At 73.2% G+C, this 52,006-nt stretch carries 45 protein-coding genes, 1 rRNA gene and 1 pseudogene; 33 read left to right on the forward strand and 14 right to left on the reverse strand.

What is annotated here, in order from left to right; genetic code table 11:
• The 3 genes and pseudogenes from rrf to ACZ45Z_RS29210 all read left to right on the forward strand — a co-directional run.
• Positions 1–92 (forward strand): 5S ribosomal RNA (rrf, locus tag ACZ45Z_RS29200); the annotation flags it as partial.
• Positions 93–520: 428 nt separating this feature from the next.
• Positions 521–1,264: pseudogene (locus tag ACZ45Z_RS29205) on the forward strand (hypothetical protein); the annotation flags it as partial.
• A 300-nt stretch (positions 1,265–1,564) separates the two neighbouring features.
• Positions 1,565–2,392, forward strand: a complete 828-nt coding sequence (locus ACZ45Z_RS29210) for a tetratricopeptide repeat protein (protein ID WP_468368826.1) — start codon at positions 1,565–1,567, stop codon at positions 2,390–2,392.
• Positions 2,393–2,454: 62 nt separating this feature from the next.
• Here ACZ45Z_RS29210 and ACZ45Z_RS29215 read toward each other — a convergent pair whose 3' ends face one another.
• The 5 genes from ACZ45Z_RS29215 to ACZ45Z_RS29235 form a co-directional block, all read right to left on the reverse strand.
• Positions 2,455–4,308 carry an IucA/IucC family protein gene (locus ACZ45Z_RS29215; RefSeq protein WP_468368579.1) on the reverse strand — a complete coding sequence of 618 codons (1,854 nt, stop codon included), beginning with the start codon at positions 4,306–4,308 and terminating at the stop codon, positions 2,455–2,457.
• A complete protein-coding gene (locus ACZ45Z_RS29220) occupies positions 4,308–4,874 on the reverse strand; it encodes a GNAT family N-acetyltransferase (protein ID WP_468368582.1) in 567 nt (188 codons plus the stop codon). The genes ACZ45Z_RS29215 and ACZ45Z_RS29220 overlap by 1 nt, the downstream gene beginning before the upstream one ends.
• Positions 4,871–6,190 (reverse strand): lysine N(6)-hydroxylase/L-ornithine N(5)-oxygenase family protein, encoded by a 1,320-nt coding sequence (locus tag ACZ45Z_RS29225; RefSeq protein ID WP_468368585.1) that lies wholly within the window; start codon positions 6,188–6,190, stop codon positions 4,871–4,873. Before ACZ45Z_RS29225 ends, ACZ45Z_RS29220 begins: the two co-directional genes overlap by 4 nt.
• A gap of 76 nt (positions 6,191–6,266) precedes the next feature.
• Entirely contained in the window at positions 6,267–7,919 is a 1,653-nt protein-coding gene (locus ACZ45Z_RS29230; protein ID WP_468368588.1) for a pyridoxal phosphate-dependent decarboxylase family protein, read from the reverse strand.
• Positions 7,920–8,078: 159 nt separating this feature from the next.
• Complete coding sequence (locus tag ACZ45Z_RS29235; RefSeq protein WP_468368590.1) at positions 8,079–9,344, reverse strand: DUF1015 family protein; 1,266 nt, start codon at positions 9,342–9,344, stop codon at positions 8,079–8,081.
• Positions 9,345–9,505: 161 nt separating this feature from the next.
• On the opposite strand from ACZ45Z_RS29235, the gene ACZ45Z_RS29240 reads away from it, so the two are divergent.
• A complete protein-coding gene (locus tag ACZ45Z_RS29240; protein ID WP_468368593.1) occupies positions 9,506–10,531 on the forward strand; it encodes an HAD-IIA family hydrolase in 1,026 nt (341 codons plus the stop codon).
• A 19-nt stretch (positions 10,532–10,550) separates the two neighbouring features.
• Here ACZ45Z_RS29240 and ACZ45Z_RS29245 read toward each other — a convergent pair whose 3' ends face one another.
• Positions 10,551–11,441, reverse strand: a complete 891-nt coding sequence (locus ACZ45Z_RS29245) for a siderophore-interacting protein (RefSeq protein WP_468368595.1) — start codon at positions 11,439–11,441, stop codon at positions 10,551–10,553.
• 109 nt (positions 11,442–11,550) lie between these two features.
• Positions 11,551–12,576, reverse strand: coding sequence for an ABC transporter substrate-binding protein (locus ACZ45Z_RS29250; protein ID WP_468368598.1), 1,026 nt, complete (start codon positions 12,574–12,576; stop codon positions 11,551–11,553).
• A gap of 63 nt (positions 12,577–12,639) precedes the next feature.
• Between ACZ45Z_RS29250 and ACZ45Z_RS29255 the strand changes: the two genes are divergently transcribed.
• The 3 genes from ACZ45Z_RS29255 to ACZ45Z_RS29265 all read left to right on the forward strand — a co-directional run bounded on the left by ACZ45Z_RS29255 (position 12,640) and on the right by ACZ45Z_RS29265 (position 15,705).
• Positions 12,640–13,686, forward strand: coding sequence for a FecCD family ABC transporter permease (locus tag ACZ45Z_RS29255; protein ID WP_468368600.1), 1,047 nt, complete (start codon positions 12,640–12,642; stop codon positions 13,684–13,686).
• Positions 13,683–14,741 (forward strand): FecCD family ABC transporter permease, encoded by a 1,059-nt coding sequence (locus ACZ45Z_RS29260; protein WP_468368602.1) that lies wholly within the window; start codon positions 13,683–13,685, stop codon positions 14,739–14,741. Before ACZ45Z_RS29255 ends, ACZ45Z_RS29260 begins: the two co-directional genes overlap by 4 nt.
• Positions 14,742–14,847: 106 nt before the next feature.
• Positions 14,848–15,705, forward strand: a complete 858-nt coding sequence (locus ACZ45Z_RS29265; protein ID WP_468368605.1) for an ABC transporter ATP-binding protein — start codon at positions 14,848–14,850, stop codon at positions 15,703–15,705.
• Here ACZ45Z_RS29265 and ACZ45Z_RS29270 read toward each other — a convergent pair.
• A complete protein-coding gene (locus tag ACZ45Z_RS29270) occupies positions 15,689–16,036 on the reverse strand; it encodes an SCP2 sterol-binding domain-containing protein (protein ID WP_468368607.1) in 348 nt (115 codons plus the stop codon). The genes ACZ45Z_RS29265 and ACZ45Z_RS29270 overlap by 17 nt on opposite strands.
• A 74-nt stretch (positions 16,037–16,110) precedes the next feature.
• On the opposite strand from ACZ45Z_RS29270, the gene ACZ45Z_RS29275 reads away from it, so the two are divergent.
• The 7 genes from ACZ45Z_RS29275 (at position 16,111) to ACZ45Z_RS29305 (ending at position 23,588) form a co-directional block, all read left to right on the forward strand.
• A complete protein-coding gene (locus ACZ45Z_RS29275) occupies positions 16,111–16,440 on the forward strand; it encodes a hypothetical protein (protein ID WP_468368610.1) in 330 nt (109 codons plus the stop codon).
• Positions 16,441–16,447: 7 nt separating this feature from the next.
• Positions 16,448–17,263 carry a TlyA family RNA methyltransferase gene (locus ACZ45Z_RS29280; RefSeq protein WP_468368612.1) on the forward strand — a complete coding sequence of 272 codons (816 nt, stop codon included), beginning with the start codon at positions 16,448–16,450 and terminating at the stop codon, positions 17,261–17,263.
• Between the two features lie 56 nt (positions 17,264–17,319).
• Positions 17,320–18,198 carry an NAD kinase gene (locus tag ACZ45Z_RS29285; protein ID WP_468368830.1) on the forward strand — a complete coding sequence of 293 codons (879 nt, stop codon included), beginning with the start codon at positions 17,320–17,322 and terminating at the stop codon, positions 18,196–18,198.
• Positions 18,199–18,571: 373 nt separating this feature from the next.
• Complete coding sequence (gene recN / locus ACZ45Z_RS29290; RefSeq protein ID WP_468368833.1) at positions 18,572–20,299, forward strand: DNA repair protein RecN; 1,728 nt, start codon at positions 18,572–18,574, stop codon at positions 20,297–20,299.
• A 95-nt stretch (positions 20,300–20,394) separates the two neighbouring features.
• Positions 20,395–21,189, forward strand: a complete 795-nt coding sequence (locus tag ACZ45Z_RS29295) for a hypothetical protein (protein WP_468368836.1) — start codon at positions 20,395–20,397, stop codon at positions 21,187–21,189.
• Between the two features lie 449 nt (positions 21,190–21,638).
• On the forward strand, positions 21,639–22,799 hold the full coding sequence (locus ACZ45Z_RS29300; RefSeq protein WP_468368615.1) for a glycosyltransferase family 4 protein: 1,161 nt from the start codon (positions 21,639–21,641) through the stop codon (positions 22,797–22,799).
• A gap of 90 nt (positions 22,800–22,889) precedes the next feature.
• On the forward strand, positions 22,890–23,588 hold the full coding sequence (locus ACZ45Z_RS29305) for a LysE family translocator (RefSeq protein WP_468368618.1): 699 nt from the start codon (positions 22,890–22,892) through the stop codon (positions 23,586–23,588).
• Between the two features lie 146 nt (positions 23,589–23,734).
• Here the strand turns inward: ACZ45Z_RS29305 and ACZ45Z_RS29310 are convergent, their stop codons facing one another.
• The gene (locus ACZ45Z_RS29310) at positions 23,735–25,369 is read right to left on the reverse strand and encodes a PucR family transcriptional regulator (protein ID WP_468368621.1); all 1,635 of its coding nucleotides are present in this window, start codon (positions 25,367–25,369) and stop codon (positions 23,735–23,737) included.
• Between the two features lie 138 nt (positions 25,370–25,507).
• Between ACZ45Z_RS29310 and ACZ45Z_RS29315 the strand changes: the two genes are divergently transcribed.
• Complete coding sequence (locus ACZ45Z_RS29315) at positions 25,508–26,278, forward strand: maleate cis-trans isomerase family protein (protein ID WP_468368623.1); 771 nt, start codon at positions 25,508–25,510, stop codon at positions 26,276–26,278.
• A gap of 49 nt (positions 26,279–26,327) precedes the next feature.
• Positions 26,328–26,864, forward strand: a complete 537-nt coding sequence (locus tag ACZ45Z_RS29320; RefSeq protein WP_468368625.1) for an SMI1/KNR4 family protein — start codon at positions 26,328–26,330, stop codon at positions 26,862–26,864.
• A gap of 58 nt (positions 26,865–26,922) precedes the next feature.
• Here ACZ45Z_RS29320 and ACZ45Z_RS29325 read toward each other — a convergent pair whose 3' ends face one another.
• The gene (locus ACZ45Z_RS29325) at positions 26,923–27,966 is read right to left on the reverse strand and encodes a LacI family DNA-binding transcriptional regulator (protein ID WP_468368627.1); all 1,044 of its coding nucleotides are present in this window, start codon (positions 27,964–27,966) and stop codon (positions 26,923–26,925) included.
• A 196-nt stretch (positions 27,967–28,162) separates the two neighbouring features.
• Here ACZ45Z_RS29325 and ACZ45Z_RS29330 point away from each other — a divergent pair, with 196 nt between their 5' ends.
• Together ACZ45Z_RS29330 and ACZ45Z_RS29335 are read left to right on the forward strand one after the other, a co-directional pair.
• Entirely contained in the window at positions 28,163–29,170 is a 1,008-nt protein-coding gene (locus tag ACZ45Z_RS29330) for a glycoside hydrolase family 16 protein (RefSeq protein WP_468368630.1), read from the forward strand.
• Entirely contained in the window at positions 29,167–30,372 is a 1,206-nt protein-coding gene (locus ACZ45Z_RS29335) for a beta-1,3-glucanase family protein (protein WP_468368632.1), read from the forward strand. The genes ACZ45Z_RS29330 and ACZ45Z_RS29335 overlap by 4 nt, the downstream gene beginning before the upstream one ends.
• A 112-nt stretch (positions 30,373–30,484) precedes the next feature.
• Here ACZ45Z_RS29335 and ACZ45Z_RS29340 read toward each other — a convergent pair whose 3' ends face one another.
• The gene (locus tag ACZ45Z_RS29340; protein WP_468368635.1) at positions 30,485–32,293 is read right to left on the reverse strand and encodes a glycoside hydrolase family 15 protein; all 1,809 of its coding nucleotides are present in this window, start codon (positions 32,291–32,293) and stop codon (positions 30,485–30,487) included.
• Positions 32,294–32,719: 426 nt separating this feature from the next.
• Between ACZ45Z_RS29340 and ACZ45Z_RS29345 the strand changes: the two genes are divergently transcribed.
• The 10 genes from ACZ45Z_RS29345 to ACZ45Z_RS29390 all read left to right on the forward strand — a co-directional run bounded on the left by ACZ45Z_RS29345 (position 32,720) and on the right by ACZ45Z_RS29390 (position 45,035).
• Complete coding sequence (locus tag ACZ45Z_RS29345; RefSeq protein WP_468368637.1) at positions 32,720–34,402, forward strand: CTP synthase; 1,683 nt, start codon at positions 32,720–32,722, stop codon at positions 34,400–34,402.
• Positions 34,403–34,498: 96 nt separating this feature from the next.
• A complete protein-coding gene (locus tag ACZ45Z_RS29350; RefSeq protein WP_468368639.1) occupies positions 34,499–35,125 on the forward strand; it encodes an NUDIX domain-containing protein in 627 nt (208 codons plus the stop codon).
• Between the two features lie 172 nt (positions 35,126–35,297).
• Complete coding sequence (locus ACZ45Z_RS29355; protein WP_468368642.1) at positions 35,298–37,490, forward strand: tetratricopeptide repeat protein; 2,193 nt, start codon at positions 35,298–35,300, stop codon at positions 37,488–37,490.
• 168 nt (positions 37,491–37,658) lie between these two features.
• Entirely contained in the window at positions 37,659–38,774 is a 1,116-nt protein-coding gene (ald, locus tag ACZ45Z_RS29360) for an alanine dehydrogenase (protein ID WP_468368839.1), read from the forward strand.
• Between the two features lie 490 nt (positions 38,775–39,264).
• A complete protein-coding gene (locus ACZ45Z_RS29365) occupies positions 39,265–40,281 on the forward strand; it encodes a ParA family protein (protein WP_468368842.1) in 1,017 nt (338 codons plus the stop codon).
• A complete protein-coding gene (locus ACZ45Z_RS29370) occupies positions 40,266–40,907 on the forward strand; it encodes a hypothetical protein (RefSeq protein WP_468368645.1) in 642 nt (213 codons plus the stop codon). Before ACZ45Z_RS29365 ends, ACZ45Z_RS29370 begins: the two co-directional genes overlap by 16 nt.
• A 155-nt stretch (positions 40,908–41,062) precedes the next feature.
• On the forward strand, positions 41,063–42,226 hold the full coding sequence (locus tag ACZ45Z_RS29375) for a segregation and condensation protein A (protein ID WP_468368647.1): 1,164 nt from the start codon (positions 41,063–41,065) through the stop codon (positions 42,224–42,226).
• The gene (scpB, locus tag ACZ45Z_RS29380) at positions 42,223–42,987 is read left to right on the forward strand and encodes an SMC-Scp complex subunit ScpB (protein ID WP_468368650.1); all 765 of its coding nucleotides are present in this window, start codon (positions 42,223–42,225) and stop codon (positions 42,985–42,987) included. The genes ACZ45Z_RS29375 and scpB overlap by 4 nt, the downstream gene beginning before the upstream one ends.
• Positions 42,987–44,120: a pseudouridine synthase gene (locus tag ACZ45Z_RS29385; protein WP_468368653.1), complete on the forward strand. Its 1,134-nt coding sequence runs from the start codon at positions 42,987–42,989 to the stop codon at positions 44,118–44,120. Before scpB ends, ACZ45Z_RS29385 begins: the two co-directional genes overlap by 1 nt.
• A 204-nt stretch (positions 44,121–44,324) precedes the next feature.
• Positions 44,325–45,035 carry a nucleotidyltransferase domain-containing protein gene (locus ACZ45Z_RS29390; RefSeq protein WP_468368845.1) on the forward strand — a complete coding sequence of 237 codons (711 nt, stop codon included), beginning with the start codon at positions 44,325–44,327 and terminating at the stop codon, positions 45,033–45,035.
• On the opposite strand, the gene ACZ45Z_RS29395 is transcribed toward ACZ45Z_RS29390, so the two are convergent.
• Positions 44,982–45,719: a nucleotidyltransferase domain-containing protein gene (locus tag ACZ45Z_RS29395; RefSeq protein ID WP_468368655.1), complete on the reverse strand. Its 738-nt coding sequence runs from the start codon at positions 45,717–45,719 to the stop codon at positions 44,982–44,984. The two genes, ACZ45Z_RS29390 and ACZ45Z_RS29395, sit on opposite strands and share 54 nt — an antisense overlap.
• A 163-nt stretch (positions 45,720–45,882) precedes the next feature.
• Here ACZ45Z_RS29395 and aroH point away from each other — a divergent pair, with 163 nt between their 5' ends.
• The 5 genes from aroH (at position 45,883) to der (ending at position 50,356) form a co-directional block, all read left to right on the forward strand.
• Positions 45,883–46,245 carry a chorismate mutase gene (aroH, locus tag ACZ45Z_RS29400; protein ID WP_468368658.1) on the forward strand — a complete coding sequence of 121 codons (363 nt, stop codon included), beginning with the start codon at positions 45,883–45,885 and terminating at the stop codon, positions 46,243–46,245.
• Positions 46,242–47,327 (forward strand): prephenate dehydrogenase, encoded by a 1,086-nt coding sequence (locus ACZ45Z_RS29405; RefSeq protein ID WP_468368660.1) that lies wholly within the window; start codon positions 46,242–46,244, stop codon positions 47,325–47,327. Before aroH ends, ACZ45Z_RS29405 begins: the two co-directional genes overlap by 4 nt.
• A gap of 86 nt (positions 47,328–47,413) precedes the next feature.
• Positions 47,414–48,148, forward strand: coding sequence for a (d)CMP kinase (gene cmk, locus ACZ45Z_RS29410; RefSeq protein WP_468368663.1), 735 nt, complete (start codon positions 47,414–47,416; stop codon positions 48,146–48,148).
• Positions 48,145–48,801, forward strand: coding sequence for a lysophospholipid acyltransferase family protein (locus ACZ45Z_RS29415; RefSeq protein WP_468368666.1), 657 nt, complete (start codon positions 48,145–48,147; stop codon positions 48,799–48,801). Before cmk ends, ACZ45Z_RS29415 begins: the two co-directional genes overlap by 4 nt.
• A 94-nt stretch (positions 48,802–48,895) precedes the next feature.
• Positions 48,896–50,356 (forward strand): ribosome biogenesis GTPase Der, encoded by a 1,461-nt coding sequence (der, locus tag ACZ45Z_RS29420; protein ID WP_468368668.1) that lies wholly within the window; start codon positions 48,896–48,898, stop codon positions 50,354–50,356.
• A 24-nt stretch (positions 50,357–50,380) separates the two neighbouring features.
• Here the strand turns inward: der and ACZ45Z_RS29425 are convergent, their stop codons facing one another.
• Complete coding sequence (locus ACZ45Z_RS29425; protein WP_468368671.1) at positions 50,381–50,665, reverse strand: hypothetical protein; 285 nt, start codon at positions 50,663–50,665, stop codon at positions 50,381–50,383.
• A 172-nt stretch (positions 50,666–50,837) separates the two neighbouring features.
• Positions 50,838–51,635 carry a hypothetical protein gene (locus tag ACZ45Z_RS29430; protein ID WP_468368674.1) on the reverse strand — a complete coding sequence of 266 codons (798 nt, stop codon included), beginning with the start codon at positions 51,633–51,635 and terminating at the stop codon, positions 50,838–50,840.
• Positions 51,636–52,006: the final 371 nt, after the last annotated feature.

Genomic DNA, 52,006 nt, shown 5'->3' on the forward strand with positions numbered 1-52,006 from the left:
CGCCCGGTTACATTTCGAACCCGGAAGCTAAGCCTTTCAGCGCCGATGGTACTGCAGGGGGGACCCTGTGGGAGAGTAGGACGCCGCCGAACAATCTTTCAAGGACCCTTGGTCCCAGCGTTCAACGCTGGTGCCAAGGGTCCTTTTTTGTTGGCACAAAGCGCGCCGAAGTCATCGGTGCGTGAGAATGAATGCAGTACCGAAGACAGGAGTCACGTCGATGTCCACCAACTCTTCCGACGATCGTTCGGAGCGCCGCCCGCAGCGGCGCGATGACGGTGACCGCGGTGGTTTCCGGCGTGACGACCGGGGCGCGCGTCGTGACAACGACCGTGGCGGCCGCCCGGCCGGCGGCGGTGGCGGTTACGCGGGCCGCGACAACCGGGACAACCGAAGTGCCGACCGTGGCGGGCCCCGCCGGGATGACCGTCCCTCCGGGGGCGACCGGGGCGGTTTCCGTCGCGATGACCGTGGTGGTCGGCCGGTCGGCGGTGGCGCCGGTGGCGACCGTGGCGGCTTCCGCCGTGACGACCGTGGCGGCAGGCCCGCCGGTGGCGGTGGCGGTGGCTTCCGGCGTGACGATCGGGGCGGGGACCGTCCGGCGTTCCGTCGTGATGACCGCCGTGACGAGCGTCCGTCCGGTGGCGACCGTGGTGGGTTCCGTCGTGACGACCGTCCCTCCGGTGGCAGCGGCGGTGGCTTCCGTCGTGACGACCGTGGTGGTCGGCCGGCCGGCGGCGGCTACGCGGGGCGCGATGACCGTGGTGGGGATCGTGGTGGCTTCCGTCGCGATGACCGGCCGTCCGGTGGGGATCGTGGTGGCTTCCGTCGTGACGACCGTCCGTCCGGGGGTGACCGTGGTGGCTTCCGTCGCGACGACCGCCCCTCTGGTGGTGGTGGCGGCGGTGGCTTCCGGCGTGACGATCGGGGCGGGGACCGTCCGGCGTTCCGTCGTGATGACCGCCGTGATGAGCGTCCGTCCGGTGGCGACCGGGGTGGGTTCCGTCGTGACGACCGTCCCTCTGGTGGCAGCGGCGGCGGGTTCCGTCGTGACGACCGTGGTGGTCGGCCTGCCGGCGGCGGCTACGCGGGGCGCGATGACCGCGGCGGAGACCGCGGTGGCTTCCGGCGCGACGATCGCGGCGGTGACCGTCCGGCCTTCCGTCGTGACGACCGCCGTGACGACCGTCGGGAAGAGCGTCCGTCTGGTGGCGACCGGGGCGGTTTCCGTCGTGATGACCGCCCGTCTGGCGGTGACCGGGGCGGTTTCCGTCGTGATGACCGGCCGTCCGGTGGCGACCGTGGTGGCTTCCGTCGTGATGACCGGCCGTCCGGTGGCGACCGGGGCGGCTTCCGTCGCGACGACCGGCCCTCTGGTGGCGACCGGGGCGGCTTCCGTCGTGATGACCGTGGGCCGCGGCGGGATGATGACCGTGGGCGTCGGCCGTATGGGGCTGGGCGTGGGCGGGATGAGCGGCGGGATGACCGGCGGGATCGGGAGCGGGAGCCGATCAAGCGGCTGCCGATTCCGGAGGATGTCACCGGTGAGGAGATCGACAAGGATGTGCGGCAGGAGCTGATGAGCCTGCCGAAGACGCTCGCCGACGACGTCGCCAAGAACCTGGTGATGGTGGCGAAGCTGCTGGACGAGGACCCCGAGCGCGCCTATGGCTACTCGCGGGTGGCGCTGCGGCTGGCGTCGCGGGTCGCGGCGGTGCGTGAGGCGGCCGGTTTCGCGGCGTACGCGGTCGGCAACTACAGCGAGGCGCTGGCCGAGTTCCGGGCGGCGCGGCGGATGACCGGCAGCGTGGAGCTGTGGCCCGTCATGGCGGACTGCGAGCGCGGTCTGGGCCGGCCGGAGAAGGCGATGGCCATGGCCGGCGAGCCCGAGGTGCAGAAGCTGGACAAGGCCGGGCAGGTCGAGATGCGGCTGGTCGCGGCGGGTGCCCGTCGGGACATGGGGCAGGCGGACGCGGCGGTCGTGACGCTGCAGAGCCCGGAGCTCGCGTCGAGTGCCGTGCACCCGTGGACGGCGCGGCTGCGCTACGCGTACGCCGACGCGCTGCTGGAGGTCGGTCGCGAGGACGAGGCGCGTGACTGGTTCGCCAAGGCGCTGGAGGCCGACCAGGGCGGCACGACGGACGCGTCGGACCGGCTGGCTGAGCTGGACGGTGTGGAGTTCACCGACGTGCTGGCGGACGCCGACGAGCTCGATGAGGGCGATGAGGGTGAAGCGGGCGCTGAGGGGGGCCTCGTCGAGGCGGGCTCCCGGGAAGCGGACGTCGCGTCGGTTGAGGCTGATGAGGTGGCCGATGTGACCGATGAGGTCGTTGTGGGGGACGGCGAGGACGACGCGGCGGATGCGGAGGACGAGCGGCCTGACAAGAGCTGACTCGGTTGGACGGTGAAGGGCGGGACCCCGGTGGGGTCCCGCCCTTCGGCGTTTGTGGGGGTTCAGGCGGCGGCGGGGGCGTAGCGGGCGAGGGGGTTGCGGAGGGTGCCGATGAGCTGGAGGGCGCCCGCCGGGTCCTCCAGGTCGACCATCTGCTGGTTGTTCCGTAGCTGGAGGCGGTTGAGGCAGGAGAGGGCGAACTCTTCGGTGAACATGTCGTACCGGGCGAATTTGTCGGCCAGGTGCGGCGCGGACGCCTGGTAGTCGGTGACGCAGGCGGCGACCGTGCGCCAGAAGGTGTCCTCGTCCAGGATGCCCTGGTCGGCGAGGGTGGCGTTGAGGAAGCGGAAGAAGCAGTCGAAGACGTCGGTGAAGACGGAGAGGAGCTTCTTGTCCTCGGGGACGTCGGCGCGGATACGTTCGACCGCGGGGGGCAGGACCGCGCCGATGGGGGCACCTCCCTGGCCCTCAAGGTCTTGGGGGGCCATGACGGCGATCTCCTCGGCGATGTCCTTGAAGATCACGCGGGCCACGGCGCCGTCCTCGAGAACGAGGATGGCGTTCTCGCCGTGCGGCATGAAGACCAGGTCGTAGGCGTAGAAGGCGTGCAGGACGGGCGTGAGGTAGGCGTCGAGGTACCGGCGCAGCCAGACGGCGGGGGCCAGGCCGGATTCCTCGATCAGGGCGCCGGCGAAGGAGCCGCCGTCCCGGTCGACGTGCAGGAGGGAGGCCATGGTGGCCAGCCGCTGGCCTGGTCGGAGGGTGGGGACAGGGCTTTCGCGCCACAGGGCGGCGAGCATTTTGAGGTACGGGGAGCCCTTGGCGGTGGCCGCTTCGTACTGGCGGTGGTGGTAGCCGACGGCGGCGCGCTCGCGGATGATCGAGAAGCGGGCGGCCCGGAACGTTTCGTCGGCGGCGATGAGGCGGGCGAGCCAGTCGTTGATGGCCGGGGTGGCTTCCATGTAGGAGGCGGACAGGCCGCGCATGAAGCCCATGTTGAGGACGGACAGGGCCGTTTTGACGTAGTGCTTGGCGGGGTCGGTGGTGTTGAAGAAGGTGCGGATGGACTGCTGGGCGAGGTAGTCGTCGTCGCCGGGGCCGAGGCAGACCAGGCGCCGCTGGGCGACCTCGGCGGCAAAGGTGACCGAGAGTTTGTTCCACCACTGCCAGGGGTGGACGGGGATCAGGTGGTAGTCGGCGAGGTCCAGGCCGAGGTCGGTGAGGGTGGCGGCGAAGCGGTCGAGGGTGGGTGCGCCCAGTTCGTCGCGGACGAGGGTGTCGTAGTCGAGGTCGGCGCCCGCGGTGAAGGTGGAGTGTGCGCGGTGGGCGGCGAGCCAGATCAGCCGGACCGGGGCGGCGGCTTCGGGGGCGTAGGCGTGGTATTCGTGCGTGCCGAAGCCGAGGCGGCCGTTGTTGGCGACGAAGCAGGGGTGGCCCTCGGTCATGCCGGTTTCGATCGCCTGGAAGCCGGCGGTGGTCAGTTCGGCGGCGCTGGCCGGGGTGGCGGCGAGTTTGTAGGCGGTGCCGGCGAGGGTGGAGCTGATCTCCTCCAGGTAGACGGGGAGGATGGCGTCGTCCAGGCCGAGGGTGCGGCGGAGTTCGATGAAGAACTCCAGGGCGTCCAGGGGGAGTTCGGTGCGGGCGCGGTGGCGGGTGATGCTGTCGGCGTCGACCTGCCAGTGGTCCAGGGCGAGGCGGCGGGCGGTGAAGCGGTATTCCACGGTGTCGTCGTCGCTGCGGACGGCGTAGTGGCCGTCGTGGGGCAGGCGTCTGGGGGTGAGCAGGCGTTCGTGGGCGAACTCGGCGAGGGCCTTGCGCAGCAGGAGGCGGCCCGCGCGGGCCCACAGGTCGGGCGTCAGGTGGGCGACGGCGTCCTGGGCGGGGGTGCGGGGGGTGCCGTCGGAGGGGGTCGGCATCAGTTCTCTCCTCGGGTGGCCAGGAAGTTCTCGCGGGTGCAGGTGCTGAGGTAGGCGTCTTTGGAGGGCAGGGAGACGCTGCGGAGGATTTCGAAGCCGACGGCCTTGTTCAGGGCGTGGACGGCGGTGTTGCGGGCGTCGGGTTCGACGACGACGCGGTGGGTGGCCGGGTCGGCGAAGAGCATGTCCATGACGGTGGTGATCACGGCGAGGGTGAAGCCGGGCAGGGGGGTGTCGGTGGGGGCCGTCAGGAAGTGCATGCCGACGTCGCCGGGCTCGGCGGCATGGATGCCGACCAGCTCGCGGTGGGCGGGGTCGTAGCGCTCCATGAGGAAGGCGGGGGTGCCGTTGTGCAGGCCGAGGAAGGCGTCGTGGAAGGGGTCGGCGGCTATCCGGGCGAACTCCTTCTCCACGGCGGCCAGGTCGCAGTCCGCCATCAGCCAGAAGACGGCTTTGGGGTGGGTGACCCAGCGGTGCAGCAGTGCGGCGTCGGCGGCCGGGTCGACGGGTCGGAGGGAGAACTCTCCGAGCGCGGGGTCGGTGCGGGTGAAGAGGGGGGTGCTCATGCCGGCACCTCCAGGGTGGGGTGCGGGCCGGCCGGGGCGGTGAACTCCTGGAAGGCGATGGCTTTTTCGACCGGGTAGTGCTCGCGGCCGAGGAGTTCGCGGATGATGCAGGAGTTGCGGTACGCGGCCATGCCCAGGTCGGGGGTGACGAAGCCGTGGGTGTGCAGCTCGGCGTTCTGGACGTAGATGCCGTGGCCGGTGGTGTCGATGCTGTAGTTGCGGGCCACGGCGTAGCGGCCGGCGTCGTCCCAGGCGATGCGGTCGTGGAGCGGGGCGAGGAAGTCGGGGACGCGGTAGCGGTATCCGGTGGCGAGGATCAGGCCCTGGGTGTCGAGGGTGAAGTCCTGGCCCTGTTCCTCCTGGCGCAGGCCGAGGGTGTAGGTGCCGGAGGTCTCGTCGTAACTGGCGTGGCGCAGTGCGGTGTTGGTCAGGAGGCGGGAGCGGCAGGGGCCGCTGAGGTTCTTTTGGTAGAGCAGATCGTAGATGGCGTTGATCAGCTCGGAGTCGATGCCTTTGTAGAGGTTCTTGTGCGAGGCGTTGAGGCGGTCGCGGGTGGCGGAGGGGAGTGCGTGGAAGTAGTCCACGTACTCGGGGGAGGTCATCTCCAGCGTCAGCTTGGTGTATTCGAGGGGGAAGAAGCGGGGGGAGCGGGTGGCCCAGGTCAGGTCGTAGCCGTGGTGGTCGATGTCCTGGAGGAGGTCGTAGTAGACCTCGGCCGCGCTCTGGCCGCTGCCGATGAGGGTGATGCTGTCCTTGGCCTGGAGGGTGGCCTTGGCGTCGAGGTAGTCGGCGTTGTGCAGCAGGTCGCCGCCCAGGTCCTGGCATGCCTCGGGGACGTGGGGCGGGGTGCCGGTGCCCAGGACGATCTTGCGGGCGCGGAAGGTCTCGCGTTCGCCGGTGGGCAGGTGCTCGGCGTGGACGACGTACAGCTCGTCGCTCTCGTCGTACTCGACGGTGGTGACCTGGCGGGCGAAGCGGACGCTGCGGAGTTTGGCGGCCGCCCAGCGGCAGTAGTCGTTGAACTCGGCGCGCAGCGGATAGAAGCTCTCGCGGATGTAGAAGGAGTACAGCCGCCCCGATTCCTTGAGGTAGTTCAGGAAGGAGAAGGGGGAGGTGGGGTCGGCGAGGGTGACGAGGTCGGCCATGAACGGCACCTGGAGGGTGCTGCTGTCGAGCATCATGCCGGGGTGCCAGTCGAAGGACGCTTTGTTGTCCAGGAACAGGCCGTCGAGTCCGTCGATCGGTTCGGTCAGGCAGGCCAGGCCGAGGTTGAAGGGGCCCAGGCCGATGGCGATGAAGTCATATGGGGCGGACACGAGGGGTCTCCGATGGGGGGTGGTCGGCCGCGGCGGGCCGGTGAGGAGGGGCGGCGCGGAGGCGGCCGCCAAGGGGTCAGCGGGCGCTGAGGGCCGGCTCGGGGCGCGTGGCCAGGTAGGCGCCGGCGTGGTCGGCGATCAGGTCGAGGACGGTGGCGATGTCCTCCAGGGTGGTCTCCGGGTTGAGCAGGGTGAATTTGAGGTGGTGGCGGCCGTCGACGACGGTGCCCGCGACGACGGCCTCGCCGGACGCGGCCAGGGCTTCCCGGGCGTGCAGGTTGACCCGGTCGCTGAGCCGGGGGTCGTGGTCGGCGGTGGGGACGTAGCGGAAGACCAGGGTGCTGAGCTGGGGGGCGACGACGACCTCGAAGCGGGGGTCGTCGTGGAGGAGTTTCCAGGCGTCGGCGGCGCGGTCGACGACCTCGTCGAAGAGTTCGCCGAGGGCGTCGGCGCCCATGGTGCGCAGGGTGAGCCAGAGTTTGAGGGCGTCGAAGCGGCGGGTGGTCTGGATCGACTTGTCGACCTGGTTGGGGATGCGCTGCTCGGCCATCCGGCGCGGGTTGAGGTAGTCGGCGTGGTAGGTGACATGGCGCAGGGTGGCCCGGTCGCGGACGAGGACGGCGCTGGAACTGACCGGCTGGAAGAAGGACTTGTGGTAGTCGACGGTCACCGAGTCGGCGCGTTCGATGCCGGCCAGCAGTGCGCGGCGGCGGGAGACGAGCAGGCCGCAGCCGTACGCGGCGTCGACGTGCATCCAGGTGTCGTACCGGGCGCACAGGTCGGCGATCTCGGGGAGCGGGTCGATGCTGCCGAAGTCGGTGGTGCCGGCGGTCGCGACGACGGCCATGGGTATGAGGCCGTCGCGGTGGCAGTCCTCCAGGGCGGCGGCCAGCTCGGTGGTCCGCATCCGCTTGTTCTCGTCGCACGGCACGGGGATCACGGCTTCCGGGCCCAGGCCGAGGAGGGTGGCGGCTTTCTGGATGCTGAAGTGGCCGCATTCGGAGGCGAGGATGCGCAGCCGGGGCAGTACGCCGGAGCGGCGGGTGGAGTCGGCGCTTTCCTGCTCGAAGGCGGTGGAGAGCTGGGGGAGCGGTGCGCCGGGGCGGGTCAGCTCCCGGCGGCACGCCTCGTCGCGGGCGAGGAGCATGGCCTGGAGGTTGGACTGGGTGCCGCCGCTGGTGAAGATGCCGTCGGCCGCCTCGCCGAGGCCGATGCGGCGGGCGGTCCAGTCGATCAGGCGCCGTTCGATGAGGGTGCCGCCGGCGCTCTGGTCCCAGGTGTCGAGGGAGGAGTTGACGGCGGAGAGGACGGCCTCGCCGACGAGGGCGGGGATCACGACGGGGCAGTTGAGGTGCGCGAGGTAGCGCGGGTGGTGGAAGTAGACGGCGTCGCGGAGGTAGACCTCTTCGAGTTCGTCGAGGGCCGCGGCCGGGTCGTGCAGCGGCGCTTCGAGGTCGATGGCGGCGATGGCGGGGGCCAGGTCGTCGGCGGTGACGCCGGTGAACGGCCGGTCGGTCGCGGCGATTTTGCCGCTCACCCGGGCGACGCCGTCGGTGACGGAGCGGCGGTAGCGCTCGGCGGTGCCGTTGTTGAGCAGATGGCTTCTGCTGCCGGCCGGCCCGGTGGTCCGGCCGTCGGCCGGCTCGGTGGGGTGGCCGACGGGGGTCTGCTGGGCCGGACCGGGGGTGGTGGTCGGCGATTCCTCTGCGGAGTGCGCGAGGGGGCTCATGAACGTGTCCTCCCTGATGCGGAGTTGACCACGTCCCGCGCAGGCCGAGAGGCGCGCAGGGGCAGGGAGACCCGCCCGATGACGTAGTGAGGTAAGCCTAACCTAACTAAATCTTCGGGAGGGTGTGGGGTGCCGCGGCGGTGACCGGGCCGGCCGCGATCAGCGGGTGTCGTCGTCCAGGGTGCGCAGCACCAGACCGGTGGCGGGCTTGGGGCCGAAGGAGGTGGACTTGCGGGGCATCGTCACTCCGCGCAGGGCGAGTTGGCGGACCGTCTCCTCGGAGGTGGCACGCATCAGGACCGCTGTGCCGCCGTGTCGGGCGGCCTGCTCGACGGCGGCCGCGCTGTGGTGCAGGTAACCGATGTCCGACGGCCGGTCGGGGATGCCCCAGACCTCGTCCAGCAGGACGGAGTGCAGCACGGTGGCGTCCAGCCGCCGCCACGTCTCCGGCCGGTCCTTGCGCACCGTCCGCTCCAGAAGCCGCGGATCGGGAGCGTCGAGGAGGTGGAAGGAATCGGGGCCGCCGGCCAGCACGAAGGCGTTGCCGGGCGTCTCGTCCAGGGCGGCGAGGGCCGCGCCGAGGTCACCGGGCAGCGGGCGCGCCCGGAACGCGCCGGCCAGGCCCGCCAGCGCCTTGGCGGGCGGCAGATGCGGCAGTACCCGGTGGATCGCGCGCACCTGGAGGGGATAGCGGGCGGTGTCGACGAGCAGCACCAGGCCCGACGCCCAGGGGGAGCTCGCCCTCGCGCCGGGCAGGCGCTCGTACAGCCGCTGGTAGGTGGCCCAGCGGTGGTGGCCGTCGGCGATCAGCGCCTGCCGGTGGGCGAGATCCTCCTCGACGGCCGCCAGCTCGGCGGGATCGGTGACCGCCCACAGGCGGTGCGCGAAGCCGTCCTCCGTCGTGGTCGCCAGCAGCGGCGGGCCGGTGACGGTGCGCTCGATGACGGCGCCGGCGCCGTTGGGCGTGCCCTCGCCCCGGTAGGAGAGCAACAACGGCTCGAAATTCGCGGCGGCCTCGCGCATCAGCGCCGCGCGGTCCTCGACCACCTCCGCGATGACGTCCTCGTGCGGCAGCACCGGCCCGTCCAGGCACAGGGCGCCGATCAGCCCGCGTTGCAGCACGTCACCGCTGCGCTGCTCGTAGACGTACAGCGCCGGCCGGTCGTCGGCCCGCAGGACGCCCTCCGCCCGCCAGCGGCGCAGCGTCTCGGCGGCCTGACGGTGGCGGGTGGCCGGATCGGCGGCGTGCGGCAGGATCAGCCGGACGATGTTGTACGGGTCGGCCGTCTCCAGGTCCCGCACGCCGTCCGGCCTGACCACGACGTCATAGGGCGGGGAGGTGACGGCGGTGAGGCTGCTGACACGGTCCGGGGCGTAGCGCAGTCCACGGAACGGGAGGAGGCGGAGGCCGTCGGTACTGGTCATTGAAGAATGCTATGCCGCCCGCCCGGTGAGGGATGATCGGGGGACAGCCGGGCACTGGCTGGAAATATCGGTATGCGTGACACGGAGACGGCGAGCCGCGCGGCGCCCGCGCCGGGGGGGGGCCGGTCCCCGTGGCGCGCGGGCGTGAGGAGTCACACGGCATGAGTGAGCGGATGCGCGGGCGGCCCGACGGGTGCGAGCGCGCGCTGAGCGAGGCGTACGACACGGCGCTGCTGGACCTGGACGGTGTCGTCTACGCCGGCGGACAGGTCATCGCGCACGCCGTCGCGTCGCTGACGACGGCCCGGGACGGCGGGATGCACCTGGCGTATGTGACCAACAACGCCGCCCGGACCCCGCGGGCGGTCGCCGATCAGCTCACCGCCTTCGGGCTGCCCACCGGGCCCGATGACGTGATCACGTCGGCGCAGGCGGTCGCGCGGTTGATCTCCGAGCAGGTGCCGCCGGGCGCGCGGGTGCTGGCCATCGGCGGCGAGGGGCTGTGGGTGGCGCTGCGCGAACGCGGTCTGGAGCCGGTCCGGTCCGCGGAGGACGATCCGGCGGCCGTGGTGCAGGGTTACGACCCGACGCTGGACTGGGAACGGCTCGCGGAGGCCGCGTACGCGGTGCAGCGCGGGGTGCCGTGGTTCGCGTCCAACACCGATCTGACGATCCCCAAGGAGCGCGGGATCGCCCCGGGCAACGGCGCGTTGGTGGAGGTCGTCCGGATCGCCGCCGGCGGTTCGCCGCAGGTGGCGGGCAAGCCGCAGCCGCCCATGCACCGCGAGACGGTCCTGCGGACCGGCGCGCGGCGGCCGCTGGTGATCGGCGACCGGCTCGACACCGACATCGAGGGCGCCTACAACGGCGGCGTCGACTCGCTGCTGGTCCTCACCGGCGTGACCACCGCCGCCGAGCTGCTGGCCGCCCCGCCGCGGCACCGGCCGACCTACGTGGACGCCGATCTGCGCGGGCTGCTGGCGCCGCAGCCGGCGGTGACCGGGGCGGACGACGGCTTTCGGTGCGGCGGTTGGCGGGCCTCCGTGGCCGGCGACGCCCTGGTCCTGGACGGCGACGGCGAGCCCCTGGACGGGCTGCGGGCGCTGTGCGCGGCGGCCTGGACGGCGGCCGGGGACGGCGGTTGCACGGCGGACGCGGGGAAGGCGCTGGGGCGGATCGGGGGCTGAGAACGGCCCCGGCGGCCGGTCAGTCGTCGTCCGTCGCCGTCCCCGCCGTCAGCTCCGCCAGCAGGTCCTCCTCGCTGGCGCCGCGCCGCCAGTAGCCGGTGAACTTCACCGCCCGGCGGTCGAAGCCGCGTTCGCCGACGAGATGCCGGCGGACCGCCTTCACGGTCGCCGCCTCGCCGGCGATCCACGCGTACGGCGTGCCGGCGGGCAACTCGGCGGCGCGCAGGGCGTCGAGCACCGGCTCGTGGTTCCCGGCCGTGGCGGGATCGCGGACGATCCAGGTGAGGTCGGCGTCGGCGAAGGTGGGCAGGTGCTGCCGGTCGTCGTCGTGGGCGACCTCGATCCAGACCTTGGCCCGGGTGCCGGGGGAGAGCCAGGCCAGGATGCCGGCGAGGGCGGGCAGGGCCGTCTCGTCGCCGGTGAGCAGGATCCAGTCGGTGCCGGGCGGCGGCCGGAAGTCGACCCCGCCGTTGTCCCGCACCACCGGCGCCAGGACGGCCAGCCGGTCGCCGGGCCGCGCGCCGGCCGCCCAGCGGCAGGCCGGGCCGGCGGTCGCGCACGGGGCGGCGGTGCCGGCGCCGCCGTGCAGGGCGAAGTCGACGTCGAACTCCCCCGCCTCGGGGCGCTGTTCACGGATCGTGTACGAGCGCATCACCGGGCGCTCGGCCGGATCCTGCGCCCGCCAGGCCGGATACCAGCCGTCGCCGGTGTCCGCGAAGACCGGCGCGTCCTGGTGCGGCTGCGGGAGGAAGAGTTTGAAGCGCTGGTCACGGCCGCCGGACGCCAGGTCGGCCAGGCGCTCGCCGCCGAAGGTGATCCGCACCATGGACGGGCCCAGCCGCCGGGTGCGCACGACGTGCACGTCGAAGAAGCGGAACGGGGCGGTGGCGGGTGCGGCGGTCGTGGTCATGCGGAGGAACCTCCCGGGCGGGGTGCGGTGGTGGTCGCCGGCACCGCGGTGGAGCGCTCCCGGGCCGCCCTCGCCGCCCGGGATGACCGCGCCACCGCGGTGCGTCGCGTCAGTTGACCTTCCTGGCGCCCTCGATGGCCTTGGCGAGCGACTCGATGAGCGGCGCGGCGCCCGCGTAGGAGAAGCGCGGCTCGCTCGACCAGGGGGTGATCTGGCCGGCCTTGACGGCGGGCAGCTTCGCCCAGGACGGCTTGGCCGTCAGGTCCTTGGGCTGAAGGGTGGCGGTGCGGTTGTCCAGCAGGAGCACGTCCGCCTTGTACTTGTCGGCGTTCTCCCAGCTCAGGCTCTCGAAGTAGCCGCCCCGGTCCAGGTGGTCGGGGACGATCAGGTCGACGCCGAGGGACTTGTAGTACATGAGGTCGGCGTTGATGCCGGGATTGGAGGCGTAGAAGAGGTCGGGGCTGCCGGAGCAGGCGAGGACCTTGACGGGGTGGGACTTGGCGGCCTCGCGCAGTGCCGAGGACGCCTTCTCGAAGCGGGCCTTGGCGTCGGTGACCTTCTTCGCCTTGAGGTCGGCGCCGAGCGCGGCGGCCAGTTCGGCGTACCTCTCGATGATCTTCACCAGGGGTATGCGGGAGGAGGTGAGGGCGACGGTCTTCGCGAGCCGGGTGATCTCTTCCTTGTTGTCGTCCGGCACGAACCACAGCGCACCCGGCTCGTACATGTTCGTGATCAGCAGGTCGGGCCCCAGGGCCGCGTACTTCTCGACGTTGAACTTGTCGTAGGCGTTGCCGAGGATGGTGACCTTGTCGACGTCTATGTCGCCCGCCTGCGGATCGGCCTTGCCGTTCCGGAGCTTGGTGGGGCCGAAGACGCCGACGATCTGGTCGTCGATCCCGAAGTCGTGCAGCGCGGCCGCGGTGCCGGTGAAGGCGACGACGCGCCGCGGGGTGTGCTCCAGCGACACCTTCCGCCGGCGGTCGTCGGTGAACGACCACGGGCCGCCCTCGCCGCCGCCGGCGCTCCCCGCGTCCTTGCCGCCGCCGCACGCGGCCAGCAGGGCGCCGATGCCGAGGGCGCCACCCGCGGCAAGGATGCCGCGACGGGACGGAGTTACGCTGCGGGGGGTGCTCATGTGGGTGTGCTTCTCTCTGGAGGGCCTGCGAGTCGAATGTGAGGGTAGGCTAACCTAACTCTCGTGTTGGTTGACAGTCCCCCCGAAGCCCCGAACGCCCCGGCCCCCGTGGTCCGGCGCCGGCCCGTCACGCGCTCCGCGGGGCTGCTCGCCTCCGTCGTCGTCCTGGCCGCCCTCACCGTCCTGGGCCTCGCCATCGGCGCCAAGCCCATCGCCCTGGACCAGGTGTGGCACGGGCTGTTCCACTACTCCGGCTCCGACACCGACGTGGTCATCCGCGACCTGCGCCTGCCGCGCACCCTCCTCGGCCTGATCGCCGGCGCCGCCCTCGGCCTGGCCGGCACGGTCATGCAGGCACTGACCCGAAACCCCCTCGCCGACCCCGGAGTTCTCGGCATCAACGCCGGTGCCTCCGCCGCGGTCGTCTCCGCCATCAGCTTCCTCGGCGTCACCTCGCTGACCGGCTACGTGTGGTTCGCGTTCGCCGGCGCGGCGGTCGTCTCCGTCGCGCTCTACCTCCTCGGCGGCACCCGCAACGCCACACCCGTACGCCTCGCCCTCGCCGGCACCGCGCTCACCGCTGTCCTCGTCGGCTACATCAACGCCGTCACCCTCATGGACACCGCGGCCCTGGACAAGATGCGCTTTTGGACGGTGGGTTCACTCGCCTCCGCCACCATGCCGACGGTCACCCAGATCGCGCCGTTCCTCGCCGTGGGCGGCGTGATCGCCCTGCTGCTGGCCCGGCCGCTGAACGCCGTCGCGCTCGGCGACGACCAGGCGCGGGCCCTGGGCACCCGGCTGACGCGCACCCGCGTCCTGGCGATGCTCGCCATCACCCTGCTGTGCGGCGGGGCGACCGCCGCCTGCGGCCCGATCGTCTACGTCGGCCTGATGGTGCCGCACGCCGTACGCACCCTCACCGGGCCCGACATGCGCTGGATCCTGCCCTACTCCGCGGTGCTCTCCCCGGCCCTGCTGCTCGGCGCCGACGTCCTCGGCCGCGTCGTGGCCCGCCCCGGGGAACTCCAGGTCGGCATCGTCACGGCCCTCGTCGGCGGCCCGGTCTTCATCTATCTCGTACGGCGTCGGAGGATGGCCAAGCTGTGAGCGCGACCGTGAAGCCCGCGAAGGGCACCAAGAACATACGCACCGCGGGCGGGTTGTCGCTGCGCCTGGACCCGCGCGCCGTCCTCGTCGGAGCGCTGCTGCTGGCCCTCGCCCTGGCGGCGGCCGTCGTACTGATCGGCACCGGCGACTACCCCATGACGCCCGGTGAGGTCATCGGCACGCTGACCGGCGGCGGGAACCCGGGCCAAAGGTTCATCGTCCACGACCTGCGCCTGCCGCGCGTCCTGGTCGGCCTCCTGGTCGGCGCCGCCTTCGGGATCTCCGGCGCGGTCTTCCAGACCGTCTCGCGCAACCCGCTCGGCAGCCCGGACGTCCTCGGCTTCGCCCAGGGCTCCTCGGTGGGCGCGCTCGTCGTCATCGTCTTCTTCCAGGGCGGGGCGTTCGCCGTCGCCGCCGGCGCGGTCGTCGGCGGTGTGGTCACCGGGATCGCCATCTTCCTGCTCGCCTGGAAGCGCGGCATCCACGGCTACCGCTTCGTGCTCGTCGGAATCGGCGCCTCCGCGATGCTCTACGCCCTCGTGCTCTACCTGCTGACCAAGGCGGACATCGTCGAGGCGACCCGCGCCTCCACCTGGATGACCGGATCGCTCAGCGGCCGGAGCTGGGACCACCTCCGGCCGCTGGCCGCCGTCTGCGCCGTCCTCGTCCCCCTGGCCCTGCTCAACGGCCGCCCGCTGCGGATGCTGGAGATGGGCGACGACGCCGCCTACGCGCTCGGCGTACGCGTCGACCGGGTCCGCGTCGTGGCGCTGCTGGCGGCGGTGCTGCTCGTGGCCTGCGCCACCGCGGCGGCCGGCCCGATCTCCTTCGTGGCGCTCACCGCGCCCCAACTGGCCCGGCGGCTCACCCGCTCCCCGGGCCCCAACCTCCTGCCGGCCGCCCTCATGGGCGCGCTGCTGCTCGTCGCCGCCGACTGGGCCGCCCAGCGGATCTTCGGCGCCGACCAACTGCCGGTGGGCGTCCTGACCGGCGTCCTCGGCGGCGGCTACCTGCTGTGGCTGCTGGCCACCGAGCGCAAGGCCGGGCGGGTATGACGGCCGGCAACGACGGCCGGGCGGTCACCACGACCGGGCAGGACCGCCACGAGGACCGGCGCGACGGCGGCGGCACAGCGATACGACAACCCCCAGGAGCCCTCAAGTGAGCCGTCTCACGGCCGAGAACCTGACCCTCGCCTACGACCGGCGGGTCATCGCCGAGAACCTCTCGGTCACCCTTCCCGACCACTCCTTCACGGTCATCGTCGGCCCGAACGCCTGCGGCAAGTCCACGCTGCTGCGCGCCCTGTCGCGGATGCTCAAGCCGGCCGCGGGAGCCGTCCTGCTCGACGGCTCGGCCCTGTCCTCGCTGCCCGCCAAAAAGGTCGCCAGGACGCTCGGGCTGCTGCCCCAGTCCTCCGTCGCGCCCGACGGGATCACCGTGTCCGACCTGGTGGCGCGCGGCCGCTACCCCCACCAGGGCCTGCTGCGCCAGTGGTCGGCCGACGACGAGCGGATCGTCGGGGAGTCGATGGCGGCGACCGGCGTCGGCGAGCTGGCCGACCGCTATGTCGACGAACTCTCCGGCGGACAGCGCCAGCGCGTGTGGATCGCGATGGCCCTCGCCCAGCAGACGCCGCTGCTCCTGCTGGACGAGCCGACGACATACCTGGACATCCAGCACCAGATCGAGGTCCTCGACCTGTGCGCGGAGCTGCACGAGGAGCAGGGCCGCACCCTCGTCGCCGTCCTGCACGACCTCAACCACGCCGCCCGCTACGCCACCCACCTCATCGCCATGAAGGACGGGGCCATCGTCGCCGAGGGCGCGCCGGGCGACATCGTCACGGCGGAGCTGGTCGAGCGGGTCTTCGGGCTCGCCTGCCAGGTCATCGACGACCCGCAGACCGGCACCCCGCTGGTCATCCCCGCCGCCCGCAAGCCCCGTGCGGACGCAACGGCGGCGCGCGGGACCGCCACCCGCGACCGGGCGGCGGCGGGGGCTACAACAGGTTCCTGAGCCGCAGCAGGTCGCGCAGCCCCGCTTCGAGCTTGACGCGGCCGCCGGCCCACGCCTTGGCGAAGTTCAGCCGGCCGTCCACCAGCGCCACCAGATCGTCGCCCGCCATGGAGAGGCGGATCTGCGCCTTGTGCGGCGGCGGGCCGGTGACGTGCGTGACGTCCTCGATGGTGCCGTGCGCCAGACGCCCGACGAAGGTGACGTCCAGGTCCGTGATGCGGCAGCTCAGCGAGCGGTCGAGCGCGGCGGCGCTGCGTACGTCGCCGTCGGCGCGGGACATGTTCTGGGCCAGCCGGTCGAGAGCGGCGCGGCACTGGTCGAGAGTTGCCATCGTGATCGACGATACGCCAGCCCGCCGGCGGCTCCGCCGCCGTCGACGCCCCCGGTCAAGGTAGCGTCGGGAGCATGCGAGAGCCGACGTCAGGAGATGAGCGGGCGGCGGCCGGCGAGCCGCACGGGCCCGGCGGGCCGGCCGGCGCGACCGGGCCCGCGCGGCCGGCCGCGCCGCAGCCGCTCGGCGTCCCGGTCACGCCCACCGGGGACGCCGCGGTCGACGCCGGACTGCGGCGGCTCGCCGACGCCGACCACCTCCCCGCGAGCGGGCACCTCCAGGTGTACGAGGATGTCCACCGTGGGCTGCGTGACGCGCTGGCCGCCCTCGACCAGCGCCCCGGGCCGCCCGCCCCTTCCCCGGCGCCGCACGACCACGCGACGCCGCACGACAACAGGAGCTGAACCACAGGTGGCAGGAGTGGCACGACGCCGACTCGACGCGGAGCTGGTGCGCCGCAAGCTGGCCCGCTCGCGCGAGCACGCGAGCCAGTTGATCGCCGCGGGCCGGGTGACCGTCGGCGGGGCGAGGGCGACCAAACCGGCCACCCAGGTGGAGACCAGTGCCGCCGTCGTCGTCCGGGAGGACGCCGACGACCCCGACTACGTCTCGCGCGGCGGCCACAAGCTCGCCGGCGCGTTCGCCGCCTTCGTCCCGCACGGCCTGAAGATCGCGGGCCGCCGGGCGCTCGACGCGGGCGCCTCGACCGGTGGCTTCACCGACGTCCTGCTGCGGGCCGGCGCCGCCCACGTCGTCGCGGTCGACGTCGGCTACGGGCAGCTCGCCTGGTCCCTGCAGAGTGACGCGCGCGTCACCGTCAAGGACCGCACGAACGTACGCGAGTTGACGCTCGACAAGATCGACTCGATCCCCGTCGACCTGATCGTCGGCGATCTCTCCTTCATCCCGCTCGGGCTCGTCCTGCCCGCGCTCGTCGGCTGCGCGGCGCCCGACGCCGACCTCGTGCTGATGGTCAAGCCGCAGTTCGAGGTCGGCAAGGAGCGGCTGGGCAGCGGCGGCGTGGTGCGCAGCGCCGAACTGCGCGCCGAGGCGGTACGCGCCGTCGCGGGGCGCGCCGCCGAACTGGGCCTCGGCGTTCTTGGCGTGACCGCGAGCCCGCTGCCCGGACCTTCCGGGAATGTCGAGTACTTTCTGTGGCTGCGCGCCGGGGCGCCTGCACTCGACCCGGCGGATGTCGACCGTGCAGTGGCGGAGGGGCCCCGTTGACCACAACCCGAGCAGTCGAAGGCAGCGCAGCACACGAGAAGGGCGCCGAGCGGACCGTGTTCCTGCTCGCGCACACCGGCCGCCCCGCGGCCATCCGCAGTGCCGAACGCGTCGTCCAGGGCCTGTTGCGCAGCGGGATCGGCGTACGGGTGCTGGCCGAGGAGGCCGCCGACCTGCCGCTGCCGCCGTCGGTGGAACGCGTCGAGCCGGAGCCGTGCGCGGCCGAGGGCTGCGAGCTGCTGGTCGTGCTCGGCGGCGACGGCACCCTGCTGCGCGGCGCGGACTTCGCGCGGACGTCCGGGGTGCCGATGCTCGGCGTCAACCTCGGCCGGGTCGGGTTCCTGGCCGAGGCCGAACGCGATGACCTCGACAAGGTCGTCGACCGGGTCGTCACCCGCACCTACGAGGTCGAGGAGCGCATGACGCTCGATGTCCTCGTCCGCAACAACGGCCACATCGTGCACACCGACTGGGCGTTGAACGAGGCGTCGGTGGAGAAGGCCGCCCGGGAGCGGATGCTGGAGGTCGTCACCGAGGTCGACGGCCGTCCGGTGTCCCGCTTCGGCGGCGACGGCGTGGTCTGCGCGACCCCCACCGGGTCGACCGCCTACGCCTTCTCGGCCGGCGGCCCGGTCGTCTGGCCCGAGGTCGAGGCGCTGCTGATGGTGCCGATCAGCGCCCACGCGCTGTTCGCCAAGCCGCTGGTCACCTCGCCCCGTTCCGTACTGGCCGTGGAGGTCCAGCCCAAGACCCCGCACGGCATCCTGTGGTGCGACGGCCGCCGCAGCGTCGAACTCCCCGCCGGCGCGCGCGTGGAGGTCCGCCGCGGAGCCGTCCCGGTACGCCTCGCGCGTCTGCACCACGCCTCCTTCACCGACCGCCTCGTCGCGAAGTTCGCCCTGCCGGTGGCGGGGTGGCGGGGGGCGCCGCACTAGGACGCGACCTGGTCCGTACGCCGCGGCGCGCCCGGAGCCGGGGCGGTGCGGCGGCCGGGCCGACGGCGGCATGCGGGGTCATGCGGCGCCTTGCGGGGTTCTCCGGCGACGAGATTCGGCCAATGGGTCGGCCGGGGTCGGCGTCGCTGTGGTTCCGCGCGCCCCCCGAGCCGCCGGGTGACGCCCGGGCCGGCACCTCCCGCGCCCTTTCCCTCCGATCCGCGCTCATCCTGGCGGGCCGGTCCCGGCCCCGCGCCCCGCGGAATCCGCCCGCTTCGAGGTGGGGTTTTCCGCGGGGTCCTGGGCAGGAGGGAGGGGAGGCCGTCGCGGGGTGACCCTCGGACCTCGTAAGGTCGTGTCCGTGTTGGAGGAGATGCGGATCCGGTCCCTGGGCGTCATTGACGACGCCGTTGTCGAGCTGTCCCCGGGCTTCACGGCGGTGACGGGCGAGACAGGCGCGGGCAAGACCATGGTCGTCACCAGCCTCGGCCTGCTGCTCGGCGGGCGCGCCGACCCCGCCCTGGTGCGGATCGGCGCGAAATCGGCGGTCGTGGAGGGCCGCATCACCATGGGCCCCGACGACCCGGCGGCCGTCCGGGCCGAGGAGGCGGGCGCCGAGCTGGACGACGGGGCGCTGCTGATCAGCCGCACCGTCTCCGCCGAGGGCCGCTCCCGCGCCCATGTCGGCGGCCGCTCGGTACCGGTCGGCCTGCTGGGAGAGCTGGCGGACGACCTGGTCGCCGTGCACGGCCAGACCGACCAGCAGGGCCTGCTGCGGCCGGCCCGCCAGCGCCAGGCCCTGGACCGCTACGCCGGCGACGCGGTGGCCGTCCCGCTCGCCAAGTACACAGCCGCCCACCGCAGGCTGCGGGCCGTCGCCACGGAGCTGGAGGAGCTGACCACCAGGGCCCGGGAGCGATCCCAGGAAGCCGATCTGCTGCGGTTCGGGCTGGAGGAGATCGCGGCGGCCGAGCCGCAGCCCGGAGAGGACACCGAACTCGCCGCCGAGGCCGAGCGGCTCGGTCACGCCGAGGCCCTGGCCTCCGCCGCCAGCGCCGCGCACGCCGCGCTCGCCGGCAATCCGGAAGACCCCGAAGGCATCGACGCCACCACCCTGGTGGCCGGCGCCCACCGCGCCCTGGAAGCCGTCCGCAGCCACGACCAGGAGCTGTCCGCGCTGGCCGAGCGGCTCGGCGAGATCGGCATCCTCATGGCGGACGTGGCCGGCGAGCTGGCCGGTTACGCGGACGGCCTGGACGCCGACCCGCTCCGGCTCGCCGCCGTCGAGGAGCGCCGCGCCGCCCTGACCCACCTGACCCGCAAATACGGCCAGGACATCGCGGCCGTGCTGGCCTGGTCGGAGGAGAGCGCCGCGCGCCTGGCCGAGCTGGAGGGCGACGACGACCGGATCGGCGAGCTGACCGCCGAACGGGACGCGCTGCGCGCCGAACTGGGCGAGCTGGCACAGGCGTTGACCGACGCTCGCACCGCCTCGGCCCAGCGCTTCGCCGACGCGGTCACCGCCGAACTCGCCGAACTGGCCATGCCACACGCCCGGGTCGGCGTCGACATCCGGCAGACCGAGGTGGCCGAGGACGCCGACGGCATCATGGTCGGCGGACGCCCGGTGGCCTACGGGCCGGCCGGCGCCGACGAGGTCGAGCTCCTCCTCGCCCCGCACCCGGGCGCGCCGCCCCGCCCGATCGCCAAGGGGGCGTCCGGCGGTGAACTCTCCCGGGTGATGCTCGCCGTCGAGGTGGTCTTCGCCGGCTCGGACCCGGTGCCGACATACCTCTTCGACGAGGTCGACGCGGGCGTCGGCGGCAAGGCGGCCGTCGAGGTCGGCAGGCGCCTGGCCAGACTCGCGAAGTCGGCACAGGTCGTGGTCGTCACGCACCTTCCGCAGGTCGCGGCGTTCGCGGACCGGCAGTTGCTCGTGGAGAAGACGAACGACGGGTCGGTCACCAGGAGCGGCGTCACCGTCCTGGAGGGCGAGGAGCGCGTGCGCGAACTCTCCCGGATGCTCGCCGGCCAGGAGAACTCCGAAACGGCCCGCGCCCACGCCGAGGAACTGCTGGAAACGGCGCGAACGGGGCGGTAGGCGACGGCCCGCCAGGTCCCCCCGCGGCCCTCATGATCTCGCCGCCTAGGGTGGCGGAGGTCGAACCCGGCACCGTGCCGGGTGAGGGGAGCGGCATGGCGGCGGCGGGCGACAGGGCGCGGGGACGGGGACGGACAGCGGCGCTGCTCGGGGCGGCGGGGGCCACCCGGGCCGCGTACGGGGCGCTGCGGCGCAGGCCGCCGGGGGGCGCAGTCCTGTGGGAGCGGAAGAACCACGGCGGCCGGACGGTCCACCTGCACGCCGGGCTCGCGACGACCGCGGGGACCGTGCTCGCCGCCGTCACCGCGCCCGGAGTACCGGCCCGGACGCGCGGAGCGGCGGCGTTGGCGGTGCTGGCCGGCGGCGCCTGCGGGGCGTACGACGACGTGTTCGGCGCGGACGATCCCCGGCGCGGATTCCGGGCGCATCTGTCGGCCCTGCGCCACGGCGAGGTCACCACCGGAGCCGTGAAGCTGTTCGGGATCGGCGCGGCGGGGCTCGCCGCCGGTGCGCTCCTCACACGGCGTCCGGCCGACACACTGCTGGCGGGCGTGGTCATCGCGGGCTCGGCGCACCTGGTCAACCTGCTGGACGTCCGGCCCGGCCGGGCGGTCGGCGCGGTACTGGCCGTGGGCGCGCCCGGTCTGCTGCGCCGCGGACCCGCCGCCGCGCTGGCCGCCGCGCCCCTGGGGGCCGCGGCCGCGGTCGTCAGGGACGATCTCGGGGAGCGCACGATGCTCGGTGACGCCGGTGCCCATGCCCTCGGCGCGGCCCTCGGCCTGGCCATCGTCGCCGGGAACGGCCGTAAGGGGCTGGCCGCGCACGCCGCCGGCCTGGTCGCCGCCGCGGCCTTGGGGGACCGGATCAGCCGGGCGGCAGCCGCTCTCTGACACCTGGGGCGCCCGGGGCCTCGACCCTGGTCGGCTGTTCCGCCCCGGCGTGCGCGCCCGGCGCCCTGTTCCTCGTACGCGCTCCCGGCGCGCGGTCGACGCGCCCCGAAAGGGCCGTTCACGGCAGTGGGCGAGGGCGGTTTGTCGTCCATGTGGGTGAACCCGTGGATGTGCGGGTGAGACTTCCCACCGGAACGGCATACAGACGGTGCCGAATTGACGCCGCCGGACTGGCATCCTGGGGCGCGGTGCGCGGCGCCGGGCGGCGTTCGCCGCGTCCTGCCCTGCCGGGGCCGCCCCTACGGACTCCGGCAGCACGCGGTGAAACCGTGTCGCCCGCGGGCCGAGCACCGCCCGGGGCACGCGCGGTACGCCGCACCGTCCCGCAGCACCCGGACCGTCCCGCCGGTACGGCCCTTACCGCCCCGCCGACCCAGGAGCCCGAAAACGTGATCAGCACACCGGCCCCGTCGCACGGGCAGTCGCCGCTGCGCACGGTCCAGGTGCTGGGACGCGGCGGTGCCGGGAGCGCGGCGCATGTCCGTTCGCTGGCCGAGGGGCTGGTGGCGCGCGGGGTGCGGGTGACCGTCTGCGCCACCCCCGACGTCGAGGACACCTACCGCTTCACCGCGGCCGGCGCGCGGTTCACACAGGTCAACCCCCGGATGGATCCGGCGAGCGTCGCGTCGCTGCGCAGCGCCTGCTGGGACGCCGATCTGGTCCACGCGCACGGCCTGCGGGCCGGTCTGCGGGCCTCCCTGGCGCTGCGCGGACTGCGCGGCCCCCGGGGAGCGCGCGTTCCCCTCGTCATCACCTGGCACACAAAGGCGCACACCGAGGGCGCGCGGGCCGGCCTCGTGCATCTGATGGAACGGCGGGTGGCACGGGCCGCCGCGGTCGTCCTCGGCGCCTGTTCCGATCTCGTGGACCGGGCGCGCGAGCGGGGCGCGCGGGACGCTCGCCTGGCGCCGGTCGCGATCCCGCGCCCCCGGTCCGCTCCCGTACCGGCCGACCTGGAGGACCAGGACCGGATGCGCCAGAAGGAACGCGCCGAACTGGGCGCCGTGGACCGCCCGTTTCTGCTGGCGGTCGGCCGTCTCGACCCGTCTCAGGGCCATGACCTGCTGCTGGACGCGGCACACGCCTGGCGCGCCCTCGACCCGCAGCCGCTGCTGGCCATCGCCGGGGAGGGCGACGAGCGGGCCGCGCTGCAACGGCGCATCGACGCCGAGCGGTTGCCGGTCCAACTGCTCGGCCGCCGCGACGACGTGCCCGAACTCCTCGCCCTCGCCGACCTGGTGGTGCTGCCCAGCCGCTGGGAAGCCAGGTCGCTGATCGCCCAGGAGGCGCTGCGCGCCGGGGTGCCGCTGGTCGCGACCGACACCGGGGGCACGCGTGAACTGGTGGGCCGCGCCGCCGAACTGGTCCCTTACGGGGACGCCGCCGGCCTGGCCCGTACCGTCGCCGGCCTCCTCGCCGACCCCGCGCGCCGCGACGCGCTCGCCGAGGCGGGCCGCGCGCAGGCGGCCGGCTGGCCCACCGAGGACGACACGGTGGCTCAAGTCCTGAGCGTCTACGACGAGTTGACGCAGCGACCGCAGCTCGTCTGACGCTGGAGACGGTGCTCTTCGAGCGCCTCCCGGCGGGCGCGGTCAGCCGATAGGGTTTTCCTCTCGCACGCACCAGGAGGGGAGAGTGCCGTGACGGCTGCGGTGGCGGGCTTCGCGCTGTTCGCCCTCCTGGTGACGATGGCTCCCGGCCCCGACACCCTGCTGGTGCTCCGCAACTGTGTGCGCGGCGGACGGCGTACGGGTGCCGCGACGGCCATCGGGGCGGCGATCGGATCGCTCGCCTGGGCGGTCGCCGCCGCGGTCGGTCTCGCGGCGGCGCTGCAGCGCTGGGACGCGGCGTTCGCGGTCGTCCGGCTGGCCGGCGCCGCCTACCTGGTGGTGCTCGGCGCGCAGGCGCTGTGGACCCAGCGGAGGTCCGCCGCGAAGCCGACGCCGGCCGGGGAAGACACCGGTGACCAGCCGCTCGCCATGGGGGAGATGATGGGGGACACCTCATCGGCCGCTTCGGACCTCACCCCCCTCGCGCCCCTGCGCGCCCTCCGGCAGGGCCTGCTGAGCTGCCTGCTCAACCCCAAGGTCGGGATCTTCTTCGTGGCCGTGGTGCCGCAGTTCCTGCCCGAAGGGCACTCCGTGTTCGGCACCACCCTGCTGCTGGGATGCGTCGACGCGGTGATCGCCGCGGTCTGGCTGCTGCTGGTCGTGGTCTGCGCGGGCGGACTGCTGCGCCGACTGCGGCGCCCCCGGGTGCAGCGCAACCTGGAGCGGGCCACGGGCGGCGTGCTGATCGCGCTCGGGGCGGGGACGGCGGCGGAGACGGTCACGGGCTGACCGGGCGGAGGCGGAGACGTCCGGCCGCGCCGACCGGCGGCCGCGCCGACCGGCGAGCGACCGGACCGGCGACCGACCCGACCGGCGAGCGACCGGACCGGCGACCGACCCGACCGGCGAGCGCCCGCCCACCGGTCAGCGGCCTCCTACGGCTTGTCCGTATGCCGGCGCGCGCGAAGGGCCAGGCGCAGCCCGAGGACCGTCTGCGGGTCGTCCAGGTCCGTGTCCAGGAGCTGGGCGATGCGGGCCAGGCGGTCGTAGAGCGTCTGGCGGTTGACGTTCAGATCGCGGGCCGTTTCCGCCTTGCGGCCCGCGCTGGCCAGATATGCCTCCAGCGTCGGCAGCAGCGGCTGGCGGGCGCCGCGGTCGTGGGCGAGCAGCGGCCCGATGGCACGGTCCACGAAGTCCGTCAGGACGCCCCGCTCGCCGTGTTCGCGCATCCGCCACAGCAGCAGCTCGATGTCCAGGCGGCGGGCGTCGTACCAGGGCCGGTCCGGCAGCCCCTGGGCCGCGGCCGCCGCCTGTGCCGCGTGCCGCAGCCCGGGCCCCGCCGCCGCCCAGTCGCCCGCCGTACCGACGACCACCACCGGGCGGTGCGCCGACGGCCGGTCCAGGCCCGCCCGCACGACGCCCGCACGCAGCGCCGCCGCGACGCGTTCGGCGAGCGCGTCGCGGTCCTGGCCCGCGCGCAGCGCCACGAGCATCGGGACCCGGCCCTCCACCGGCCGTACGCCGAGCAGCGCCGGCGCCCCCAAAGCCGCGAGCTCCTCGCGCAGGGTCTGGGCGAGAAGGGCCCAGCTACCGGGGGAGGGGAGCCCGGCCGGCAGCCGCATGACCACTGGGAACACCGGTTCCGAGCCGGGTCGGAAGCCCAGCAGCCGGGCCTGCCCCGGCGCCTCGGCCGCCGAGATCCGGCCCTCCGCCAGGTCGGCGAGGAAGTCGCCGCGGCCCCGCGCGGCCAGCACCTCTTCCTGGCGGGACTGGAGCATGACGACGGCGAGCAGGTCGGCGGCCCGTTCGGCGGCGATCCGGTGGACCGGCGCCACCGGGGAGTTGACGGGGAGCAGGACCAGGCGCGCGCGGACCGCGTCGGGGCCGGGGCCGCCGCCGGGCACGTCGATGCGTACGCCGGTGGCGCGCAGGCCCTCCCAGGCGAGCAGCGGATCCGCGTCGGCCGGGCCGCCGTCGTCGTCGCCGTCCGGCCCCGCGGCGTACAGCGGGCTGCCGTCGGGAGCCTCCAGACAGAGCGGATTGCCGGTGAAGACGGCCAGCAGCCGCAGCACCTCGGGGGCGCCGCCGCCGCGCAGCAGCACGTCCGTGCAGCGGCGCAGGATCTCGTCGGCCCGCCGCAGCAGCGTGTAGTGGCTGTTGATGATCTCGGTGTGGATCGCTTCGGTGACCGTGACGTACGGGACCTCGCGGTGCAACTGGATCAGTGGCAGGCCGCAGTCGCGTGCGCTGTCGACCATCGCCGAGGGCAGTGATTCGAAACGCGAGCCCAGCTCCACGACGAGAGCGGCGATCTCGCGGTCGGCGAGCTTGCGGATGAAGGCACGCTGCTCGGAAGGCCGGGCGCCCAGCCCCAGACCGGTGGTCAGCAGCAGTTCGCCGCCCTTGAGCAGGGAGGCGATGTGCGGGACCTCGCCGGCGTGCACCCAGCGCACCGCGCGGTCCAGCCGGTCCGCACCCGCCACCACCTCCGGCAGCCCGCGCCGCAGCGCGGGCAGCTCCAGCGCCCGCCGTACCGTGATCTCGGCTTCGATCTTCGCTTCCGGCCCCATGGCGTCGAACGCTACCCGCTGTCCGCTATCCGGAGGAGCACGGTCCGCCTGGCGGAGGCACGCACGGCATGGCGCGCCGCCAGGGCGCCCGCCCGGGGGCAGAGTGAGCCGTCCCGTCGCTGGAGAGGAGCCGGACCGATGTGGCGACCCGACGGCTGGGACGTACGCGTGCGGCTCGGGGTTCTCACCCCGCACGCCGACGTCGGACCCGAGTCGGAACTGCGCGCGATGGCCCCGCCCGACGTGGGCCTGCACGCCGCCCGGGTGCCGTTCGGCGCGATCCGGCAGGGCGGGGTCATGGACCCCACCATCCCGCTCGCCCCCGTACAGGCCTTCGCCGAGCCGCCGTACGTCGACGACGCCGCCGAACAGCTCGCGGCCGCCCCGGTCGCGGCCCTCGCCTTCGCCTTCACCAGCTCCGCGTACGTCATCGGCGCGCCCGGCGAGGCGGCGATGCTGGACCGCCTGGCCACCCGCGCCCACGGCCTGCCCGTGGTCGCCACCTGCGCCGCGACGGTCGACGCCCTCCGCGCCCTGGACGTCACCCGGCTCTGCCTCTTCGCCCCGCCCTGGTTCGACACCACGCTGAGCGACCTGGGCCGGGCCTACTACCAGGACGCCGGTTTCGACGTACGCTTCGCCGCCCCCTGCGCGCTCCCCAGCGGGCAGACCCTGATCCGGCCGGACGCCCTCCACTACTGGGCGGCCGCCCACACCCCCGACGACGCCGAAGCGGTCGTCATCGGCGGCAACGGCTTCCGCGCCGTCGGCGTCATCGACCAGCTCGAATCCACCCTCGGTCGCCCCGTCCTCACCGCGAACCAGACCCTCCTGTGGGCCGCTCTGCGCGCCGCGCACACGCCCGCCACCGACATCACCGGCTACGGGCGGCTCTTCACCGCGCAGTGACCCGGCCGATGTCGGTGGCGATGTCAGTGGCGGTGGATAGCCTGCGCGGATGATCGAGACCAGCGCTGACGACCGCCGCTTTCCGCCCGCCCTGGCCGAGGTGGCCCAGGTCGAGTTCCCCTACGGCGACGAGGACGAGGAGGCGAGCGTCGACTTCGAGCCGTACGACGCCTTCGACTCCGCCGAGGAGACCACCGACTGGCTGCGCCTGTGGACCGGTAACGCCGAGCTCGACGGCGGTGCCTACCGGATCTTCGGGCAGGACGGCGCGGGCGGTCTCGCCGCCATATGGTGCGCGCGGCCGGGACGGCCGCTGGCCGAACAACCTGTGGTCTTCCTGGGCTCGGAGGGGGAGACCGGCCTGGTCGCCGGGGACCTGTCCGGCTTCCTGTGGGTGCTGGCCGACGGCTTCGGCCCTCGGGAAGCCGCTTTCCACCCCAACCGCGAGGCGCGCCCGGACGCGGCCCTGACCGAGATCGCCGAGCGGCACGCGACCACCCCGCGGCGGCCCGCCCGGGACATCGTCAACGAGGCCCGGGCGGAGTTCGCGACCTTCACCGAGGACCTGGAGGCGCTCTGCCGCTGAGGTGCTCGGGCCGGCCGCGGCTGAGGTGCTCGGGCCGGCGGCTGGGGCCGCCGCGGCCTCAGCCCGACTCCCGCACCACCAGCTCCGCGCCCGTGATCACCGGGGCCAGGTCGTCCGCGTCCGCGCCGCCCGGGCCCAGTTGGCGCAGCAGCAGCCGGGCCATCAAACGGCCCATCTCCTCCACCTCCTGACGGACGGTGGTCAGGGGCGGGTCGGCCCAGGCCGCCGGCTCCAGGTCGTCGTAGCCGACCACGGCCACGTCGTCCGGGACGCGCCGTCCGCGGGCCCGCAGGGTGCGCAGCGCGCCGCCGGCCATCAGGTCGGAGCAGGCGAAGACGGCGTCCAGGTCCGGTGCGGCGTCCAGCAGTTCGGCCATCGCGCGCTCGCCGCCGCTCGCGGTGAAGGCGCCGTCCGCGATCAGCCGCGGGTCCGGTTCGGCCGTGCCCAGGGCATCGCGGTAGCCGTCGAGCCGGTCCAGGGCGGAGGTCTGGTCGAGCGGGCCGGTGATGACGGCGATCCGGCGGCGGCCGCGGCCGAGGAGATGGCGTACGGCCTGGCGGGCGCCGTCGCGGTTGTCGGTGTCGACGTAGAGCGGCCGGGGCTCGCGGTCGGCCCCGGCCCAGCCGGGCCGGCCGCCGTAGACGGTGGGCAGCCCGGCGCGCTCCGCCATACCGGGCAGCGGGTCGTCCCGGTGCAGGGAGAACATCAGCGCGCCGTCGACATGGCCGCCCGACAGATAGCGGCCGATACGGGCGTAGTCGTCGCGGTGCTGGACGAACAGCAGCAGCAACTGGGTGTCGGCGGCGGACAGTTCACGGCTGATGCCGCGCAACTGGCGGCCGAAGAACGGGTCGGAGAAGACCCGCGTCTCGGGTTCGGCGATGACCACGGCGACCGCGCCCGTGCGGCGGGTGACCAGTGAGCGGGCCGCGCTGTTGGGCACGTAACCCAGCTCCGCCACCGCCTTCTTGACCCTCGCCTGGACCACGGCCCGTACGCCCGCACCGCCGTTGACCACGCGGGAGACCGTCGCGCGGGAGACTCCGGCGCGCGCCGCGACCGCCTCCAGCGTCGGTCGCGGGCCGTTCGCTTCAGACACCATCCAACTCCTTTTTCCGCGCGGTGACTTGACGGCGTGCCGTCGAGTCGGCAGGGTTCCCGGACAATGAGGTGAGAGCGCTCTCACGAGAGAGGTGCCCCCAAGGCGACCCGTTACGCCCCGGCCTTCACCTCCACGCCCACTTCCCCCACTCTCCCCGCTCTCCCCACTCCCCCCACCGTGTCGAGGAGATGATGTCATGACCATGATCGCGACAGCGGATCGAAAGGCGGGCGGGCGCTCTCGCCCGAGAGCGGTGCTCTACGCAGCGAGCGCCGCACTCGTCACCCTCTGCGCCCTCACCGGCCCGACGGCATCGGCCGGGCAAGCCGCCCCGGCCGCCCCCTCCGCCCCGGCCGCCGCCCCCGCCTCCGCCGCCTTCCGCGAAGTCTGGCGCACGGACTTCGACGGTGCCGCCGGATCGCGTCCCTCCGCCGACGACTGGATCATCGACACCGGCACCGCCTACCCCGGCGGCCCGGCCAACTGGGGCACCGGCGAGCGCCAGACCTACACCGACCGCCCCGAGAACCTCCAGCTCGACGGCGCGGGCCACCTCAAGATCACAGCCCGCAAGGACGGTGCCACCTGGACCTCGGCCCGGATCGAGTCCCGGCGCACCGACTTCGCGGCCCCCGCCGGCGGCAAGCTCCGGATCGAGGCGAGCATCCGCATGCCCGAGGTCTCCGGTGACGGCGCCCTCGGCTACTGGCCCGCGTTCTGGACCCTCGGCGCCGACTACCGCGGCACCTACTGGAACTGGCCGGGCATCGGCGAGTTCGACATCATGGAGAACGTCAACGGCGTCAACAAGGTCTGGGGCGTGCTGCACTGCGGCGTGAACCCCGGCGGACCGTGCGCCGAGACCCAGGGCAAGGGCGCCTCCCGGCCCTGCCCGGACACCGCCTGCCAGGCCGGCTTCCACACCTACGCCCTGGAGTTGGACCGCGGTGACGCCGCCTCGGAATCGCTGAACTGGTACGTCGACGGCCGGCGGTTCCACACCGTCACCTCCACCGAGATGGACGCCGCGACCTGGGCGAACGCCACCCACCACGGCCACTTCCTGCTGCTGAACCTGGCGATGGGCGGGGCGTTCCCGGACGGCGCCGCCGGCTTCCCCACCCCCACCGACGCCACCCGGCCCGGCGGCTCCCTCGTCGTCGACCATGTCACCGTCTCCGTCGCGCAGGGAGCCACCCCGTGATCACTCGTCGCCGCGTGCTCGGCGGCCTCGCCGCCACCGCCGCCACCACCTCCGCGTTCGTCCTCACCGGGCGGGCCACCGGCGCCACCGCCCCGACGGGCCGGGCCGCCGCCGGGATGCCGCTGCACCTCGTCAACCACTCCGGCGCGTACGCCAACACGTCGATATGGATCTATATCGTCGGCAACGACGGGACCCGGCAGGTCCGGGTCACCCCGGACGGCGAGCTGAGGCCCGTCGCCCTGGCCGACAACGGCGCGGACGGCTTCACCGACTACGCCATACCCCTCGCCGCGAGCGGCACCACCACCCTCCGCCTGCCGCGCATGTCCGGGCGGATCTACACCGCGCTCGGCGGCAAGCTGAAGTTCAAGGCCGTCGAGGACGGCAACGGCAAGGCGGCGCTGGCCTATCCGGCGGGCTGGGTCGCCACCGACCCCAATTACGGCGTCGTGCACGACTGCGTCGAGTTCACCCACAACTCCGGCGGCATGTACTGCAACACCACCATGGTCGACATGTTCAGCGTGCCGCTCGCCCTCCGGCTCACCGGAGCCGAGGACCAGACCACCGGCACCCTGAAGGACGGCGCCCGCGCCCAGGTCTTCGCCGACGTCCGGGCCGCCGAGGGGTTCGGCGGCCTGGTCATCGATGACACCCGCGTCATCGCCCCCGGTCACGGCCTCGACAGCGGGCTCTTCGCCAAGGACTACCTCGCGCCGGCCATCGACGAGGCATGGTCGGTCTACGAGGCGAAGGACCTGACCGTCACCACCGCCGCGGGCACCTTCACCGGCCGGGTCAGCGACGGCGAACTGTCCTTCACCGTCCCCCCGGGCCTCAAGGGCCGGAGCGGGGCCGCCGCCGGTGGCACGGTCTCCTTCACCAAGCCCACCACCCGCGACGTGCTCTTCTGCGACGGCGCCCTCGCCGCCCCCAACGACGGCACGCTCGGCCCGGTCGCCGCCATCCTGGGCGCCGCGCTCAACCGCTCCACGCTCGCCTCGGCCGCCGCCCAGCCCACCACCGACCCGGCCGCCTTCTACCGGCAGCGGCTCACCCACCACTACGCCAGGGCCATGCACGCCGCGACCGTTGACGGCAAGGCGTACGGCTTCGCCTTCGACGACGTGGCCGGTTTCGCCTCGTACATCGAGGACGGCGCCCCGAAGGAGATCACCCTGACACTGACCCCGTTCTGACCCGCGCCCGCACCCGCACCCGCCCTCGAACGGAAACGGGGCCGGGCCGGGAGGCATCCTCCCCACCCGGCCCCACGCCGACCCGCGCGGCGCTCCACCGACCCGCGCGGCCCTACCCCCCGTAAGCCCCGCTGGCCGTCAGCCGCAGTGCCGTGTCGATCAGCGGGACGTGGCTGAACGCCTGGGGGAAGTTGCCCACCTGCCGCTTGAGCTTGGGGTCCCACTCCTCCGCCAGCAGACCGAGGTCGTTGCGCAGCGACAGCAGCTTCTCGAAGAGTTTGCGGGCCTCTTCGACGCGGCCGATCATCGCCAGGTCGTCGGCGAGCCAGAACGAGCAGGCCAGGAAGGCGCCCTCGTCACCTTCGAGGCCGTCCACGCCCAGTCCTTCGCCGGAGGTCGGGTAGCGCATGACGAAGCCGTCCTCGGTGCCCAGCTCCCGCTGGATCGCCTCGATCGTGCCGATGACGCGCTTGTCGTCCGGCGGCAGGAAGCCCATCTGCGGGATCAGCAGCAGCGAGGCGTCCAGTTCCTGCGAGCCGTAGGACTGCGTGAAGGTGTTGCGTTCCTTGTCGTAGCCCTTCTCGCACACGTCGCGGTGGATCGTCTCGCGCAGGTCCCGCCACCGCTCCAGCGGGCCGTCCACGTCGCCGGACTCGATGAGCTTGACCGTGCGGTCCACCGCCACCCAGGTCATGACCTTGGAGTGCACGAAGTGCCGGCGCGGACCGCGGACCTCCCAGATGCCCTCGTCCGGCTCGTCCCAGTGCTTCTCCACCCAGCGGATCAGCTTGAGCTGGAGTACGGAGGCGTAGTCGTTGCGGGCCAGGCCCGTCATGTGCGCCAGGTGCAGCGCCTCGGTGACCTCGCCGTACACGTCGAGCTGGAGCTGTCCCGCGGCGCCGTTGCCGACCCGTACCGGCCGGGAATTCTCGTAGCCGGGCAGCCAGTTCAGCTCGTTCTCGCCCAGTTCCCGCTCGCCGGCGATGCCGTACATGATCTGGAGGTTCTCCGGATCGCCGGCCACCGCCCGCAGCAGCCACTCCCGCCACGCCCGCGCTTCCTCGCGGTAGCCGGTGCGCAGCAGGGAGGACAGGGTGATCGCGGCGTCGCGCAGCCAGGTGAAGCGGTAGTCCCAGTTGCGGACGCCGCCCAGGCACTCGGGCAGCGAGGTCGTCGGCGCGGCCACGATCCCGCCGGTCGGCGCGTACGTCAGCGCCTTGAGCGTGATCAGCGAGCGGACCACCGCATCGCGGTAGGGGCCGTGGTAGGTGCAGTGCTCGACCCACTCCCGCCAGAAGTCCTCGGTGGCCTCCAACGACCCCTCCGGGTCCGCCAGCGCCGGGGGCTGGTGGTGCGAGGGCTGCCAACTGATCGTGAACGCGATCCGGTCGCCCGGCCCGACCGTGAAGTCGGAGTACGTCGTCAGGTCCTTGCCGTAGGTCTCCACGGAGGTGTCCAGCCACACCGAATCGGGGCCCGCGACCGCGACGGTGCGGGTGTCGACCTTGTGGACCCACGGCACCACCCAGCCGTAGGAGAACCGCATCCGCAGCGCCGACGACATCTGCACCCGGCCGCTGACGCCCTCCACGATGCGGATGAGCTGCGGCGCGCCGTCACGCGGCGGCATGAAGTCGATGACCCGGACCGTGCCGCGCGGGGTGTCCCATTCCGATTCCAGTACGAGCGAATCGCCTCGGTAGCGACGGCGGTCGGCGGGCAGCGGCCGGCCCTCGGGGCCGTGCGAGGGCCCCATCCGCCAGAATCCGTGCTCCTCGGTGCCCAGCAGTCCGGCGAAGACCGCCGGCGAGTCGAAGCGGGGCAGGCACAGCCAGTCGACCGTGCCGTCCCGGCACACTAGAGCGGCGGTTTGCATATCGCCGATGAGTGCGTAGTCCTCGATGCGCCCGGCCACGTGCATCTCCCGTCGAACTGGAGTGACGCCCCCCATGGGACGTGTGAAGTATCCGTCCTGCCCATGAAACGTCGCCGAGCAGCGGGACCGGAAATCGGGCTGGGGGCACCGCCCAGCGGTAGCTGGGGGAGGGTGGTGCCTTCCCGGACGGCTCGTCGCGAGTGTCCGAGCAGGATACGACGCATGAGAGTGATCTGCGGGACGCTCACGTCGAGTGGGGTCCTCCGAACGGGTGGCCTGGGTCACGTCGAAGGCCGGACGCGTGGCCGGGAGCGACCATGCCCGGTCGCTGATAGCCTGGTACCCCGTGGACCGGTGGGACCCAGCAACACTCACGGCACCCCCGAACCGCAGCGGCGGCACCCCTGAAATCCCAGGTTGGCGCCGATCCGCACCTCTCCACCTCGCGACCACGGGAGCCCCCTCTTGGCCATGCCGCCCTCTGCTTCTCGAATGAACGCAGCCACGACGACCAAGCACCTCTTCGTCACCGGGGGCGTCGCCTCCTCGCTCGGCAAGGGGCTCACCGCCTCCAGCCTGGGTGCGCTGCTCAAGGCGCGCGGCCTCCGGGTCACCATGCAAAAGCTCGACCCGTACCTGAACGTCGACCCCGGAACGATGAACCCGTTCCAGCACGGTGAGGTCTTCGTCACCAACGACGGCGCCGAGACCGACCTGGACATCGGCCACTACGAGCGTTTCCTGGACGTCGACCTCGACGGCTCCGCGAACGTCACCACCGGCCAGGTCTACAACACCGTGATCGCCAAGGAGCGGCGCGGCGAGTACCTCGGTGACACCGTGCAGGTCATCCCGCACATCACCAACGAGATCAAGCACCGCATCCGGCGCATGGCGACCGACGACGTCGATGTCGTCATCACCGAGGTCGGCGGCACGGTCGGCGACATCGAGTCGCTGCCGTTCCTGGAGACCGTCCGCCAGGTCCGCCACGAGGTCGGCCGCGACAACGTCTTCGTCGTGCACATCTCGCTGCTTCCCTACATCGGCCCGTCCGGTGAGCTGAAGACCAAGCCCACCCAGCACTCCGTCGCGGCGCTGCGCAACATCGGCATCCAGCCCGACGCGATCGTGCTGCGCGCCGACCGCGAGGTCCCCACCGCCATCAAGCGGAAGATCTCCCTGATGTGCGACGTCGACGAGGCCGCGGTCATCGCGTGCCCCGACGCGCCGTCCATCTACGACATCCCGAAGGTCGTGCACGCCGAGGGCCTGGACGCCTACGTCGTGCGCAAGCTGGACCTGCCGTTCCGCGATGTCGACTGGACGCAGTGGGCCGACCTGCTCGACCGGGTCCACAACCCCGACCACGAGGTCAAGATCGCGCTGGTCGGCAAGTACATCGACCTGCCGGACGCCTACCTCTCGGTCACCGAGGCGCTGCGCGCCGGCGGCTTCGCCAACCGTGCCCGAGTCAAGGTCAAGTGGGTCACCTCCGACGACTGCAAGGGCGCCGGCGCCGCCGAGCAGCTCGCGGACTGCGACGCCGTCTGCATCCCCGGCGGCTTCGGCGACCGCGGCGTGGACGGCAAGGTCGGCGCGATCACCTACGCCCGCGAGAACAAGCTGCCGCTGCTGGGCCTGTGCCTGGGCCTGCAGTGCGTGGTCATCGAGGCGGCCCGCAACCTCGCCGGCATCCCGGGCGCGAACTCCACCGAGTTCGACCCGGCCGCGGCCGACCCGGTCATCTCCACGATGGCCGAGCAGATGGACATCGTCGCGGGTGAGGGCGACATGGGCGGCACCATGCGGCTGGGCATGTACCCGGCCAAGCTCGCCGAGGGCTCCATCGTCCGCGAGGTCTACGGCGACCAGCCCTACGTCGAGGAGCGGCACCGCCACCGCTACGAGGTCAACAACGCCTACCGCGGCGAGCTGGAGAAGCAGGCCGGCCTGCTGTTCTCCGGCACCTCCCCGGACAACAAGCTCGTGGAGTACGTCGAGTACCCGCGCGAGGTGCACCCCTACCTCGTCGCCACCCAGGCGCACCCCGAGCTGCGGTCCCGCCCGACCCGCCCGCACCCGCTCTTCGCCGGCCTGGTGAAGGCGGCCGTGCAGCGGCAGGCGGCCCTGCGCGAGGGCACCGTCAAGTAGCGCGCACCGCGCCGGTTACGGTTGCCGGGGTACGGGCCTTCCCGCAGGTCCGTGCCCCGGTTTCCGCGTTGGTAGAGGCACAGCAGGAGGACGCGCATGGCGATCAAGGACACCCCCGAGGAGTGGACGGTCACCGCGACCACGACGCCGTTCACCGGCAACAAGACCAGTGTGCGCACCGACGAGGTCGTCATGCCGGACGGCGCCACCGTCACCCGTGACTACCAGGTGCACCCCGGCTCGGTGGCCGTCGTCGCCCTGGACGACGAGGGCCGGGTGCTGGTCCTGCGCCAGTACCGTCACCCCGTACGCCACAAGCTGTGGGAGATCCCCGCCGGGCTGCTCGACATCCCTGGCGAGAACCCGCTGCGCGCCGCGCAGCGCGAGCTGTACGAGGAGGCGCACGTCAAGGCCGAGGACTGGCGGGTGCTGGCGGACGTCTTCACCACCCCGGGCGGCTGCGACGAGGCCGTGCGGATCTTCCTCGCCCGGGACCTGTCCGAGGCCGAGGGGGAGCGGTTCGAGGTCGCCGAGGAAGAGGCCGACATGGAGCTGGCGCGGGTGCCGCGGGCCGAACTGGTCCGCGGGGTGCTCGCCGGCGAGCTGCACAACACCTGCCTCGCCGTGGGCGTCCTCGCGCTCACCGCGGCGGAGACCGGCGACGGGCTGGAGGCGCTGCGGCCCGCCGAGGCGCCCTGGCCGGCCCGCCCCTTCGTCGCCTGACCGCTCCCCGCCGCCGTCCGCCCGGCACATCGGTCGGATGATCTTCTGAACCGATCGAGTGACGCAACCGCCCTGCTCGGCACGGGTCATGACGGGCCGTGAACTACGCTCGGTCGCGTGCCCGTCCGCGTTCGCGGCGGGCTGTACGGGCAGGTGAACGGGAGCGTGGCCGGTGACGGATCAGGCGGTGGGCGGGGGGTGCCTCCCGCCGGGGCCGGCGGGGCGGCCGGTGGCGGCGGCGCGCGACCGGCGGGCGTCACCAGCCCGCCCCGACCCGGCCCCCGCCCGCCCGCCCGGTCCCCGCGCCCCCATCCCGGCCGCGCCTCCCGCCGCCCCCGAGCCGCCGCCCGTCCGCTTCGCCGGCCGCCGCCGCGAGCTGAAGGCCCTGCGCGCCGACATCGAACGCACCGGCCTCGACACCCTCTCCGGCCGCAAGGGCCCCCGCAGCCGGGTCCTGCTGATCGCCGGCCGTCCCGGCTCCGGCCGCACCGCCCTGGCCGAGGAACTCCTGCGCGAACTGGCCGGCGACTACCCCGACGGCGTGCTGCGGGCCGCCCTGAGCGGCCCGGACGGCGCCCCGGCCGCCACCGACCGCGTCGCCCGGGAGCTCCTGAGGGCTCTGAACATCCAGGCCCCGCCGGGCTCGGCCGCCGACGAGCTGGCCGAGAGCCTGCGCGGCGCGCTCGCCACCCGCCGCGCGCTGCTCTTCCTCGACGACGCCCCGGGCGCCGAGCAGGTCGAACCCCTGCTCCCGGACGCCCCGGACTGCCTGGTGGTGGTCGTCTCCCAGGGGCCGCTGACCGGCATCCCCGATGTCCGGCCGTGCACCCTCGGCGGGCTGGACAGCGCGGCCTGTGTCGAGATCCTCGGCCGCTACGCCGGCGCGACCCGGATCACCGTCGATCCGCGCACCGCGGAGTCCGTCGCGGAGGAGTGCGGCGGCCAGCCCGCCGCACTGGTGCTGGCCGGCGGCTGGCTCGCGGCGCGCCCCAAGGCGTCGGTCTCCGACCTGTGCAACGAGCTGCGCGCCGTACCGCTGCCGGCGGACCTGTCCACGGCCGGCCGGCCGCTGTACCGCGCCTTCCGGCTCGTGTACGGCACGCTGGGGCCGGTCGCCGCCCGGATACTGCGGCTGCTCACCCTGGCCCCCGCCGGCCTGGTGGACGCGCACATCGCCTCCGCGCTGGCCGGCTGCTCGGTGGCCGCCGCGACGACCACCCTGGAGGACTTCGCCGCGCTCGGCCTGCTGCGGCCGGTCCCCGACGACGGCGGGGGTGACGGGCCCGCCCCTGGCACCCGCCCCCGGGCGTCCGTACCGCCGGACACCGCGCCGCGTCCGCGCTACCGCCTGCCCGGCTGCCTGCACGCGCCGGCGCGGGCGCTGCTCGCCGCACACGAGCGGCCCGCCGACGTCGAGCTGGCCCGCGCGCGCATGCTGGAGCGGACCGTCCGGCTGCTCCAGTCCTGCCGGGCGATGGCCGAGCCGGCCGATTCCCCCGCGCGGCTCAAGGTCGCCGGGCGGCCGCGCTCGCTGCGCTTCGCCTCCCCCGCGGCCGCCGCCGGCTGGCTGCGCAGCCGCCGGGCCGCCCTGCTCGACGCCGCGCGGATGGCCGTCGCGGACGGTGAACTCGACACCCTAGACCGGCGGTTGATGGCCACGCTGACCCGGACGCTGCTCGCGCATCTGGGCCCGGAGGCGGCCGCACCCGACCTCTACGCGCTGCACCAACTGGTCCTGGAGGTCGCCGAGCGGCGCGGTCTGCCGCACGAGAAGGCGGCCGCCCTGCTCAATCTGGCGGACCTGGACGGGCAGGCCGGGCGGAGCGCGGACGCGCTCACCCGCTACCGGGGCGCGCTGGAGGCGGCCCGCTCGGTGAAGGACCCGGTGGCCACCGGCCGGGCGCTGGAGTCGCTGGGCGGCACGTACACCGAGCTGGGCGACTGGCAGCGGGCGGCGGACTGGTACGGGCGGGCCCTGGAGCTGCGGCTGGCCCGGGGGGAGAGCGCCGACGCGGCGCGGCTGCACGGCCGGATCGGCGGCGTGCACTCCTGCGCGGGCCGCTGGGGCGAGGCGCTCAAGGAGTGGCGGGCGGCCGTGCGGACGTACCGCAGGATCGGCGAGGCGGCCGGCCAGGCGCGGGCGATGGGCGAGGTGGCGCGCGTCCACGAGTACGCGGGACGGCCCGAGGAGGCGTTGCGCACCTGTCTGGAAGCCCTCGAAATCGCCCGTGGCGCGAGCGACGTACGGCTCGAAGCGGCGCTGCAGCTACGGATCGCGGACACCCTCCAGCGGCTCGGCGACCCAGCAGCGGCACGGCTCCACCGGGCCGTGGGGGAGCGACTGCTCGAAGATCACCCGCAGTAGCCTACGAAATCGGTAGTGATCCTCGCGAGAACTAAAGCTTTACAAGGCTAGACAAGAATCGATCCTTCAATAGACTGGGTGGGCCGCGTTCGGCGCGGTCAGTTCCGTCATGCATCGCATGAGGGGATAATTCCTCCTGCACCCTCTCTTTCAAGGACCGTGATCGACGTGAAGGTCGGCATCCCCCGCGAGGTCAAGAACAACGAGTTCCGCGTGGCCATCACGCCCGCCGGAGTGCACGAGCTCGTCCGCCAGGGCCACCAGGTCTTCGTCGAGAAGGACGCCGGCCTCGGCTCGTCCATCACGAACGAGGAGTACGTCTCCGCCGGCGCCACCATCCTCGGCACCGCCGATGAGGTCTGGGGCACCGCCGACCTGCTGCTGAAGGTCAAGGAGCCGATCGCGGAGGAGTACCACCGCCTCCGCAAGGACCAGACGCTCTTCACCTACCTGCACCTCGCGGCCTCCCGCGAGTGCACGGACGCGCTGCTGGAGTCCGGCACCACCGCCATCGCCTACGAGACCGTCGAGACGGCCGGCCGGCAGTTGCCGCTGCTCGCCCCGATGTCCGAGGTCGCGGGCCGGATCGCGCCCCAGGTCGGCGCCTACCACCTCATGCGCCAGGCCGGCGGCCGCGGTGTGCTGCCCGGCGGCGTCCCCGGCGTCGCCGCGGGCAAGGCCGTCGTCATCGGCGGTGGCGTCTCCGGCTGGAACGCCGTGCAGATCGCCGTGGGCCTCGGCTTCCACGTCACGCTGCTCGACAAGGACATCAACAAGCTCCGCGAGGCCGACAAGATCTTCGGCACCAAGGTGCAGACGATCGTCTCCAACGCCTTCGAGCTGGAGAAGGCCGTCGTCGAGGCCGACCTCGTCGTCGGTGCCGTCCTCATCCCCGGCGCCAAGGCCCCCAAGCTGGTCACCAACGAGCTCGTCGCCAAGATGAAGCCCGGAAGTGTCCTTGTCGACATCGCGATCGACCAGGGCGGCTGCTTCGAGGACTCGCGTCCCACCACCCACGCCGAGCCGACCTTCGAGGTCCACAACTCGGTCTTCTACTGCGTCGCCAACATGCCCGGCGCGGTCCCGAACACCTCCACCCACGCGCTCACCAACGCCACGCTGCCCTACATCGTGGAGCTGGCCAACCGCGGCTGGGTCGAGGCGCTGCGCCGTGACCCGGCGCTGGCCAAGGGCCTCAACACCCACGACGGCAAGGTCGTTTACGGCCCGGTCGCCGAGGCGCACGGCCTGGAGAGCGTCGAACTGCGCACCCTCCTGGGCTGAGCTCGTCAACTCCACGCGTCAACGACGCACCACCGGCCGGGCCTTGTCGACAAAGGCCCGGCCGGTCGCATGTGCGACACGCCGCGCGCCCGGCGTCGGAGAGCCGGCTCTCAACTCGCCGTGAACGTAACCCTTTAACCGATTCGCGCACCCCCGAAACATCGGTCAGATGCCGCCCGCGCCCTTGACATTGAGGGGTTCGGTTACTGACACATCGTGCCGGGTCCGGTGGATTGTGTTGCTGCGGACGCCCGACACGCCATAGAGTCGCCAACCGTCGGCATGGTGCCACGCTGACCTATCGATAAGTTTCCTGGCCACATCCAAGGAGGTAAGACGACTTGTGAATGAGTCGACATTTTCTCCCGGAGGTGGTCGACCAGGAGCGGTCGCACGGGGCCAGGGTCCCTCGGGGCTCAAGGCTGTCGGCTCCGTCGCGGTCCACACCTTCGCAGCCCACCAGAGCATGACCACGACAGCCCACCACAGCATGGACGGCCATCACGTGAACGCCATGGCCGGCGACCGGGGCAGTGGAGAACCCGCCCGTCTCGCCGACTACGACGACCTGCCCCAGGGGCACTTCTACGACCCGGACGCGGAGTACGAACCGGACCCGGAGTACGCGGCCACGCTCGCGCCGGACGCCGCGCGCCAGCGCCGCGAACGCGTCGGCCCGACCGGGCGCCCGCTCCCGTACTTCCCCATCCCCGGACCGTTGGCGGAGCACGGCCCCGCCAAAATCATCGCGATGTGCAACCAGAAGGGCGGGGTCGGCAAGACCACCTCGACCATCAACCTGGGCGCCGCACTCGCCGAATACGGACGACGGGTCCTGCTCGTCGACTTCGACCCCCAGGGTGCCCTGTCGGTCGGACTCGGCGTCAACCCGATGGAACTCGACCTGACGGTCTACAACCTGCTCATGGAGCGGGGCATGGCGGCCGACGAGGTCCTCCTCAAGACCGCCGTCCCGAACATGGACCTGCTGCCCAGCAATATCGATTTGTCAGCGGCAGAGGTGCAGTTGGTCAGCGAGGTCGCGCGCGAGTCGACTCTTCAGCGGGCGCTCAAGCCTCTGCTGGCCGACTACGACTACATCGTCATCGACTGCCAGCCCTCGCTCGGTCTGCTCACCGTCAACGCCCTGACGGCGGCTCATAAGGTCATCGTCCCGCTGGAGTGCGAGTTCTTCGCGCTGCGCGGTGTGGCGCTGCTCACCGAGACGATCGAGAAGGTCCAGGAGCGGCTCAACCCCGAGCTGGAGCTCGACGGCATCCTGGCGACGATGTACGACTCCCGCACCGTGCACAGCCGCGAGGTCCTCGCGCGGGTCGTGGAAGCCTTCGACGAGCACGTCTACCACACCGTCATCGGCCGTACGGTCCGCTTCCCCGAGACCACCGTCGCGGGCGAGCCGATCACCACGTACGCCTCCAACTCCGTCGGTGCCGCCGCCTACCGCCAGCTCGCCAGGGAGGTGCTCGCCCGGTGTCACGCCGAGTGAGTCTGCCGGGAGCCGACGAACTGTTCCGCACCACCGGGGGGACGGGCCTGCAGCCCTCGTCCCCCCGCCGCACGGCGAACGGCTCCGCGGCCGGGGGCGAGGCGCCCCGCGTGCCGGCTCCGGGCGGCGAGCCCGACCCGGTCGCGGACGCGTCCGGGGGACCCGCACGGGCCCGGCGGCCGGAGACCGGCGTGGCCGGTGACGGCGGAGCGGGCGCGGCACGTACGACGGCCCCGGCCGAGCACGGCGGGCGCGAGAGCGACCCGGAGGGACCCGGCGGCAGCCGGCTCCAGATGAGCCAGGGCGGCCGGACGGACCGCGGCGGCGCGGTCGACCAGGACGCCGCCGCCGCGGCCGCCCAGGCCGGCGGCCAGCGCCGGCGCGGCGGCGGGCGCGGCGCCAACCGCCGCCCCAGCGGCCGGGAACGCCACGACGAGAAGATCACCGTCTATGTCTCCGCCGAGGAGCTCATGGACCTCGAACACGCGCGCCTGGTGCTGCGCGGCGAACACGGTCTCGCGGTGGACCGCGGCCGGATCGTCCGCGAGGCGGTGGCCGTCGTCCTCGCCGACCTGGAGTCGCGCGGCGACGCCAGCATCCTGGTGCGGCGGCTGCGCGGGCGCTAGAACGCCCGGCCCGGTCACTGGGTGCGGCGTCCCCGCTACGGGGAAGGTGACGGGATAGCCTGCGTCCTCGGTCGGGCCGCCCTGGAGGAGCCGGGGGCGCCCGCCCGTGACCAGCCCGTCGCCCCGGCACGGGGACCGCAGCACCATGGACCGCGATGCCGACGACCCACGACGACGCACCCCCTCCCCGCCCCCGCCGTACCCTCGGGCGCGGCCCGGGCGCGGGAGCGGCGGAGGCTGCCGCGGAGGCGCCGCCGGAGACCACGGGGGCGGCGGAGCCGGTGCCCGCCGAGCCGGTGCGGGCGGAGCCGATGCGAGCCGAGCCGACACAGGCCGAGCCGGTGCACGCGGACGTACCGGCGGATCCCGGGCCCGAGGCACCCGCCGACGTGGCCGACCGGTCCGACGACGGCGGGAGCGGCCCTCCCGAGCCCTCGGAGCCCTCCGAGTCCGCCGCGCCCTCCGCGCCCGGTGACGGCCGGTTCACCGTCCGGCTGGACAACTTCGAGGGCCCCTTCGACCTCCTCCTCCAGTTGATCTCCAAGCACAAGATGGATGTGACCGAGGTCGCGCTGTCGCAGGTGACGGACGAGTTCATGGCGCACATCCGCGCCATGGGGCCGGACTGGGACCTGGACCAGACCACCGAGTTCCTGGTCGTCGCGGCGACGCTGCTGGACCTCAAGGCGGCCCGGCTGCTGCCCGCCGCCGAGGTCGAGGACGAGGCGGACCTCGCGCTGCTGGAGGCCCGTGACCTGCTCTTCGCACGGCTGCTCCAGTACCGCGCGTACAAGAAGATCGCGGACATCTTCAACGGCCGCCTCGCGGACGAGGCGCGGCGCTACCCCCGGACGGTCGGCCTGGAGCCGCAGCTCGCGGAGCTGCTGCCCGAGGTCGTCATCAGCATCGGGGCGGAGGGCTTCGCGAAGCTGGCGGTCAAGGCGATGCAGCCCAAGCCCCGGCCGCGGGTCTACGTCGACCACATCCACGCGCCGCTGGTCAGCGTGCGCGAACAGGCCGAGGTGGTGATGGCGTGGCTGCGGGAGGCGGGCGAGGCCGGATTCCAGGAGCTGATCGCGGACGCGCCGGACACCCTCACCGTCGTGGCGCGCTTCCTGGCCCTGCTGGAGCTCTACCGGGAGCGGGTGGTCGCCCTGGACCAGGAGGAGGCCCTGGGGGCCCTGACGGTCCGCTGGACGGGCTCGCAGGGGGCGGAGCCGGTGGTGACGGACGAGTTCGACCAGGAACCGGGCGCGCTGGCCGCGAAGGCCGGGCCGGCGGACGAGGCGGATGAGCCGCAGGAGGAGGAGCGGACATGAGCGGCGGTGACGGAACGCGTGCGGACGGCGCGGTCGAGGGAAGCGAGGAGGCGCACGGCGGCGGCGAGGCGTACGACGGCGGCGAGACGTACGACGTCACGGAGAGCGGGGCAGGTGCGGACCCGGGGGAGCGGCCCCCGCCGCCCGCCGGGGCCCTGGCCGTCGCCGAGCTGGAGCTGAAGCCCGCCCTGGAGGCCGTCCTCATGGTCGTCGACGAACCGGCGACCGAGGAACACCTGGCCAGGGTGTTGCAGCGGCCCCGCCGGGCGGTGGCGCTGGCACTGCGCGAGCTGTCCGACGACTACACGCGCCAGGGGCGCGGTTTCGACCTGCGGCTGGTGGCCGGCGGCTGGCGGTTCTACTCCCGCGCGCGGTACGCGGACGCGGTGGAGAGCTTCGTTCTGGACGGCCAGCACGCCCGGCTCACACAGGCCGCATTGGAGACTCTGGCCGTGGTCGCGTACCGTCAGCCGGTCAGCCGTTCCCGTGTTTCGGCCGTACGCGGCGTCAACTGTGACGGCGTGATGCGCACGCTCCTCCAAAGAGGTCTGGTGGAGGAGGCGGGGACGGAACCTGAAACAGGTGCGATCCTGTACAGGACGACGAACTACTTTCTGGAGCGGATGGGCCTGCGCGGCCTGGACGAGCTCCCGGAGCTCGCACCGTTCCTCCCGGAGGCGGACGCGGTCGAGGGCGACTCCCCGGAAGGTATCCCGTCGTTCGACGTAGACGACAGCGGCGACTCTCAGACGGATCATTGATGCGAAGCAGCGGCAGGAACAGCGGAAACCGGAACAACACGGGCGGCGGCGGCGACCGCCGGCGCTCGGGTGCGGGGGGCCGCGACGACCAGCAGAAGCGCGCGGGCCGGCCCCGGCCCGAGGAGCGCCGCTACGACGTGGGCGGATCCGGCGGTCAGGGCGGCGCCCCCGGCCGCGACGACGAGCGCAAGGGCGCGCCGAAGGGCGGCGGCCGGGGCGCGGCGGCGCGTGGCGGCGCCAAGGGCGGCCCGCGTACGGGCGCCAAGTCCACCGCCGGCGGCAAGGGCGGCGGGCAGCGCGCTCGTGGCCAGGCGCCCTCGCGGCCCCGCGAGCTGGACGCCAAGATCGAGGAGCGCAACCGCGCCCGCCACGACAAGCCGCAGATCAAGACCCCCAAGACGTTCGGGGACCAGGAGGGCGAGCGCCTGCAGAAGGTGCTGGCCAGGGCCGGCATGGGTTCGCGGCGGGCCTGCGAGGAGCTGATCGACCAGGCGCGCGTCGAGGTCAACGGCCAGATCGTCATGGAGCAGGGCCTGCGGGTCGACCCGGAGAAGGACGAGATCAAGGTCGACGGCCTGACGGTCGCCACCCAGTCGTACCTCTTCTTCGCGCTGAACAAGCCCGCCGGCGTCGTCTCCACGATGGAGGACCCCGACGGCCGCCAGTGCCTGGGCGACTACGTCAACAACCGCGAGACGCGGCTGTTCCACGTCGGCCGGCTGGACACCGAGACCGAGGGCATCATCCTGCTCACCAACCACGGCGAGCTGGCCCACCGTCTGACGCACCCGCGCTACGGCGTCAAGAAGACCTACCTCGCCGCCATCCAGGGCCCCCTCCCGCGCGACCTGGGCAAGCAGCTCAAGGACGGCATCCAGCTCGAGGACGGCTACGCCCGCGCCGACCACTTCCGGGTCGTGGAGAACACCGGCAAGAACTATCTCGTCGAGGTGACCCTCCACGAGGGCCGCAAGCACATCGTGCGCCGGATGCTCGCCGAGGCCGGCTTCCCCGTCGACCGGCTGGTGCGCGTGAGCTTCGGCCCGATCGCCCTGGGCGACCAGAAGTCCGGCTGGCTGCGCCGGATGACCAACACCGAGGTCGGCATGCTGATGCGCGAGGTCGAGCTGTAGGACGCGCGGCGGGGCCGCCACGGCCTTGCGGTTGTTCCCACCACCCCTTATCGTCACTATGACGACTAAGGGGTGGTGTGCGTAATGGGGGAGCGCCGGATGGACGAGGACCCGAAAGCCGCCGGACGGGACGCCGTCCTGCGCGCGGCCGGACTGCCCGCCGTCGACCTCGGAGCGGTGGTCGCCGAAGAGGACCACCCGCTGATGTTCGTCACCGTCTCCGGGGCGCATCTGTACGGCTTCCCCTCCCGCGACTCCGACGTCGATCTGCGCGGCGCACACCTGCTGCCCGCCGCCGACCTCGTCGGACTGCGCGAGCCGCGGGAGACCGCCTCGTGGATGGCGGTCCGCGACGGCGTCGAGATGGACCTGGTCTCCCACGACCTGCGCAAATTCGCCCGCCTGCTGCTGCGCCGCAACGGCTACGTCCTGGAGCAGCTCCTCTCCCCCCTGGTCGTGCACACCACCCCCGTGCACGAGGAGCTGACCGCGCTCGCGCCCGGCCTGCTCACCGCGCACCACGCCCACCACTACCGCGGCTTCGCCGCGACCCAGTGGCGGCTCTTCGACAGGACCGGCGAGCTGAAACCGCTGCTGTACACGCTGCGGGTGCTGCTCACCGGCATCCACCTCATGGCCGGCGGCACCGTGCAGCCGCATCTGCCCACCCTGGCGGACGAGTTGGACGTACCCGCCTACGTGCCGGAGCTGATCGCGGCCAAGGCGGAAGCCGAACACGGCCCGGCCGACGGAATCGTGGACACCGCACGCCTGCGCACCGACATCGAGGCGCTGCACGCCCGGCTGGACGCCGCGCAGGCCGCCACCCGGCTGCCGGACGCCCCCGGCGGCCACGACGCGCTACACGACCTGCTGGTGCGGGCCCGGCTCCACGGCCCCGCCGCCGAGCGCTGAGGCGCGCCGGGCGCGGAAGAGGAAGTCCTCCACCCGCGCCCGGTCCGGCTCGGCGGGCAGCGGCGAACGCGACACCGCGGCCGCCGCCTCCTCCGAGAGCGCCGCCATCCGCCGCTCCACCTCCGGCCAGGCCACCTCCCCGCGCCGGACCGCCAGCAGCGCCTCCCGGTCCTCGCCGACATCCAGCGTGAGCACGCCCGTACGCAGCAGATCGCGGGCGGAGGCCAGCAGCCGCAGCAGATGCGTCGCGTGCTTCCAGCGGGGCGCGCCGTACGTGCGCACGTCCGCGTGCAGCTTCTTGAGCTGCCCGGCGGCGTAACCGGCGAAGGTGCCGTGGACCTGCCGGGAGAGGAAGGCGCCCCGCAGGGCGAGCAGCTCCCGGCCGGTGGCGTCGACGCGCTCCACGAGCGGCGAGTGCAGACACTCCAGGACGTTCGGATTGGCGCGCAGCGCCAGCTCGCAGAACCGCTCCAGCTCCCAGGAGAACTCCTCCTCGCGCGGGCCCTCCACATGGGACGGCGGCTTGCCGAAGCGCCAGAAGAGCGCGGTGGGCGCGAGATACACCCCGCGGCGGTCGGTGTCGCTGGACGCGGTGGCCAGCCCGAAGGCCCGCGAACCCATCACGCAGGAGTAGACGGTGTGCTCGGTGACCAGGGCATGACCTGCGGCTTCGGCGGTGGGCATGCCGGCGATTGTGGCCCGTGCGATCGGCGGCTGTCACGCCGATTCCCGCGCCCCGGCGGACCGCGGCGAGACGGCCGCGGAGCGCGCTGTCGGTGCGGCTCGTTACGCTGATCGTGCGTGCGGGTGCGCCGGGCGCGGCACACAGGAGCAGGGGAGCAGCGACGTGGCGGTACGAGCGGTCCGCGGGGCCGTCCAGTTGGAGCGGGACGACGCCGCCCACATGCGGGAGCAGGTCGCCGAGCTGCTGACCGCCCTCCTGGAGCGCAACGGCCTCGTCCCGGACGACCTGATCAGCGTGTGGTTCACCGCCACCCCCGATCTGCACAGCGACTTCCCGGCCGCCGCCGCGCGCGCCCTGGGCATCACGGACGTCCCGCTGATCTGCGCCCAGGAGCTCGACGTGGCGGGCGCCATGGAGCGCGTCGTGCGGGTGCTCGCCCACGTCGAGACGGACCTGTCCAAGGCGAGCGTCGCCCACGTCTACCTCGGCGCCGCCGGGGCGCTGCGAAAGGACATCGCGCAGTGAGGACCGCACTCGTCATCGGCACCGGCCTGATCGGCACCTCGGCCGCGCTCGCGCTGAACGCGCGCGGCGTCCAGGTGTTCCTGGAGGACCACGACCAGGCCCAGGCCCGTACGGCCGCGGCGCTGGGCGCGGGCACCGCGGAGGCGCCGCCGGGACCGGTGGACCTGGCGATCGTGGCCGTGCCGCCCGCCCATGTCGCCACGGCCCTGGCCGACGCCATGGGGCGCGGCGCGGCCCGCGCCTACATCGACGTCGCCAGCGTCAAGGGCGGCCCGCGCCGCGAGCTGACGGCGCTGGGCAGCGATCTGAGCGCCTACCTCGGCACCCACCCGATGGCCGGCAAGGAGCGCTCCGGCCCCCTGGCCGCCACCGCCGACCTCTTCGAGGGCCGGCCGTGGGTGCTCACCCCCACCCGCGACGGCGACACCGAGGTGCTCAACCTCGCCCTGGAGCTGGTCGCGCTCTGCCGCGCCGTCCCCGTCGTGATGGACGCCGACGCCCACGACCGGGCCGTCGCTCTGGTCTCGCACACCCCGCAACTGCTCTCCAGTCTCGTTGCCGCCCGTCTTGAGGGCGCCGACGAGACCGCCGTGCGGCTGTGCGGCCAGGGCATCCGGGATGTGACCCGGATCGCGGCGTCCGATCCGCGGATGTGGATCGACATCCTGTCCGCCAACCCCGGCCCGGTGGCCGACGTGCTCTCCGAGGTCGCCGCCGACCTGGACGAGACCGTGCGCGCGCTGCGTGCCCTGGAGTCCGCCGACGAGGACAAGCGCGGCACCGGCGCCGAGGGCATCGAGGACGTGCTGCGGCGCGGCAACGCCGGGCGCGAACGGGTGCCGGGCAAGCACGGCGCCGCCCCCACCGCGTACGAGATCGTCGCCGTGCACATCGGCGACCAGCCGGGCGAGCTGGCCCGGATCTTCGCCGACGCCGGCCGGGCCGGCATCAACATCGAGGACGTCCGCATCGAGCACGCCGCCGGTCAGCAGGCCGGCTTCATCCAGCTCATGGTCGAGCCGCGGGCCGCTCCGGCGCTCACCGCGGAGCTGCGCGAGAGGGGCTGGTCGATCCGCCAGTGACACCGTGGACGGCGCCGTGCGGGTGAGCCAGTAACCTTGACCGGGGTCCCCAAGGCCCTTGGACCCCCGCCCCGTGTACAAGAAAGGTGTTCGTCACCGTGGAAACCGCCGCCCGGACCGCCCCGGCTGCAGTGATTGTCGCCATCGACGGCCCCGCTGGCACGGGCAAGTCCAGCACGTCCAAGGCCGTGGCCGCCAAGCTGGGCCTGGGCTACCTCGACACCGGCGCGCAGTACCGCGCGATCACCTGGTGGATGCTGACCAACGGCATCGACGTCAACGACCCGATCGCGGTGGCCGACGCCTCGGCCAAGCCCCACATCGTCTCCGGCACCGACCCGGGCGCCCCGACCATCGCGGTCGACGGCCTGGACGCCGCCGGCCCGATCCGCACCCAGGAGGTCACCGCCGCGGTCAGCGCCGTCAGCGCGGTCCCCGAGGTGCGCACCCGGATCACCGACCTCCAGCGCTCCATCGCCGCCGAGGCGCCGCTCGGCATCGTCGTCGAGGGCCGGGACATCGGCATCACCGTCCTGCCCGACGCCGACCTGAAGGTGTTCCTCACCGCCTCCGCCGAGGCGCGGGCGGCCCGCCGCAGCGGCGAGCTGGTGGGCAAGGACGCCCGCGACCTGGCCGCCACCCGTGAGGCGCTCCTGAAGCGGGACGCCGCCGACTCCTCCCGCAAGACCTCCCCGCTGGCCAAGGCGGACGACGCCGTCGAGGTGGACACCACCGACCTCACCCTGGAGCAGGTCATCGAGTGCGTGGTGACCCTCATCGAGGGGGCGCGCGCCGAAAAGGCGGGGCGGGTCGCTCGGTGACCGACAGCGGCAGGGCGCCGAGCCCGGCGGGCGCCGCGGTCGGCCGGCGGATCGGCATCGGCCTGATGTACGGGCTGTGGAAGCCGCGGGTGCTGGGCGCCTGGCGCGTCCCGTCCGCCGGTCCGGCGATCCTCGCCGTCAACCACTCCCACGGCATCGACGGCCCGATGCTGATGGGCACCGCGCCCCGCCCGGTGCACTTCCTGATCAAGAAGGAAGCCTTCGTCGGCCCGCTGGACCCGTTCCTGCGGGGCATCGGGCAGCTCAAGGTGGACCGCAGCACCGCCGACCGCAAGGCGATCACCGACGCGCTCGGGGTGCTGGCGGGCGGCGGCGTCCTGGGGATCTTCCCCGAGGGCACCCGGGGCGAGGGCGACTTCGCGTCGCTGCGCGCGGGCCTGGCGTACTTCGCCGTGCGCTCGGGCGCCCCGGTGATACCGGTGGCGGTGCTCGGCAGCACCGACCGCAGGAGCCGGCTGACCCCGGCCATGCCGCCGCTGCGCGGCCGCGTCGACGTCGTCTTCGGCGACGGCTTCGCGGCGGGCGACGGAGCGGGGCGGCGCACCCGCAAGGCCCTCGACGAGGCCACCGTACGAATCCAGGAGCGGCTGACCGCCCACCTGGCAGAGGCCAGGCGCCTGACCGGGCGCTGACCGACACTTTCAGTAGTGGACCGCGGACAGCGGCCCACCGATGACGAAGCCACGCGGCACAGCCGCACTTTGAGTAGGGCGAGGAACGGACTTCATGAACGACCAGATCCACACCGGCGACGAGCACGGTGCGCTTGGCGACGCCGAGTACGCGGAGTTCATGGAGCTCGCCGCGCAGGAGGGCTTCGACCCCGAGGACATCGAGGGTGACATCGCCGCGGCCGGCCACGGCCCGCTGCCCGTCCTCGCCGTCGTCGGCCGCCCCAATGTCGGCAAATCGACCCTGGTGAACCGCATCATCGGCCGCCGCGAGGCCGTCGTGGAGGACAAGCCCGGCGTCACCCGCGACCGCGTCACCTACGAGGCCGACTGGAACGGCCGCCGCTTCAAGGTCGTCGACACCGGCGGCTGGGAGCAGGACGTCCTCGGCATCGACGCGTCCGTGGCCCTCCAGGCCGAGTTCGCCATCGAGGCCGCGGACGCCGTCGTCTTCGTCGTCGACTCCAAGGTCGGCGCGACCGACACCGACGAGGCCGTCGTCAAGCTGCTGCGCCGCTCCGGCAAGCCCGTCGTGCTGGTCGCCAACAAGGTCGACGGCCTGTCCGGCGAGGCCGACGCGGCCGCCCTGTGGTCGCTGGGCCTGGGCGAGCCGCACCCGATCTCGGCGCTGCACGGCCGCGGTACGGGCGACATGCTGGACGCCGTCCTGGAGGCGCTGCCCGAGGCGCCCGCGCAGACCTTCGGCACGTCCCTCGGCGGTCCCCGCCGCGTCGCGCTGATCGGCCGCCCGAACGTCGGCAAGTCCTCCCTGCTGAACAAGGTCGCGGGCGAGGAGCGGGTGGTCGTCAACGAGATGGCCGGCACCACCCGCGACCCGGTCGACGAGCTGATCGAACTGGGCGGGAAGACCTGGAAGTTCGTGGACACCGCCGGCATCCGCCGCCGCGTCCACCTCCAGGAGGGCGCCGACTACTACGCCTCGCTGCGTACCGCCGCCGCCGTGGAGAAGGCCGAGGTCGCGGTCGTCCTGATCGACGCGAGCGAGTCCATCAGCGTCCAGGACCAGCGGATCATCACGATGGCCGTGGAGGCCGGGCGCGCCCTGGTCATCGCCTACAACAAGTGGGACAACCTCGACGAGGAGCGCCGCTTCTACCTGGAGCGGGAGATCGAGCGCGACCTCGTGCAGGTCCCGTGGGCGATGCGGGTGAACGTCTCCGCCCGCACCGGCCGCCACATGGAGAAGCTGGTCCCGGCCATCGAGACCGCGCTGGCCGGCTGGGAGACCCGCATCCCGACCGGGCGCCTGAACGCCTTCCTCGGCGAGATCGTGGCCGCCCACCCCCACCCCATCCGTGGCGGCAAGCAGCCCCGCATCCTCTTCGGCACGCAGGCCGGCACCAAGCCGCCGCGCTTCGTGCTCTTCGCCTCCGGCTTCCTGGAGGCCGGCTACCGCCGCTTCGTCGAGCGCCGGCTGCGCGAGGAGTTCGGCTTCGAGGGAACGCCGATCCACATCTCCGTGCGGGTGCGGGAGAAGCGCAGCCGGAAGAAGTGACACCCGGACCGGTGGCGCGGCGGCTCAGTGACCGCCGCGCTGCCGGCCGTCCCGCTGGCCCGGGGGAAGGGCCGGGAGGTGGCTCCGGGGGTGGTACGGCTGTCGGCCGACGACCTCCCAGTGGCCGCTGGACGCCGTCGTGCGGCCCCAGTTCCCGGCGGCGCGCAGTGCCTCCAGGCCCTCGGCCTCGTCCGTACGGTCGCCGGGCAACGCCCTGAAGGAGCGTCGGTACTCGGCGTACAACGCGTCGTAGATCGGCGTGGCCGAATCACGGGCCGCGGTGTGCGTCGACTCGTGTGACGGGCGCATGCCCGGAATCGGGTGGGGATACTGGGCGCGGGAGGAGGGGTCGTATGAGTGCACGTATGTGCCAACGACCCCGATGCCCGTGGGATGCGGCTTTCCGGCGGAAATGGCTGATCGCGGGGGTAATCCCGCCACTTACGGCGGGATCCCCTCCGCGATCGGTGAGCCGTTCGGGTCAGGTGCCGGCCAGCGGCATCGCCGCGGCGACCAGGACGCCGTCCGCGGCGGCCTTCTCCAGCGCCTGCCGCATGAGGTCCTCGCGCGGCTGGTGACCGATGGTGCCCACGGGCGCGGCGTACATCAGCACCGTCTGGGCCTTGTTGGCCGCGGCGCGCCAGCCGTCGGAGACGGCCAGCGGCTGGTGGGCCTGCCACCAGGCGGACTGGTTGCCGGCGCCGCCCGGCTGGAGGACGGCGTGCAGCTTGCCCATCGCCATCAGCGCCGACCAGCCAGGGTTGGGCGCGGGCAGTTGGTTCATGTCCGTCACGCGGGTGAAGCCCTGCTCCAGGAGCAGCGTCAGGAACTCGTCCTCCGTGCCCATCGAGCCGGGCCGGGCGATCGGGCCGTTGGGCTCGACGACCAGCGCCGGGCGCAACTCGCCCTCGATGAGCACCAGGCCGCAGGTGATCCCGAGGGTCGCCTGGCGGTCGCTGGTGGGGACCGGCTCCGATCCGGGGGCGGTGGGGGCGGCGGCGTCCGCACCGGTGATGGAGCGCACGGCTCCCTGGAGCTGCTCCTCCGATACCGGGACGACCTGCGAGGGGATGCACGTCGCGTGCGCGAACGCGAGCACCGCGGTCTCCTCGCCCACGAACAGGACGGTGCTGGTGCGCTCCTGCTCGCTGTCGCCGGGGGTACGGCAAGAGGTGCAGTCATAGCTGCCGGGGGCGTCGCCACCGGCCAGCAGGCGGTCGGCTTCTTCGTCGCCGATCTCGGCGCGAACGTCGTCGCTGACGTCGAGCATGCGCGGCACGGGTGGCTCCTCGATCTCTGAGCGGCTGCCGGGCGGTCTCCCGGCTCGTACAAGAACAACGGGTTTGCCGCGGCAGGGGTCACGCGCGGACGGGAACAGAATCGAACCAATCGACGCACAGGGAAAAACAACGGAAAACCGCAGCAAAAGGCGAACAGGAACCGATCACGCACCGCCAACTTCTGCGCAGAACGCGACGCAAGTGGCGGCTGTCGGTACACCGGACCGGGTGGCGGCGGCCTGGCCGGGGCGCGCCGCCACCGGCCCGGGGGGGGGGGGGGTCTTGTTCTCCGGTGCGTTGTCTGCGGCTCCCCTCCGGCGTGTCGTCTTGCGGCTCCGGTCTAGATCCCCCTCGCCGCCGTCAGCACCCC

The organism is Streptomyces sp. NPDC031210, assembly GCF_055570395.1.

Bases quoted from the DNA above. Each gene is read 5' to 3' on its own strand.
- ACZ45Z_RS29215 (WP_468368579.1), bottom strand. From the start codon at position 4,308: ATGCCGACCCCCTCCGACGGCACCCCCCGCACCCCCGCCCAGGACGCC.
- ACZ45Z_RS29220 (WP_468368582.1), bottom strand. From the start codon at position 4,874: ATGAGCACCCCCCTCTTCACCCGCACCGACCCCGCGCTCGGAGAGTTC.
- ACZ45Z_RS29230 (WP_468368588.1), bottom strand. From the start codon at position 7,919: ATGAGCCCCCTCGCGCACTCCGCAGAGGAATCGCCGACCACCACCCCC.
- ACZ45Z_RS29235 (WP_468368590.1), bottom strand. From the start codon at position 9,344: ATGACCAGTACCGACGGCCTCCGCCTCCTCCCGTTCCGTGGACTGCGC.
- ACZ45Z_RS29240 (WP_468368593.1), top strand. From the start codon at position 9,506: ATGAGTGAGCGGATGCGCGGGCGGCCCGACGGGTGCGAGCGCGCGCTG.
- ACZ45Z_RS29245 (WP_468368595.1), bottom strand. From the start codon at position 11,441: ATGACCACGACCGCCGCACCCGCCACCGCCCCGTTCCGCTTCTTCGAC.
- ACZ45Z_RS29250 (WP_468368598.1), bottom strand. From the start codon at position 12,576: ATGAGCACCCCCCGCAGCGTAACTCCGTCCCGTCGCGGCATCCTTGCC.
- ACZ45Z_RS29270 (WP_468368607.1), bottom strand. From the start codon at position 16,036: ATGGCAACTCTCGACCAGTGCCGCGCCGCTCTCGACCGGCTGGCCCAG.
- ACZ45Z_RS29275 (WP_468368610.1), top strand. From the start codon at position 16,111: ATGCGAGAGCCGACGTCAGGAGATGAGCGGGCGGCGGCCGGCGAGCCG.
- recN (WP_468368833.1), top strand. From the start codon at position 18,572: ATGCGGATCCGGTCCCTGGGCGTCATTGACGACGCCGTTGTCGAGCTG.
- ACZ45Z_RS29295 (WP_468368836.1), top strand. From the start codon at position 20,395: ATGGCGGCGGCGGGCGACAGGGCGCGGGGACGGGGACGGACAGCGGCG.
- ACZ45Z_RS29310 (WP_468368621.1), bottom strand. From the start codon at position 25,369: ATGGGGCCGGAAGCGAAGATCGAAGCCGAGATCACGGTACGGCGGGCG.
- ACZ45Z_RS29315 (WP_468368623.1), top strand. From the start codon at position 25,508: ATGTGGCGACCCGACGGCTGGGACGTACGCGTGCGGCTCGGGGTTCTC.
- ACZ45Z_RS29320 (WP_468368625.1), top strand. From the start codon at position 26,328: ATGATCGAGACCAGCGCTGACGACCGCCGCTTTCCGCCCGCCCTGGCC.
- ACZ45Z_RS29325 (WP_468368627.1), bottom strand. From the start codon at position 27,966: ATGGTGTCTGAAGCGAACGGCCCGCGACCGACGCTGGAGGCGGTCGCG.
- ACZ45Z_RS29330 (WP_468368630.1), top strand. From the start codon at position 28,163: ATGACCATGATCGCGACAGCGGATCGAAAGGCGGGCGGGCGCTCTCGC.
- ACZ45Z_RS29340 (WP_468368635.1), bottom strand. From the start codon at position 32,293: ATGCACGTGGCCGGGCGCATCGAGGACTACGCACTCATCGGCGATATG.
- ACZ45Z_RS29345 (WP_468368637.1), top strand. From the start codon at position 32,720: ATGCCGCCCTCTGCTTCTCGAATGAACGCAGCCACGACGACCAAGCAC.
- ACZ45Z_RS29350 (WP_468368639.1), top strand. From the start codon at position 34,499: ATGGCGATCAAGGACACCCCCGAGGAGTGGACGGTCACCGCGACCACG.
- ACZ45Z_RS29365 (WP_468368842.1), top strand. From the start codon at position 39,265: ATGGACGGCCATCACGTGAACGCCATGGCCGGCGACCGGGGCAGTGGA.
- ACZ45Z_RS29375 (WP_468368647.1), top strand. From the start codon at position 41,063: ATGCCGACGACCCACGACGACGCACCCCCTCCCCGCCCCCGCCGTACC.
- scpB (WP_468368650.1), top strand. From the start codon at position 42,223: ATGAGCGGCGGTGACGGAACGCGTGCGGACGGCGCGGTCGAGGGAAGC.
- ACZ45Z_RS29385 (WP_468368653.1), top strand. From the start codon at position 42,987: ATGCGAAGCAGCGGCAGGAACAGCGGAAACCGGAACAACACGGGCGGC.
- ACZ45Z_RS29390 (WP_468368845.1), top strand. From the start codon at position 44,325: ATGTTCGTCACCGTCTCCGGGGCGCATCTGTACGGCTTCCCCTCCCGC.
- ACZ45Z_RS29395 (WP_468368655.1), bottom strand. From the start codon at position 45,719: ATGCCCACCGCCGAAGCCGCAGGTCATGCCCTGGTCACCGAGCACACC.
- der (WP_468368668.1), top strand. From the start codon at position 48,896: ATGAACGACCAGATCCACACCGGCGACGAGCACGGTGCGCTTGGCGAC.
- ACZ45Z_RS29425 (WP_468368671.1), bottom strand. From the start codon at position 50,665: ATGCGCCCGTCACACGAGTCGACGCACACCGCGGCCCGTGATTCGGCC.